A 54,883-nucleotide genomic window follows, 5' to 3' on the forward strand; every position below is an offset into this window, starting at 1 on the left:
CGTTGATGATATCGGCCCGCACCCGTCCATCACGGGTCCACGGGGTGTTCATGTAATGTTCCCACAGGGTTCGGCCGATCCATATCGCAAGGGCCAAAACCAGCAAGGTGGCAAGCAGGCTGAAGAACTTTTTCATCGGATCGGTCTCAACGGTAAACAGTGAGCGCCATGGCGCCAAAAAGACAAGCAAACAGGCTCAGGCGCAGCAGCGCCGGGTGCCAGAAGAAGCGGTACAGGTCATAGCCGGAAAACAGTCGGTCAAAGCCCCATGCCAACCCCGCCGCGATAAAAAACATCAGGGTCATGGTGGGCATGTAGACGCCGTGGAAGGCGATTTCACGAGGCATGTTCAAGTCCTTGCGGCTGGGCATAAGCGGCCAGCGGCGATTGCGGGTCAAGCAGTGATGTACGAATAAAATGCAGGTAGCTTTGCACCCGCACCAACGCCGAGGTATCGAAGTTGCGGGCAAAGGGTTCGTCGGTAGACTGCACGCGGCTGATGGCGTGGTCGACGGCAATCAGCGCGCGCTCCAGGTTGCTTTCGCTGGGAGCGATAAACAGCCGCACCAGCGCCCGGCCCATGACCCGAATGGCCTGGCGCCACGGCTGGGCCTCGGCATACGCCGGGTGAACCGGCAGGATCGCCTGTTCCTTGCGCAGTTCGATAATGGCGTGACCGACTTCCAGCACCACAAACATCCAGCGCAGCAATTGGCGTTGCACCTGCGGCTTGCCGGCGGCCAGGCCGTAAGCCTGATGCATCAGGTCACGGGTACGGCTTTCCAGGCTGGAGCTCAGACCACGTAACTTGCCACTGATGGCATACACCACCTGTTCACGCAGATCCTGCTCCAGACGGCTCCACAACCAGCGGCTGTTGGGCGGCAGGATAATCGCGCCGGCAGCCGCACAGACCAGCATGCCCATGACCATCGCGATGTAGTCGTTGATGAACTGGTACGGGTTGTAGATCGTCAGGTTGTCGGGGACCGAGCCGGTGCTGAAAAAGATCAGCAAGCCCAGGCCGACACCGGCGTAGTTGGCCCGCGACGTAAGGAACGAACCGAGCACGATCACCGGCGTCAACACCAGGCACAACAGCGGGAAACCGTCGATATGGGGCAGCACGAAAAACATTTCGACAAAGCCGATCAACGCCCCCAGGAAGGTCCCGCAGGCCATCTGAAAAGCCATGCGTTTGGGGTTGGGCGTGGCTGCCGACAAGCCCACTGTAGCGGCGGCGATCAGGGTCATCATGGCGCCGCTGGGCCAGGCGGTCATCACCCAGTAGGTGCCGAGCACGGCCAGAATAAACGCTGCCCGAATCCCGGAAGCGGCCGCCGACCACCAGTTGGTCTGCGAAATAAACGGTTGGTCCCAACGCTCCCGTTCGTGGGTGTGATCGGCCAGCGAGGCGTGGGTCAGCGCGTAGTTGTGCAGGTCGTCGACAAAGCGGAACAGCAGCTCGTAGGCGGTGTTGAAGTCGAGGAAGTCAGACGGGCTGGGTTCGCTTTGCAGAAACCTGACCCGCAACGCACGCACATGCCCTGGCAGGCTCGCCTTGAAGGCATCCAGTTGCTCGGCGAGCAAGGCCGCGTCTTTATCCGTCAACGAGCGACCGGCATAGGTGTCGAGCAACTGCGCCAGGATCTCCAGCTCCGGCTCGATGGCCGACACTACGTCCACCACACCACGGCTGCGCAAACGTGCAAGCAACTGGTGCAAGGCATTGAAGCGCGTAGTAATGGCCATGAACTCGCTGTTCAAACGACTCAGGCGGCCACTGCGACGACGCATATGCGGGTCTTCAAATACGGTCACGCTGCGCATGCCTTCGAGGCCCACGCTTTCACCGATAAAACGCACGTTGCTGGCCTCGTAGGCCTCCTGGGAGGACTGGCCACGCAGGCCTTCGGCAACAAAACCGGCAAATACGCCAAAGCGTTTGTACAGCGCGTCATGCATTGCTGCGCCAGCCGTTTTGGGCAGGATCGCAGCGCTGACCACGGTGGAGCAGAGAATGCCCAGCGAGATCTCCAGCACCCGCCACACCGCGGCCATAAAGGCGCCATCGGGGTGGGCCAGAGCAGGCAGGCCGACCATTGCAGCGGTGTAACCGGCCAGCACAAAACCATAAGCACGGAAGTTGCGGCAGCGAGCAGCACCGGCGGAGCAGATGCCCACCCAGATCGCCATCGCACCGAGAAACAGCACGGTGTTCTGCGCGAACAGGGCGATCAGCGCCACCATTACCGCCGAGCCGGTCAGGGTGCCCAAAAACCGGTAAAAGCTTTTGGCGAACACCTGGCCGCTTTGCGGCTGCATCACGATAAAGACAGTGATCATGGCGGTGCGCGGTTGCGGCAGCTCAAGGCGCATGGCCAGCCACAGGGTCAGAAAGGCGGCGACCAGCACTTTGAAAATATGCACCCAGGTCACGCCATCGCTGCGTGCCCAGTCAAAAAAGCCACGGCGCCATTCCAGGGAATACAGCCAGCGTACCGGGGCGGGCAAGTGGTTCATCTACAGGCTCTCAAAATTAGCCATCGAGGGGGATTGGTGGTCAGGTTCAGTGGTTGAACAGCGCCATGACGGCCGGCGGTTTGTCGGGCACATAGCGATCGTCCCTGGGCACATCGTTGCCAGCACCAAGGCCGCCACCCAGCGCCGTCACCAGCTCGGCGTGGGCGCTCAGGCGGGCGGCCTGGACCTGCTGCTGGATCTGCTGCTGCTTGAACAGCAGGGTTTGTGCATTGAGCACGTTGAGGTAGTCGGTCAGACCACGCTGGAACGCGACCACGGCGATGTCGTAGGTTTTTTGCGCGGCCTGCACCGACTCGGCGGCAAAGACCTGCTGTTTTTCCATCGACTCGCGCTTGATCAACTGATCGGAAATGCCCTTGAGCGCAGTCACCAGGGTCTGGTTGTACTTGGCCACGGCCATGTCATAGCCACCAGAGGCCACGCCCAGTTCCGAGCGCAAGCGACCGCCATCGAAGATCGGCAGGGAAATGGCCGGGCCAACGTTGTAGTTGAGCTTCTTGCCGGTCAGAAAACCCAGCGCGCTACCACCGGTGGCCATAAAGCCGATGCTGCCCACCAGGTCTACGTTGGGGTAGAAACCGGCGTGCGCCACATCGATGCCGCGGGCCTGGGCTGCCACTTCCCAGCGGCTGGCAACCACATCAGGACGCTGTCCCAGCAGTTCAGCAGGAAGGCTCGACGGCAGTTTCAGTGCAGTGGCCAGGGCGAGGGTTGGTCGCTTGAGGCGTGCACCCTCCCCCGGGCCCTTGCCGGCCAGCGCCGACAACTGGTTGCGGGTCAAGGCGATTTCTTCTTCCTGGGCGTCAATCTGGCGATGAATCTCGGGCAGCGGCGCCTGCGCCTGGCTGACTTCAAAATGGGTGCCGATACCGCCGTCCAGACGCTTTTGCGCCAGATCGAGAATCTGTTCTTGCTGGTGCAGGGTCGATTCGACGATATCGAGCTGGGCGTAGTGCAGCGACAGTTGGATATAGGCACGAATCACGTTGTTCTGCAGTTCGAGCTGGGCCTGACGACCTTCGGCCACACTCATGTGCGCCATGTCCACGGCCTGCTCTGTGGCATTGCTTTCGCGGCCCCACAAGTCCAGGGCAAAGCTGAAGCCCAGCGCGGCGTTGTTGTCCCAGGTTGTGGAGTTGTCCAATGCACCCGGGCCATAGAATTGGTCCGAGGGCCAGTTGTGCCGTTTGAGCGTCGAATCTGCGTTGATTTGCAGCGACTCGGCCGACTCGGCAACCCCGGCCATGGCCCGGGCCTGACGCACACGGGCTGCAGCCATTGCCATCGTTGGGCTACCCTGTACGGCAAGGCTGATCCACTCATCCAGTTGCGGGTCGCCATAAGCGTGCCACCATTGGGCTTTGGGCCAGTTCGCGTCTTTCGCGGCGCTTTGAATCGCCTCGTCGGTGGCCAGCGTATTGGCGGGAAGCATGCTGCCCTTGGGCGCGATGCCACCAAAACCAATGCAACCGTTTAATGCTAACGATAAAGCCAGAACACTGAGGGCTTTAAGCTCTCTGCTGATGCGACGCTGCACTGCTGCAAATTCCTGAAAAGGAGGGAGGATGAGGCTTGAGATAGAGAAGTCTATGACTTGGCAGGCACAACGATAAGCGGGCATAAATGTGAATCTTTATTACCGTTCTTGGGATAATCCGTTGGTCGAATGAAAAGCGGCCTGTAAAGCCTGAAACTTCATGTCACAATTTGTTGCTGTGTAATTGGTTGCTGTCCCCTATATCGCCCCTTGAGAGCACTTCATGGACACTTTGCAAAACATGCGCGCCTTCAGTTGTGTGGCCGAAGCCGGAAGTTTCACGGCCGCTGCCGCCATGCTGGACACCACCACTGCCAACGTCTCGCGCGCGGTCTCCAACCTTGAGGCCCACCTGCAAACACGCCTGCTTAACCGCACCACCCGCCGCATCGCCCTGACCGAAGCCGGCAAACGCTATTTACTGCGCTGCGAGCAAATCCTGGCCTACGTTGAAGAAGCCGAAGCCGAGGCCAGCGACGCCCACTCGCGCCCAGCCGGGCAATTGAAAGTGCACACCATGACCGGCATCGGCCAGCACTTCGTGATCGACGCCATTGCCCGCTACCGCAAGACCCACCCCGACGTGACCTTCGACCTGACCCTGGCCAACCGCGTGCCGGACCTGCTCAACGAGGGCTACGACGTGTCCATCGTGCTGGCCAGCGAGCTGCCGGACTCGGGTTTTGTGTCCCAGCGCCTGGGCATCACCTACAGCATCGTCTGTGCATCGCCCGGCTATGTGAAAGCCAATGGCACGGCAACCAAGCCCAGCGACCTGCTCAACCATTCCTGCCTGCGCCTGGTCAGCCCGGTGATTGCATTGGACAAATGGGTGTTTGAAGGCCCGGAAGGCCAGGAAATGGTGCTGATCAACTCTTCGCCGTTTCTGGTCAACTCGGCCGACGCGATGAAAACCGCGATCACCAGCGGCATGGGTGTCGGCGTGCTGCCGGTGTACGCCGCCATCGAAGGCCTGCGCAACGGCACGCTGGTGCGCATGCTGCCCAAGTACCGCTCCCAGGAACTGAACCTGTACGCCATCTACCCGTCGCGCCAGTACCTGGATGCCAAGATCAAGACCTGGGTCGAATACTTGAAAAGCTCGCTGCCGGAAATTCTGGCGGCGCATCAGACTGAACTGGCCACCTATAGCTGATTGCGATTTTGTGGGAGCGGGCTTGCTCGCGATTGCTACAACGCGGTGTATCTGCCACACCCCGACGATCCAATCGCGAGCAAGCCCGCTCCCACAGGTCAAGGATTGGCAGCGGGCGGGCGAGAATGTTAGCGTGCTTACATTCCCGACAGCCGATGAGTCTTGTTCAGATGAGCCTTTCCAGCCCCAAGAAAACCGTACTTGCCTTCAGCCGTGTCACCCCCGCGATGATCGAGCGCCTGCAACAGGATTTCAACGTCATCGCGCCCAACCCCAAGCTGGGCGATATCAACGCCCAATTCGAAGAGGCACTGCCCCACGCCCACGGTCTGATCGGCGTCGGCCGCAAACTGGGGCGCAAGCAGCTGGAACATGCCCGGCAGCTTGAGGTCGTCTCCAGCGTCTCGGTGGGTTACGACAACTACGATGTCGACTACTTCAACGAACGCGGCATCATGCTCACCAATACCCCGGACGTGCTGACCGAAAGCACCGCCGACCTGGGTTTTACCCTGATCATGAGCAGCGCCCGTCGGGTCGCCGAGCTTGACGCCTGGACCAAGGCCGGCCAATGGCAAGCCAGCGTGCCACCCGCCCTGTTCGGCAGCGATGTCTACGGCAAGACCCTGGGTATCGTCGGCATGGGCAATATCGGCGCAGCCGTTGCCCGTCGTGGCCGGCTGGGTTTCAACATGCCAATCCTGTACAGCGGCAACAGCCGCAAGACCGCTCTTGAGCAAGAGCTGGGCGCGCAATTTCGCAGCCTCGACCAGTTGCTGACCGAAGCGGACTTCGTCTGCCTGGTGGTGCCATTGAGCGAAAAAACCCGGCATCTGATCAGCCAGCGCGAACTCAAGCTGATGAAGCCGAGCGCTATTCTGGTGAATATCTCCCGTGGCCCGGTGGTCGACGAACCGGCACTGATCGAAGCCCTGCAAAACGGCACCATTCGCGGCGCTGGCCTGGATGTTTACGAGAAAGAACCGCTGAGCGAATCACCTTTGTTCGCGTTGAAAAACGCCGTGACCCTGCCCCATATCGGCTCGGCCACCCACGAAACCCGTGAGGCGATGGCCAACCGCGCCCTGGCCAACCTGCGCAGCGCCCTGCTGGGCGAACGCCCGCAAGACCTGGTCAACCCGCAGGTGTTCAAGGGCTGAGGCAAGGTCTGTTGTGGGAGCGAGCTTGCTCGCGATTGGATCGCCGAGGTGTGACTGATACACCGCGTCGCTGCCATCGCGAGCAAGCCCGCTCCCACAGGAGGTTACAGACTCACGCCAGCTTGGCGTTCAATGCCACCGGCTTGGGTTTGCGAAACACCAGCACGTTACCCAGCATCACCAGCACCAACCCGGCCAACGCCGGGGGGGTCCACTGGTAGCCTTCGGCAAAGGCCGACACATTCAGCGCCACCAGCGGGAACAACACCGTGCAATAGGCCGCGCGCTCCGGCCCCATGCGCCCGACCAGGGTCAGGTACGCGGTAAAGCCGATCACCGAGCCCGGTATCACCAGGTACAACAGCGAACCGATATAGCGCGTGTTCCATTCCATTTCGAACGGGATACCCCTTAGCGCGCAGTACACCGCCAGCATGCTGGCACCATACAGCATGCCCCAGGCATTGGTGGTCAGCGGCTTGAGCCCGGCTTTCTGTTGCAGGCTGGACAGCATGTTGCCCGCCGAAAAACACAGGGTGCCGATCAACGCCAGCCCCAGTCCGAGGGCAATATGCGGTGTGGCGGCATGCCCGCTCAATTCCGGCCAGAACAACAGGCCCAGCCCGAGCATGCCCAGGGCACCGCCGGCGATCACGTTGCGGGCGATTTTCTGCTTGAAGAAAATCCGCGCATTCAGCGCATTCCACAATGTGGCGGTAGAAAACACCACCGCGATCAGGCCTGTGGTCACCCACTGGCTGGCGGTCAAGAAACACATGAAGTTGACACAGAACAGGCACAACCCCTGGGCCAGGCAAATCAGATGCCCGCGCCTGTTCATCACCTGCAACTTGCGGCTGAGCAACAGCACGGCAAACAGCACCAACGCCGCCAGACCAAAGCGGTAAACGATGGACACCGGTATCGCCACCACCCCCAATTGCAATTTCAGGGCGATCCAGGTGGTGCCCCAGATCAAGACAGTCATTACATATAAAAACAGGTTCATGGCGCACTCCAGACAATGGCCTTCAGTCTGGGCCCGCTGCCTGGGCCGCACTTGCAGATTCTTGCGCTTTTGTGGGGTCGGGGCTGGCAGCCGCAGTGCGACGGAGTAGGATGCGAGCATGCCCGCATTCGATACCCTGCAAGTCTTCCAGTCCATGAACAGCTCGCCCAATGCCCGTCTGGTGCACAGTGCCGAGCTGGGTGAAGGCTTGGCCGCTGCTGTGTGGACCAACCACCACGATGCCCGTGAGTATGAAGCACCGACGCACCACACCTTGTCGTGCTATATCTCCGGCGGCACCGGTACTTTCAGACGCGAACAACCCGGCGCCAAGGGCTCACCGGGCAAGCTCTGCGTGCTGCCCGCCGATCATCAATCGGCGTGGGTGATCAATGGCGAAATACGCCTGGCCCATGTGTATGTCAGCCAGGAGCAATTAGCCCTGGGCTGCATCGCCCTGCTCGACCGCGAACCCCGGGAGATGCAATTGCGGGAACTGACCTTTCAGGATGACGAACAGCAAACCCGCCGCTTTCATCAACTGATCCAGACCAACTGGGACGAGCCCGCCGAACGCCTGCTCACCAGCAGCCTGGCCAGCGCCCTGCTCGACCATGCCGTACTGACCCAGGTGGGGCTGCGTGACGGGCTGCAACTCAAGGGCGGGCTGGCGGCCTATCAGCGCCGCCAACTGGTGGAATACATCGAGCACCGGCTGGCCGAACCGCTGAACATCGGCCAGTTGGCAGCGCAGTGCGCGCTATCGCCTTACCACTTTGCCCGCATGTTCCGCGAAAGCTTTGGCGTACCGCCCCATCAATACCTGCTGGCCCGCCGCCTGGCCCGCGCCCGCGACCTGCTGCGCAACAGCACACTGGCGTTGGGCCATGTTGCACTGGCCTGTGGCTTCGCCAGCGCCAGCCACTTCGCCAACCGCTTCAAGCAAAGCCTGGGCGGCACGCCGGGGGAGTTTCGGGCGGTGTTCAGGTAACCCTGGCGGCCTTAGAACTCCAGAGTGCTGGAAAATGTGAGTTGCCGCGCATCGCCAATCGAGACGAAGGTGCGGCTGGCCGCCGAGGTGTAGTAAGTGCGGTCGAAAAGGTTTTTGACGTTGACCTGGAATTTGACCTTTTGCCCCTCAACCTTGGTGTCGTAGGTAGCAAAGGCATCGGCCACGGTGTAACCCGGCAGATCGAAGTCGTTCAGGGCATCCCCCGCCCGTTCGCCCACATAGCGCGCGCCTGCGCCAACGCGTAGCTTGTCACCGCCCACGATGCTGCCAAAGTCATAGACCGCCGACAGCGAACCGCTGTTCTTGGCCACGTTCTGCAGACGCATGCCCTGGTAGGTGGTGTCTTTGGTCACCTCGGCATCGGTATAGGCATAGCTGCCGATCAGGCTCCACTGGTCCGTCAACTGGCCGCTGACGTCCAGTTCCAGGCCCCGGGAACGAACTTCACCCGCGGCCGAATATGCGGTGACATCGTCCACCGTGGAGGACACCAGCACATTGCGCTTTTTGATGTCGTACAAGGCCAGGGTGCCAGTGATACGGCCCGGGATATCCAGCTTGGCCCCCAGTTCCCAGGATTTTGACTGCTCCGGTGCGATGGAGGAGTCCAGTACCACGCCGCCCGTCAGCGGAGCGATCGAGGAGTTGGGCTTGAACGATTCGGTGTAGCTGCCATAGAACGACAGTTCATCGGTGTAGCGGTATACCAGCCCGGCCCGCGGGATCCATTTCACCCCGTTGGTATCGGTACTGGCCTTGAACGGAATGCTTTTGCCCGCCAGTTGGTCGTACTTCTGAAAGCGTGCGCCCGCCACCAGAATCCATTGGTCGGTGAGGTGGATCGAGTCCTGGGCAAACAACGAGTCGCTGCGCAGCAGGTCGGTCTGGTTGCTGTCGCTGGCGCTCACGGTGGTACCGGCGACTTCATTGCCATACACCGGGTTTTCGTAATTGAAGGTGGACTGGCTGTCCTGGCGGATCAGCTCGGCGCGATAGATTTTGCGGTATTCGTCGTCCACGCCAAACACCAGGTCATGCTGCATGCCAGCGGCCTGAACCTTGCCCTGCAAGCTGAAGGTGCTGAAACGGTCGGTGGTGATGGCGCCTTTGGTGCCGTCCATTTTTCGCGTCAGGGTGCCGTCGGAGTTGACCTTGGTAACCCGAACCTGGCTGGCGTCGTAGGTTTCGCGGTTCCAGCTGTAGCCGAAATGGGCTTTCCAGTCGTCGTTGAGGTCGTGATCGACTTCAAGGCGGTACAGGTCCGAGCGCCCTTCCATATTGTTGAACGGCTCGTCCAGGCGGCGCGTGGCCGGAATGTCCAGCGGATGGTTGGTCGCCGGATTGATGGCCGTGCCACGGTCGAAGGGGGTCAGGAACTCGCGGTGTTCGTACGCCAGCAGTACTTGGGTGTTGTCGCCATACCAGGCCAGCGACGGCGCGATCAGGGTTTCGCGATGCACCCCAAAATTGCGCCAGTAATCTTCATCTTCATGGTCGATGATCATCCGGTAGGCCAGCCCCGAGTCACCCAGCGGGCCGGTGCTGTCGAGGCTGCCACCGCCGCCGTTTTTACCCGAACCGTAGGTTGACCCACGCACCGTCACCGCGTTGTACTGCTCCAGCTGCGGCTTTTTGCTGACCACGTTGACGACACCACCCGGATCTTGAATCCCGTAGAGCAACGAGGCCGGCCCCTTGAGCACTTCGACCCGTTCGGTGGTAGCGTTCATCGCCCGGCCCTGCACCAGCGGCATACCGTCGCGCATGATCGAACCGTCACGGTTGTCACCAAAGCCGCGCTTCATCACCGAGTCCTGGGTACTGCCCAGCGTGTTGCCCTGGGTGATGCCGCTGACATTGTTCAGGGCATCATCCAGATTGCGCGGCGCCTGGTCGCGAATCACCTGGGCGGCAACCACATTGATGGTTTGCGGCACTTCCATGGATGAGCCCGTGCCGCGCATCACCGAAGTGGTGGCTGGTGGCTGGTAGCTGGTGTCGGTTGTGGCCAGCGAGGTAATGCTGGTGGCCCCCAGGTTCAGGGCGCCTGCGGTGGGCTGGGGTTCCAGGGCAAAAGTGTTGGCGTCGGTACGCCGCCCATTGAAGCCAGACTGCGCGAGCAACTGCTGCAAAGCCTGCCCGGCGCTCATGCGCCCCTTGATCGCCGGCGCTTGCAGGCCAAAGGGGGCTTCATCGGTGTAGACCACGCTCAGGCCAGTCAGCCGGGAAAAGTCGTTGAGCGCCTGGGGCAGAGGTTTCGCCGGCTGGTTGAAATCGAACAAGGCTTCGGCCTGCTGTTGCGGCGCCTCGGCAGCCATGGCCGCATAAAGCGGGTTTAGCGCCAACCCGGCCATCACGAATGCAGAAGCTCCCAACCACTGTTTCACCGAACTTGCCCTGGACTTCATGCTCATGACCTGTGTGTTGACCTGATACGGAATACGAATTTTTCGCATTTTCAAGCACTACACGGATGGCGCCGGGGTTTACCTCACCACGCAATGAAAAAAAATCCGCGATGACGCCACAGACCGCCTGTGGGAAAACGGTGGGAGCAAACCCGCTCCCACAGGGATATGTGGAGGACGCGTCAACGCAACACAATCAGCCCTAACACGCTGTGCTGCTCAAATCCGAGCACGCCCTGCAACGAATTGAGCACGGCTTGCGGGTCCTGGCTGGGGAAACTGCCGCTGATTTTCCTGGCACCCAACTGGCTGTTGAGCAACACAATCTGCCCCGGGTAATAACGCCTGAGATCGGCCACGACATCAGCCAGCGGGGTTTTGTAATAGCTCAACCAGCCCGAGCGCCAGCCCAGGCGGCTCTGGCTGTCAACGTGATGCACTGCATCGGTAACCCCAGCGTCGTAGGCAATTTGCTGATCGGCAGTAAGAATCTGCTGAGCCGAATCCTTGCCAGCCTTGACCCCTACCCGCCCGGACAACACCGTGACTTGCGCCCCGCCCGGTTGCAGGCGCACCTCAAATTCGGTGCCCAGGACCCGCGCTTCACCGCCGTCGGCATCTACCACAAAGGGCGCGCCGGTATGGGTGACGTGAAAGAAGGCCACGCCTCGGCGCAATTGCACATGGCGTTCACCACCACTGAAGTTCACCGCAATGGCGCTGTCGGCATCCAGCGTGACCTGCGTTTGATCGGCCAGCAGCACAGTGCGCACTTGCCCAGGCGCGCTCACATAGTCAGCGCCCAGATCGTCCACCCAGCGCGCCGGTTGCCAACCGGCAAATACACCGACCATCAGCAGCAGGCATGCAGCAATGGCCAACCCACCGGCCCAATGCCGCAGGCGACCGCGCCGGGATGTATCCATAGCCGACAGATAACGCTGAAGGGCCAGCGACTCTTCGTCAGCCAGGGTACTGGCCGCCACTTCACTCAGCTCCCACACCACCTGCGCCTGGGCATAGGCCTCGGCATGGGCAGGGTCAGCCTGCAGCCAGCGACTGAAGGTGGCCTGATCGCCACTGTCGGGCCGGTCGTGCAGCACACTGAGCCAGTCCAACGCGGCACGCTCTTGCTCGGCTGTCACGGCAACTCTCGAATGGCGGTTCACAATGCTGTCCCTGATGGCGGCTCACGCAGACTGGCCTTGCAGGCCTCCAGGGCACGCATCATGTGTTTTTCGACAGCACTTTGCGACACGCCCATGACCTTGGCGATCTCGGCATAGGTGCGACCGTGAATACGGTTGAGCAAAAAGATATGCCGCGTGCGCTCGGGCAGGCTGCGCAATGCCGCCTCGACCTGGCGCAAGTCATTTCCGGCTTCCAGAGCGGCCTGGGGCTCGCAGCTTCTGGCGTCCGGTTCAGGCTGCCAGTGATGGCTGACCCGCTCGCGCGTACCTTCGCTGCGCAAATGGTCGATGGCGATATTGCCCGCACAGCGCAACAGATAGGTGCTCAGCTCTTCAACCTGCACCAACGGCCGCCGCCAAAACCGCAAAAACAAATCCTGCACCAGATCCGCGGCCGTAGCCCGGCAGCCCACGCGGCGGCTCACCAGCGCTTCCATCTGCGGACGTTGGCTAAGAAACACCTGCAGGAAATGCGCTCGTCCCTGGCGCGGTTCGCTGGTAGGGCCATCCTTGAGTTCGGGTGGGGTCATGGAGATCGATGCGCAGGCAAAAGGAAAGCGATACTAATGATAAATATTCTCATATGCAAAAGCAGATGACGGGCTGCGCGACCGCCCTTGATAAGTGGTGATTGCTCAATGCATAAAGCCACCCCTACAATGCGAACAATTCTTGTTCTCTAAAGCGTTATTCAGCGCAGCCGGAGTGGTCGTTGTCGCAGTCAAACATCGTCGAGGTTCTGTATCAGGACCACCACAGCTGGCTCACGGGATGGTTACGGCGCAAGCTCGGCTGCCCGCAGAATGCCGCCGACCTGGCCCAGGACACTTTCATGCGGCTGCTGACCGCCCGCGAAACCCCGGCCCCTGGCGAACCCAGGGCGTTTTTGACCGTGGTCGCCAAGCGCGTGCTGTTTAATCACTATCGCCGCCAGGATCTGGAGCGCGCCTACCTGCAGGCCCTGGCTGACCTGCCCGAACAGGTTGCCCCCAGTGAAGAAGAACGCGCAATCATTCTGCAAACCCTGATGGAGCTCGATCAATTGCTCGACGGCCTGCCTTCCCCGGTCAAACGGGCCTTTTTACTGGCTCAGGTCGATGGCCTGGGCTACGCCGAAATCGGCGCTCAACTGGGTATCTCGATTGCCACGGTCAAACGTCATTTGAGCAAGGCAGCCCTGCGTTGCTACTTCGCCCTGTGAACGGTGCCTTCAATGCACCGCCCGACATCGGCACGGCGGTGGCCGAGCAAGCAGTCAGCTGGCTGGTCGAAATGCAGGGCGGTGCGCTCAGTCCCAGGCGCCAGCAGGCCTGGGAGCAATGGTTACACGCCCATCCTGAACACCAGCGGGCGTGGGAGCATATCCAGCGCATCAACCAGCGCTTGCGCGGTTTGTCGTCGCCACTGGCCCATGCGGCCCTGAACGCGCCCAAAAGCAGCAGCCGCCGTCAGGCATTGAAGCTGTTGCTGCTTTTAGGCGCAGGCTCGGCATTGACCTGGGGCCTGCGCGAGCAGTTGCCCGTCAACCCGCTGCTGGCAGATTTCAGCACGCCGGTAGGCCAGCGGCGCAACCTGCAGTTGCATGATGGCAGCCAGCTCCAGCTCAACACCGCCAGCGCGGTGGATGTGAAATTCGATGCCCAGCAACGAGTCATCCGCCTGCTCGAAGGCGAAATGCTGCTCACCGCCGCCCGGGATTCGCGGCCCTTGCAGGTGCTCACCGCCCACGGCAGCTTGCAGCCCCAGGGCGCCCGCCTGAATGTGCGCCAATTTGGCGAGCATACTGAAATCGCCGTATTCGATGGCCGGGTAGCGCTGATGCCAACAGCGCATACGGGTAGTGCATTGTGGGTTGAGCCGCACCAGCAACTGAGCTTCACCCGCCTGGCCTGGAACACCCCGCGCCCTCTGGATGCGGGGAGCGGTGCGTGGACCGACGGCATGCTGGTTGCTGCGCATATGCGTCTGGCGGATTTTCTCGCCGAACTGGGCCGCTATCGCCGGGGCCAGCTCAACTGCGACCCAAAAGTCGCCGACCTGCTGATCTCCGGCACCTACCCGGTGGACGACAGCGAACGCGTGCTGGACCTGCTTGCCGTCAGCTTGCCAGTGCGAATCAAGCGCTTTACCCGCTATTGGGTAACGGTTGAAGCGCGGGTGTAACGGCTCTGTGCAAACGGACGTGTTGTAGCAGCGAGCTTGTTGTGGGAGCGGGCTTGCTCGCGATGGCAACAACGCGGTCTGCCAGTCACACCACGGCGATCCAATCGCGAGCAAGCCCGCTCCCACAAAGGGTGTGCATTTTATTTTCAAAAAATGTGAGCCGATTTCGGATCTGGCGTGACAGAGAAGGTAAGCCACTTAGATTCTCATCCCCACAGGATCCCTCATGCCCGCTCAGCCCTTCCGTCTTACGTCCCTGGCCCGTTTGCTATTAGGTGCCAGTTTGAGTTTCAGCGTCCTGCCGATGGCATTTGCCGACGCCAAGGCTTACCACATCGCACCGTCATCGCTGGAAAACGCTCTCAACCAATTCGGACGCGAAGCCGGGGTGCTGATTTCGTTCAGCTCCGCCGCCGCCAGCGGTATTCAGAGCAAGGGCCTGGAAGGCACCTACGATCCAGAACAAGGCTTGCAGGCCCTGCTTGAAGGCACTGGCCTGCAAGCCCGCGCTGAAGGCCAGGGGGCATTCAGCCTGCAACCGGCAACCACCTCGACAGCTCCGGCAAGCATTGAGCTGGGCGCTTCCAGCGTGGTGGGTGACTGGCTCGGCGACGCGGCGCAAACCGATGTGTTCGAACACCCCGGCGCCCGCGACGTGATCCGTCGCGAAGAGTTTGAACGCCAGGGCGCTACCAGCGCCCGCGAAGTGCTCAATCGCATCCCCGGCGTCAACGCTCCGGAAAACAACGGCACCGGCAGCCACGACATGGCGCTCAACTTTGGTATCCGTGGGCTCAACCCACGCCTGGCGACCCGTTCCACCGTGTTGATGGACGGCATTCCCGTGCCCTTCGCCCCCTACGGTCAGCCGCAGCTGTCGTTTGCCCCCATCAGCATGGGCAATATGGATGCGGTAGACGTAGTGCGTGGCGGCGGTGCCGTGCGGTATGGCCCGCAAAACGTCGGCGGCATCGTCAACTTCGTAACCCGCGCCATTCCCGACGAACCGACTGTAAAAGTCGGCCTGCAAACCGAAACCAGCCCATCGTCCACCCAGGATGGCTTCAAGAAAACCGCCAACCTGCTGGCCGGCGGCACCGCCGACAACGGCCTGGGCGGCGCCCTGCTGTACTCCGGCGTACGCGGTGGTGACTGGCGCCAGCACAGCGACACGCGCATCGACGACCTGATCCTCAAGGGCAACTACCAGATCGACGAAGCCAACAGCCTGCACGCCATGGCCCAGTACTACGATGGTGAAGCCGACATGCCCGGCGGCCTGAGCACCGCGGCCTACAAGGCTGACCCGTATCAGTCGACCCGCCCCAACGACAAGTTCTGGGGCCGTCGCACCCTGGTCAACTTTGGCTATCGCTACCAGGAAGATCGCCGTGAATTCACCGTCAACAGCTTCTTCACCAAGACCCTGCGCAGCGGCTATCTGGACCAGGGCAGCTTCCTCTCGCTGTCACCGCGGGAATATTGGGTGCGCGGGATCGAAACCCGCATAGCCCAGGGCTTTGATCTGGGCGACAGCAGCCACGAAGTGGGCGCAGGTTATCGTTATATCAACGAAGCCGGCCATGAGTTGCGCTACCGCACGCCGATTGCCGCCAATGAACTGCCCACCACCAACAGCCGCAATGACCGCGACACCCGTGGTGCCACCGAAGCCCATGCATTCTTTATCGACGACAAGATCGACATCGGCAAATGGACCTTCACTCCGGGCATTCGCTACGAAATGATTGAACAACAGCAAACCAACTTGCTGACCAACGTCAAATACAAGGGCGACTACAACACTCCGCTTCCCGCCCTGAACGTGATGTACCACGTGACCGACAGCTGGAATCTGTATGCCAATACCGAAGGCTCCTTCGGCAGCGTGCAGTACAGCCAGATGCCCAATCGCGTTACCGGCGGCGAGGTAAAACCGGAAAAAGCGCGCACCTGGGAAATTGGCACTCGCTACGACAATGGCAACCTGCGCGCGGAGATCGGCGCATTTCTGATCAACTTCAACAACCAGTACGACAGCAACCAAACCACCGACACGGTGATCGCACGGGGCAAGACCCGTCATCAGGGCATCGAGGCCAGCGTCAACTACGCGCTGGATGGCCTGAGCCCGGTACTGGCGGGGTTCGACGTATACGCCACCTATGCCTATGTTGACGCGACCATCCGCGAAGACGGGCCGAACAAAGGCAATCGTGTGCCGTTCTCCTCGAAAAACAAAGGCAGCATCGGCGTCGGCTATACCGAGGGGCCGTGGAAAGCCAACCTGGACAGCACCTTCCAAAGCAACCAGTTCGCCGACAACGCCAATACCCGCGCCGAAAGCGCTGACGGCAGCACCGGTTTGATCCCAGGCTATATGGTCTTCAACAGCCGTGTGGGCTATGACTTTGGCCACCAGCTGTCCGACCTTAACGTGGCTGTGGGGGTCAAAAATATCCTCAACCACGAGTACTACACCCGCTCGTTTGACGACAACAACAAGGGCAAATACGTGGGCGAGCCACGCACGCTCTATGTACAAACCTCTGTCGCATTTTGATTTAAATTGGCTAAAGCCCGCACACGCGGGCTTTTCCTACAGGCAAAGACTGACACCGGTCACGACTTGAAAGACTTCCTGAAAATAGTGCTTGAAATATTTGCTCATCGGCCCAAACACTGTAACTGAGCGATGACGATGAACCTTTGTACACCCAAGGCCGTCAGACCTCACACGAGCACGCTTATATAAGGGAAGAACTATGCTTACTCACGTCTTTTCCGATAAACACATCGACAGTGACAAACGCACCCAGGACTGGGTCACCGCTACTGTTGAAGTCACGCTCGAACGCCATTTGGAAGATCTGACCCGGGTCGAGGTCCATCTCAGTGATGAAAATGGCGGCAAGTCCGGTCCCAAGGACAAACGCTGCAAAATGGAGGCTCGACCTAAAGGACACCAGCCAATTCTCGTATCCCACGACGCTGATTCACTGACCCAAGCTGTGGAGGGTGCTGCTCAAAAACTGGAGCACGCTCTGGAGCACCTGTTCGGCAAGCTGCGTGGCAAACGTACAGTGACCCTCGCCCCGGAAGGGTTTGAGGCAAAAGAGCCAAAGCAGACCGCTGATGACTTGCTTGAAGAAGAGTTCCTGGAGAAAGAAAAGGAACTCGACAAGATCAGCTGATTGAACGTCAGTGAGGCACAAAAAAGGGCGGGCTTACCTTGGTAAGCCCGCCCTTTTTCATATGTAAAATCGACTTACAATTCCCCCTTCTCCACTTCCGGATGCTCGCCGGAACCGGCACCAGTCTTGCGATGAGGGTTCTCGATCTTCACCGACGGGAACTGCGAAGACGCATAGCGCACCACCAGAATGGCGAAGGCCAGCAACAGGATCGCCCCGGTCAGGTACACCACTCCCATGTCTGGCGGGTTGTGATGGGACACATTGGAAATCAGCAAGCGGGTCAGCGCCGTGATCGCCACATAAATCAGGAAGCGCACGGGCATGTGGTTGGTCTTGAAATAAATCCCGACCATTGCCCCCAGCTCGAGGTAGATAAACAGCAGCAGGATGTCATCAATCGTGATGTTGCCCTTCTCCACCATTCCCAGGAATTCCATCACCGCCGCCCAGGCAGTGACCGCGCCAATGGCAAACAATGCCAGGTAATGGAAGGTTTCGACGAACAGGTTGCCCATCGACTCGGCCAGTTCATGAACCTGGCGACGTAGCTTCTCAGCTTTGTTAACTCTCACGATGCAGCTCCTTGAATCGACTCGAACGGATCATCCGCGATGCACATGACGCTTTTAACATGCAGAAAAAAGGCCATGTGGCAGCCTGATGCTGCTCACTTAAGATGATGGCGGGCGGCAATTAGACACGTCGGGCGCCCGCTGCGCCTATCAAATACAGCTAGAGTGAAAAAGCCGCTATTCAAATCCCGATGATTGGCTTATCCTTTTAGCTGTATATAAATACAGTAATCGCTAGATAATTTACGTGAAGGCATATGAGGTGGTAAATGGCCGTCGAAGTGGTATACCGCAGCAGCCGAGATCTGGAGCGTTTGTTCATGGATAAAGCCGAAGCTGACCGTCATGACAAAATGCTGGAACTGGCAGAGTTGCTGGCCGAAGTGTTGCAAAAAGCTGTGCCGTCCCTGAACGAGCAGCAAGTCGAAGAAGCCGGTATCTACATGGCGAAAAATCGCGATGTGTTTGCCAAGGCATTCAAGAGCCAGCCGGACGCCCTGTCCGAGTTGCTGGTCGACAGCGAGTAATCGCCCCCGGTTCTCGCTTGACTCTCCCCTACGGGGCAGCCTCTACCCTCAAAGGCCCCCTTTGAGGTTGGCGTCATGATGAGCAAGCGAGTACTGGTGATTCTCGGTCACCCCGGCACGAACAGTTTCTGTAGCGCACTGGCAGACAGCTACATAGCTGCCGCCAAGTATGCCAGCCATGAAGTACGCATCATGCGCCTGGGCGCCCTGCGCTTCGACCCGGTGCTGCGCGAAGGCTATCAGGAGGTCCAGGCACTGGAGCCTGACCTGCTCCACGCCCAGGCCAACATCCTCTGGGCCGAACACCTGGTGCTGGTCTACCCGATCTGGTGGGGCGGAATCCCCGCATTGCTCAAAGGCTTTTTCGATCGCATCCTGCTGCCCGGTTTTGCCTTTCAATACCGCAAGGGCAAGGCTTTCCCCGACAAGCTACTGAAAGGCCGCAGCGCGCACCTGCTGGTGACGATGGACACCCCGCCGTGGTACTACAGATGGGTGTACCGCATGCCGGGGCTGCATCAGATACGCAAAACCACACTGGCGTTTTGTGGCATAAAACCCACCGCCACCCTGACGTTTGGCCCCATCCTGAACGCCACGCCTCATCAAAGAGACGCCTGGCTTTTAGAGGCACGCAAGCTCGCCACTCGATAATTCGGCGGGCGGCGATTAAAAGGACTTTTCATGTACATCGGCAAAGCCGCCCAATTGTCGGGCACCACCGTCAAAAGCATTCGCCACTACGAAGAAATCGGCCTGTTACCTGCACCGCAACGCCGTGGCGCTTATCGCATCTACAGCGAGCAAAGCGTTGAACTGCTGACATTTATCAAATGCGCGCAACAGCTGGGCTTCAAGCTCAAGGAAATGCAGGCCATCCTTGATCAACACCGCGGCCAGACGCTGCCATGGGAGGTCGTGAGCAACGCCATCGCCCGCAAAAAACACGCCGTAATGAATCAGATCGAAGCGTTGCAACAGGTGCATGCGGGGTTGGAAGAGTTTGAAACACGCTTTGCCATGGAAGGCCCGGAACTGGACCTGGCCTGTGTTCAGTCCTTGGGGTACAACAATTGATGAGCCAGCTCGTCCGAAACCCGTGCCGGTGAACGCTTTTCGGCCTGGGCGTGAGCATAGATGCCGGTCAGGCGCTGACTGATCTGCAGCAACTGCTGGTTGATGGCCTCGGGGGCGGCACCTTCATGGGTCAGGGCCATATAGATCAGCCCGCCGGAATTGATGACGTAATCCGGGGCATACAAAATCCCCCGCCGCTCGAGCTGATCGGCCACTTGTAGATTGGTCAGCTGGTTATTGGCACACCCGGCCACAGCCGAGCAGCGCAGTTGCGCGACGCTGTGCCAGTTCAATACGCCGCCCAGACCACACGGCGCAAGGATATCGCAGGGTGTGCTGAGCAAGGCTTCGCAGGCAATCGGGTGCGCCCCCAGTTGTTCCATGGCCAGGCGCACTTTGCCGGGGTCGGTATCGCAGACCAGCAATTCGGCGCCCGCAGCATGCAGCTGTTCGGCCAGCGCGTAACCCACTTTGCCCAGGCCCTGCACCGCCACCCGCAAACCTTCGAGGTTGTCGCTACCCAATCGCGACGATGCGGTGCTGCGAATGCCGGCAAAAACCCCCATGGCCGTATGCGGCGAAGGATCCCCCGCAGCAGTGGTGCTGGTGACATGCCGGGTGTGCTGGGCAATGCAGTCCATATCGGCAGTGGAGGTGCCGCTGTCAATTGCCGTGATATAGCGCCCGTCCAGTTGGTCCACACAGCGACCAAAAGCCTCAAACAGCGCCGCGCGACTATCAACGTGGGCCGCACGCACCACCACCGCCTGCCCCCCTCCAACAGCCAGCCCTGCCAGCGCGGCTTTGTAGCTCATGTCTTGGGCCAGGCGGATGGCATCACCGACTGCACTTTCGTCATTGGGGTAAGCAAGATAACGACAGCCCCCCAGCGCCGGCCCCAGGCGAGTGTTGTGGATGGCTATCACGGCTTTAAGGCCTGTAACGGGGTCTACACTAAGGTGCAGCGACTCGAGCTGAGCGCTTTGCATAAGAGCAAACATCATCAGGCCCTCGAACGATTATGGGTAAACGCCAGTATAGGTGGCGCCAGAAAATTCGTTGAAGAGCTCAGGAATAAGCCTGCGCGGTTTTCAGGGTTTCGGACATATCCCGGCGGGATAGGGTTCTGTGGGAGCGGGCTTGCTCGCGATGCAGGCAATGCGGTTATTACGCAAGACCGCGTTGATTCGATCGCGAGCAAGCCCGCTCCCACACACAGAGTGAGGTCAGGCAGGCGTGTCAGGTTGATTGGCCGGATGCGCCAGGATAAAGGCCGGGTGTTGCTCAGCCAGCGCTGCCACTCGGGCAATGCGCGGGTACGCCGCCATTTGCACGCCAAAACGCTGCGCCGCGTACAGCTGAGGGATCAAATACACATCCGCCAACCCGGGCTGCGCGCCAAAGCAGTAACCTTCGTCACCGATCAACTGCTCGATGGCTGCCAGCCCTTGGCCGATCCAGTGACCGATCCACTCCACCACCTGCTCCTCATCCTGCCCCAACTGGCGCAGGCGATTGAGCACGCTGACGTTGTGCAACGGGTGGATATCACAAGCAACCAGAGCCGCTACCCCCCGTTCATGAGCGCGGGTGGCGAGGTCAGCGGACAGCAGCGCCACCTGGGGATAGCGCTCTTCAAGGTACTCGATGATTGCTGGCGACTGGGTCAAGACGCAGCCTTCATCGGTACGCAAGGCCGGCACGCGGCCCTGCGGGTTGATGGCCAGATACGCCGGCTGACGGTGTTCACCGCCAGCCGGTACGAGCAGATTGACCGGCACCGCCTGATAATCCAGCCCTTTCAGGGCCAGCGCGATACGCACCCGGTAAGACGAGGTTGAGCGGTAATAGGTGAAGAGTTCCATGACCCGCTCCTTTTAGCGCGCGGCAACAACCTTGCCCCGGCACTCGCCAAAACCGATGGAAGCATGGCCTTCACGGGCGCAGCGGGCACGCAGGATGATTTCGTCACCATCCTCCAGAAATTTACGCACTTCGCCTGAAGCCAGTTCTATCGGGTGTTTACCGCCCTCGGTGATTTCCAGCAGGCTGCCCAGTTGCGAACGGGCCGGGCCCGACAAGGTGCCCGAACCGAACAGGTCACCGGACTGCAACTGGCAGCCGTTGACGCTGTGGTGAGCCACCAGTTGGGCCGCGGTCCAGTACATGTTCAGGCTGTTGCTCAAGCCCAGACGATGGGCTGGCAGGTTCTGCTCACGCATCGCCTCGGTCAGCAGCAGCACTTCAAGTTCGATATCCAGCGCGCCATTGGCCTGATCCCTGGTATCGAGCAGGTAAGCCAGTGGCTGTGGATCACCCTCAGGACGGGCCGGTTGCGCGCGACGGAATGGTTCCAGCGCCTCGGCACTCACCACCCACGGCGAGATACTGGTGATAAAGCTTTTGGACAGAAACGGGCCCAGCGGCTGGTATTCCCAGGCCTGGATGTCCCGTGCCGACCAGTCATTGAGCAGGCAGAAGCCGGCAATGTGCTCTGCAGCTTCGCTGACCGGGATGGCATCGCCCATGTCATTGCCTTTGCCAACCCAGATGCCCAGTTCCAGTTCGTAGTCCAGGCGGGCGCACGGGCCAAAAGTTGGCTCGGTCTGCCCGGCAGGCAAGGTCTGGCCTTTAGGGCGCCGAACTTCGGCACCGGACGGGCGAATGGTCGAGGCGCGCCCGTGATAGCCAATCGGCACATACTTGTAGTTGGGCAGCAGCGGGTTGTCCGGGCGGAACAGCTTGCCGACGTTTTTGGCGTGCTCAATGCCCACATAAAAGTCGGTGTAGTCGCCGATTTTGGCCGGCAGGTGCATCTGGCAATCAGCTGCCAGTGGCAGCAGGCGGGAACCCTGGGCTTCGATTTTGCCGCGCAGGGAACTGCCCTCCCCCAGCAGTTCCTGCAAACGCTCGCGCAGGGCAACCCGGGCGCCCCGATCCAGGGCAAAGTAGCTATTCAACGCCCCGCCCAACGAAGCCTCTACGGCTATCTTGGCCTGACCTTCAAACAGCCCCGCTGCCAGCCCGGCTTCCAGGTCGAAAATGGCATCGCCAATAGCCACCCCGCTACGTGGCGCCGAGCCATCAATGCTGAAAATGCCCATGGGCAGGTTTTGCAGGGGGAAGTCGCTGTGGCCGTTGGCGGAGGCGATCCAGCTGCGGGTCAAAGTGGACTGGGTCATGGGTTATCTCCGGTTCGGGGTGAAGGTCACGGGCAGCGTGGCCCAGCAAGCGTCGTAGTTCGATTGCAGCTGCGGGCACTCCAGAGCGAACCGGCTGGGGCGCAACACCTGGCTGGTTTCGAACATAAAGGCCATGGTGTTTTCGATCTTGCTGGGTTGCAGCTGGGCCGCAATGGCTTTGGTACAGGTTTCGCCGTCCGGCCCGTGGGCGCTCATGCAACTGTGCAGCGATGCACCGCCGGGCAGGAAGCCTTCGGCCTTGGCATCGTAACTGCCCTGGATCAGGCCCATGAATTCGTTCATCAGGTTGCGGTGGAACCAGGGTGGCCGGAAGGTGTTTTCAGCCACCATCCAGCGCGGCGGGAAAATCACGAAATCGAGGTTGGCCAGTCCCGGTACGCTGGTAGGCGAAGTCAAAACAGTAAAAATCGATGGATCGGGATGATCGAAGCTGACAGTGCCGATGGTGTTGAAGCGGCGCAGATCGTATTTGTACGGCACGTTGTTGCCATGCCAGGCCACTACGTTGAGCGGCGAATGATCCAGCTCGCAGCCCCACAACTCACCAAGAAATTTTTGCACCAGTTGCGTAGGGCGCGCACCGTCTTCGTAGTGGGCGAGCGGAGTCAGAAAGTCGCGAGGGTTGGCCAGGCCATTACTGCCAATCGGCCCCAGATCAGGCAGGCGCAGCGGTGCACCATGGTTCTCGGCAACATAGCCACGGGCCTGCGGGTCGAGCAACTCGACACGAAACTTGAGACCGCGAGGGATGACCGCGATCTCCAGAGGCTGCAGATCCAGACGCCCCAGTTCGGTACAAATGCGCAAACGCCCCGACTCTGGAACCAGCAACATTTCGCCATCGGCATTGAAAAACACCCGCTGCATCGAAGTATTGGCGCAGTAATGGTAAATGCTGATGCCCGAGGGTTTATCCGACCCGCCATTGGCCACCATGCCCACCAGACCGTCGATAAAGTCCGTAGCCTCGGCAGGAATCGGCAGCGGGTTCCAGCGCAAGCGATTCGGCGTCACCGGGCCCAACGGGCCACCAGCCAGTTGCCGCTCCAGTTTGACGAACGCCGGATGGTTGGCTGACGGCTGGATGCGGTACATCCACGTACGCCGCGCCTCGCTGCGCACCATGGTGAACGCAGTTCCGGAAAACAATTCGGCGTACAGACCGTAGGGGGCTTTTTGCGGGGAGTTCTGACCCACCGGCAGGGCGCCGGGCAATGCTTCGCTGCTGAATTCGTTGCCAAACCCGGACAGATAGCCAAGACCTGACAAAGGCGAATCGACGTTCATGGAGCCTCCAGCATGGAGAAGGCAGATGACTGCGCCCTGCGCTGAAGGCATTTGCGCGTCGCTGCGTTATTTTTATCGTAATTCAATTACGCATAACGTAATTTGATTGGTAACAAGCGTCAAGCTATAAAGACGCCCATTCGTCCCGAGATATAAACACTTCCATGGAAAAGCCCCGCAGCAGCAACGACAGCACCGGCAAGCAAAAAGTGCGTTCGGCCGAGGTCGGCACTGACATCCTCAAGGCGCTGGCCGAGCTCTCACCCTCCACGTCGCTGTCGCGCCTGGCCGAACACGTGCAAATGCCCGCGAGCAAGGTGCATCGCTATTTACAGGCACTGATTGCCAGCGGGTTTGCCGAGCAAAATGTCGCCACCAATCATTACGGTTTGGGGCGCGAGGCGTTGCGTGTGGGACTGGCTGCGCTCAACAGCATGGATGTGCTCAAGGTCGCCAGCCTGCCCCTGGCCGAACTGCGCGACGACTTGAACGAAACCTGCTTTTTGGCGGTGTGGGGTAACCAGGGCGCGACCGTGGTGCATATCGAGCCGGCGGTGCGGGCGGTCACGGTGGTGACCCAGCTGGGCTCGGTATTGCCATTGCTGAGCTCATCCACGGGGCTGGTGTTCAACGCTTTTTTACCGGATCGCGAAACCGCCGACTTGCGCGAACTGGAGTTCAAGACCGATCAGGTGCATCCGCTGCAAACACCTGCAGCCTACGTCGCACTTTGCAGTCAAATCCGCCAGCGCGGCCTGCACTTCGTCCATGGCTTGCTGATGCCTGGCGTCGATGCCTTGTCGGCCCCGGTGTTCAATGCGACCGGTCAGGTGGCGGCCGTACTGACAGTGGTTGGTCCCACCTCCCTGTTCCACGCCGATGAAAACGGGCCCGCAGCCAAACGCTTGTTGGCCGCGAGCCAGGCCATCAGTTGGCGGATGGGTTATCAGCCAGCCTGACAGCTCATTGTTTTAGACCATCCACTCGTATTTGGCCTCATCGAGCAGGTCTTTCATCATCTGCTCGATGTCGGCCATGGACGGTTGATCCACTCGCAGGCTGTCATCGAATGTCCAGGACCGGGAAAACACCCCCGACTCCCAGTCATCATGGGCCTGCACAGCGCCCCACTCCAGCGTATCCACACCCAGGCCCAGCAGGCTCTGACTGTACGTCAGGGTCTTGTCAACGATGTTGTTCACCGTATTGAGATAGATGCTTCTGCAATCCAGGCCCTGGGGCTGGAGTCGCTCGTCAAGAAACGAGCGCACGCGCTCGATCACTTCTGCGCTGGGTTTGAGGCTGAAGCTGTTGATCGGCGATGCGGGTTTTTCATTACGGGTCATGGTGAACCTCCTGTCAGTGCTCCAGGCCCATCCGGCGTCGTGCACGGTTCAAGTCGACCTGGAGAGTCCGTGTGAAGGCTCATTCAACACCGGGACGACAGCAGGTGTGCGGCACATAGTTACCGCACAAGGACTGTTGCCGTAGCTGTAATACAGATTGTCCCAAACCGGGCTTACTCCGCTGCGGGCCAGCCCTTAAGCTTGCCGGACTTCGCAACACGGACACGCATCGAGTCGCATCGACTCTGCTCTCCCCGATTTACCCTGACGTTGATTTGTAGCTCCTTGATGAACGTCTTCCTTGGCCGCTGTTTTACAGCGGCCTTTTTTATGCTGCCCAAAAAATTCTGTGGGAGCGGGCTTGCTCGCGATGACATCGACACGGTTTTTCAGTCAGACCGAGTTGAGTCAATCGCGAGCAAGCCCGTTCCCACGGGGTATGTGGCGGGTTTAAGAACTAGAACACCATCGCCAGCAACGGCGCGGCAAACAGGTTAAGGATGCCGGTCAGCACCATCACCAAGCCTGCTACCGAGCCTTCCTCACTGCCCACTTCGCGGGCACGGCTGACCCCTGCGCCATGAGCGCCGATACCAAACAGGGCGCCCCGGGCCAGACTGCTGCGCAGCGGCAACCACTTGAGCAAAATACCGCCCAGCAACGCGCCAAACACACCGGTGAACATTACAAACACCGCCGTGAGCTCAGGTACGCCACCCAGATCCTGTGCCAGCGGCATGGCAAACGGTGTGGTGATGGAGCGCGGCACCAGCGACATGGTCAATGAGGTGTCCAGCGCCAGCGCCCGGGCCAGCCAGAACGAACTGCCAATGGACGCCGCGCTGCCCGCCAGCATCCCCAGCAGCAACGCCACCCAGTGACGGGCCAGTAAATTGCGTTGCTGCCAGATCGGTACGGCAAAGGCCACCGTTACCGGCCCCAGAACCAGCATCAGCCAATGGGTATTGCTTGAGTATTCAGCATAGGCAGTGTGCAACGGCACGGCCACGGCTAGCAGCAAGGCCGGGACCAGGATCAGCGGAGACAACAGGTATCGCCCGGTACGCCGGTACAGCCAGCGGCTGAAGGCGTAGGTCAACAGCGTGAACAGCAGCCAGAACATGGGCATCAGTTCAAACTTCATGACGCATCCTCCAGCGGCACACCGCTTCCACAGTAAACGCCGTCACCACCATCACCAGCAAGGTACTCACGCCAATGACCAACAGGATGCGCCAACCTTCATCACGCACGATTACACCGTAATCAAGCAGGCTCATGAGTGCAGGGATGAAAAACAACAGCATTTCGGCCATCAACACACCGGCCCCCAATTGCAGGGTCGCCGGTCTGACCCAGCCCAGGGCAAACGCCAGCAACAGCAGCGCCATGCCCACCACCCCGCCCGGGATCGGCAAGTGCCCCCAGGTTGCCAGCTGGCAGCCCAGAAAATACAGCGCCAACAAAACGGCCAGTTCACTGACCAACCGACCCAGGCGTTTTACATCGAAGCGTTTCATGTTGTTTCCATTTCAGACAGGTTTCCAGTTTAAAGAGCCTGCTAACATCCCGGAAACGAATTGTCAGACTTGTAGCCATTCCAAAATGGAATCACGCCGATGGAATTCAAACACCTGCGCACCTTTGTCGAAGTCGCCCGCCAGGGCGGTTTTACCCCCGCCTCCCACAGCTTGCATATCAGCCAGTCAGCGGTGAGCAAACAAGTGGCGCAGCTCGAGCACAGCCTCGGTACACCGCTGTTCGACCGCCTGGGTTCTCAGGTGCGGCTGACGGCAGCGGGCAATGTGGTGTTGCAGCGGGCCGAAGGCATGCTGCGCTTGCATCGGGAGTTGTTGAGCGAGCTGGACGACTTGAGCCAGATGACCCGGGGGGAACTGCGGGTGGGCCTGCCGCTGCTGGGCAGCAACACCCTGTTTGCCGGGCTGTTTGCCGAATACCGTCGACGCTACCCGAATATCCGGGTGCAGTTGCTCGAAGAAGGCAGCTTGAATATCGAACAGGCCGTTTTGAGCGGCGAACTGGAGCTGGGCGGCAGCCTGACCCCGAATAATCCCGCGTTTGCTTATCAGCCGTTTTGTGACGAGCCGCTGGATGTTCTGCTCCCGGCCGATCATCCACTGGCCGAGGGGCCCGGCGTAAGACTTGAGCAATTGGCTGATACGCCCTTTTTGCTCTACCAGCGCAGCTTTGTGCTCAACGATCGGGTGCTCAAAGCCTGCCAGCAGTCAGGCTTTACCCCCAACGAAGGCGGGCGCAGTGGCCAGGCGGATTTTCTGGTGGCATTGGTGGCTGCAGGCCAGGGCGTAGTGTTGCTGCCCAGTGTGGTCGCCCGCGGGCTGGTGCGCCCCGGGGTGGTGCGGCTCAAACTGCTCGCACCGGATGACTTGCGCTGGGATATCGCGTTTATCTGGCGTGATGGCGCGTATCTGTCACGGGCAGCCCAGGCCTGGCTTGAGCTGCTGCGTGAACGCCCGGTTACGGCTTCAGTGTTTTGATCAGTTCTGCAATCCACGGCTCGGAGTCTTCCTCCGGAGTCACCGTGACGCTGGAGTCCAAACGCAGCATCGGCAGCACTTCACGCACGCCAAGCTCGGCAAACAGTTCGCGCATTTGCTCACCACCGCCACAAAACGTGTCACCGTAACTTTCATCACCCAGGGCAATCACTGCCCCAGGCAGCCCGCGCCAGGCGCCTGGCAACTGGTCACGGATGGCGCTGTACAGCGGCACGAGATTGTCCGGCAGCTCGCCCATGCCCGTGGTCGAGGTCACCGCCAGCAGCGCTTCGGGAGCAAACGCCTGGAGGTCGGCCAAAGTGGCGCGGGTATTGAGCAAAACCTCAAAACCGGCATCGGTCAGCAGTTGTTTCGCATTGCGGGCGACTTCTTCAGCGGTGCCGTACACCGAGCCGGAAAGGATGGCGACTTTCATCAATCTGATCCTGTAGCTGACTAAAAGCCTGGGATATTAACAGGTCTGGCAGCGATGCCTTACCATGCGCCCATCTGTATGCCTCTCTGGAGAACCACTCAATGATCAACGCCCGTTTATTACAACGCATGGTGGACGCGTCCCAGGACGGCATTGTCGTTGCCGAACAAGAAGGTGAAGACAACATCCTGATTTATGCAAACAACGCCTTTGAAACCCTCACCGGCTACAGCCGCGACGACATCCTCTATCAGGACTGCCGCTTCTTGCAGGCCGGCGACCGTGACCAGCAGGGCCTGCAATTGATCCGCGAGGCGATTGCCAGCGGTCAGCCCACCCGCCAGATCCTGCGCAACTATCGCAAGGACGGCACGCACTTCTGGAATGAACTGTCGATCACGCCGGTGTTTAACGAAAACGACAAGCTGACATACTTTATTGGCGTGCAAAAAGACGTCACCTTGCAGGTCAAGGCCCAGCAGCGGGTCGCCCAGCTCGAAGCCCGACTGGCCTCGGTTCAGGCTGAACTGCAGGCGCTCAAGGCGACGAGCGGATTAAACAAAACGTAGAAATTACGGTCTGATAGTCGCTGTGACGATTTTTCAGACACCTTTTCGAGCTTTATCCATGTCGCACGATGCCCTTTTGACTCAGGACGAACTGGATTTCATCCAAACGATGCACCAAAACCCGCTGTTGAATAAACGGGATGCTTCGTCGAGCCTGATGGTCAACGGGATGTCGCAAATCCGCGATTTGCTGACACGCCTTGCCGCCCATGAACAGGTCACCATCCAGGCACAAATTGCCAATCAGCAAATGAGTTTTCCGCTGCGCCTGGTTGAAGACGAATTCCATGCCCAGCATCTGCAACTCGGCGCCCCGAGCATCTTCGAAGACGGGCCAAAGGCGCGCCCCTGGCGCCTGTCACTGGCCGAGCCGGTGCCGCTGGAAAATATCCGCGGCAAGGCAGGTCATCTGTGGGTAACCGAACTGTCGTTCAAAGGCGTGCTGATTGAAATGCGTCACGACAGCCAGCCGCCACGCCAGTTTGCACAGTGGTTCAGCCCCGATGGATATGAGCGGATCAACCTGCGCGGCACCCTGGAGCGCAAAACGGAAACGGGCCTTTATGCCTACCGCCTAAGCCAGAGCGACAAGGGCGAAACCGAACATCTGCGCCAGTACATCCTGCAACAACACCGCCTGGCGCACCCGGGCCTGCACATCTGATCAACCGCCCGGCGTTGCCTTGAGTTCAGCATCCAGACGTTGATTGATCAGGCGTGACACACTCCCCAGGCAAGCGATGGATGAGTTCGCCAAAGCCTCCTGAACCACATCCGAGGCCTCACCTGCCAACGACACCGAGCAATTCAGGGTCTGTGCCAGGCGTGTCAGCCTGCGCTGGTGGACCGTGTTCAATGCATGGTTGGCAAACAGCACAACGGCCCGGGGCTCCAGCTTCTGGCAAACCAGTGACAACTCTTCCAATGGCTGACCTATGGCCACAACCCTGACCACGCGGTCATTACGAGTCAGCAGCAAGCCCGCCACCAGCAACTCCAGCTCGCGGCACAACTCAGGCATCGCCACCACCAGCACGCACGGGCGGGCAACAGCGGCCTGCAATTGAAGGCGATGCTGTACCCGACCGCGCAAGAAGCCGTCCAGCAGCAGCCATTCACTGGTACGGCCAAATGTATCCCGGGCCCCAAGCAGTTGCTGCCACAGCGGCAGGAAAATCCCCTGAAACACAACGTCAATCGGGTAGCTGGAGAAAATCTGCCCGTAAAGACGCTCCAATTCGGGTTCGTTAAAGTCCGTGAGGGCGCTGCCAATACGGGTTTGCCAGTCGCGGTACTCACTGCTGGCGGGGGCCGGGACATCGACGGAACTGTTGCTTGCTAGCAATTGCGCGACTTTGCTGACAGAAACCCCACGCTCAAGCCAGCCCATGACCTGACGAATCGTTCCAATATCGCTCACGGAATACAGACGATGCCCACTTTCGGTGCGTTTTGGTTCGATCAACCCATAGCGGCGCTCCCAGGCACGCAGGGTTACCGGGTTGATTCCCGTCAGCCTGGCCACTTCCCGGATCGGATACAGACCCTGGCAATCATCAGCCTGGGCAATGGGCTCGAGTTCAGTAATCACAGGCATCGGCAGGGCAACAATCAGAAAGGGTGACTGGATTCTACCCGTCAATCCAGACCCTGTGGGAGCGGGCTTGCTCGCGGTGCAGGCCACGCGGTCTGTCAGGTGAGCCGCGGTGATGCCCGCTCACACAAACGGCGCTGTGTGTATTCAGGAACAATCCTTGCTTGTTTTTAAGGACATGGCCCACCACCCCGGCGCCGTGTTTTGTGATTGCCCTACCCGGGCAGCATCAGCCTCATGGAGATACACAATGTCTACCTCCCCTGTCACATTGATGGTTGCGCGCCGTGTCGCCAAAGGCCGCTACCAGGAACTGATCGCCTGGCTGCACGAAGGCGAACAGCTGGCCACGGACTTTGCCGGCTACCTGGGCTCGGGCGTTCTGGCGCCGCCACCGGGCGACGACGAATTTCAAATCATCTTCCGCTTTGCCGACGAATCCACCTTGCATGCCTGGGAGCACTCCGTCTCGCGCAAGGCCTGGTTGCTGCGTGGCAGCGACCTGTTCGCCAACCCTTCCGAGCACCGGGTCAGCGGCATCGACGGCTGGTTCGGCAATACCGGGCAAAGACCGCCCCGCTGGAAGCAGGCAGTCGCCATCTGGCTGGCGTTCTTCCCGGTCTCACTCCTGTTCAACTTTGTATGCGCCCCCTTGCTCGGCGAGTTAGCCCTGTTGCCACGGGTACTGGTCAGTACCCTGGCCCTGACGCCGCTGATGGTTTACCTGTTTATTCCACTCTCTACCCACTTGCTGGCAGGTTGGCTGCACAGCACTCCAGGCAAACCCCTGCGCAGCGCTATCGCAACACCGCGCCACTAATCTCGGGCTTGGCCGTCAGGTCGCGGACACTGGTATAGTTTTGCCAATGCGCCGCGACTGTTTCCGGCTTTTGTGCACCGAGTACGTCATGCCCACTTCTACCGCACCGATTCTGATCACTGGCGCAGGCCAGCGCGTTGGCCTGCATTGTGCGCAGCAGCTGCTGGCCGACGGCTATATGGTGATTTTCACCTATCGCAGTGAAAAACCCGGCGTGCAGATTCTCCGCGACCTGGGTGCCATTGCGCTGTTTGCCGACTTTTCGACCGAAGCCGGCATTCTCGATTTTATCGAACGGCTGAAAATACACACCGACAGCTTGCGGGCGATTGTCCACAACGCCTCGGCCTGGCTGGAAGAAACCCCACAGACAGAAACCAGCGCCTTTTTGCACATGTTCAGCGTGCATATGCTCGCGCCATATCTGATCAACCTGCATTGCAGCGAGCTGCTCAAACGCTCGAACCCTGCAGATATTGTGCATATCAGCGATGATGTAACACGCAAGGGCAGCAGCAAGCATATGGCCTATTGCGCAACCAAAGCCGGGCTCGACAGCCTGACCCTGTCATTCGCGGCTAAACTGGCGCCACAGATCAAAGTCAACGGTATCGCCCCGGCCTTGCTGATGTTCAACCCCGACGACGATGCGGCGTACCGCACCCAAGCGCTGGCCAAATCCGTGCTGGGCATCGAGCCCGGCGCCGAGGTGATTTACCGCAGCCTGCGCTATCTGCTGGACAACCCGTATGTGACCGGCACCACCCTGACCGTCAACGGCGGCCGGCATTTAAAATAATGCCGCCCCGCGAGGAAGTACTTAGATGAGCGCATCACTGCCTGAGCATTACCGCGAGATTCTTATTGGTTTAGGCGAAGACCCTGAGCGCGAAGGCCTGCTCGACACCCCCAAACGCGCCGCCAAAGCCATGCAATACCTGTGTCATGGCTACGAGCAGAGCGTGGAGAAAATCGTCAACGGCGCCCTCTTCGCCTCTGACAGTGACGAAATGGTGATCGTGGCCAATATCGAGCTGTACTCATTGTGCGAGCATCACCTGCTGCCCTTTATCGGCAAGGCCCATGTGGCCTATATACCGACGGGCAAGGTACTGGGGCTGTCGAAAATCGCCCGCATTGTCGACATGTTTGCCCGGCGCCTGCAGATCCAGGAAAACCTCACCCGGGAAATCGCGGACGCCATCGAAAGCGTCACCCAGGCTGCCGGTGTGGCCGTGGTGATCGAAGCCCAGCATATGTGCATGATGATGCGCGGCGTAGAAAAACAGAATTCGACCATGAACACCTCGGTCATGCTCGGCGCCTTCCGCGAACCGAGCACCCGCATGGAGTTCTTGCAACTGATTGGACGGAGCAAGTCGTAATGCCACAACTTCAGCCAGGAATGGCCCGTATTCGCGTCAAGGACTTGTGCCTGCGTACCTATATCGGCATCAATGAGGAAGAAATCCTCAACAAGCAGGATGTGTTGATCAACCTCACCATCCTCTACGCGGCGCAGGAGGCGGTGCGCGATAACGATATCGACCACGCGCTCAATTACCGCACCATCACCAAGGCCGTGATCCAGCACGTCGAAGAGAACCGCTTCGCCCTGCTTGAGCGCCTGACCCAGGAGTTGCTGGATCTGGTGATGGCCAACGACGCGGTACTGTATGCCGAAGTCGAAGTCGACAAACCGCACGCGCTGCGCTTTGCCGAATCGGTGTCGATTACACTGGCGGCGAGCCGTCAGACTGCAACCTCATAACCCCGGTGAACCCCATGACACCTCAAGAACAGCTTGAACTGGAGGCAGCCGCCTTTCGCCGCCTTGTCGCGCACCTGGACAGCCGCAAGGACGTGCAAAACATAGACCTGATGAACCTCTCGGGTTTTTGCCGCAATTGCCTGTCCAAGTGGTACAAGGCCGCAGCAGACGAGCGCCAGATCGCCATCAGCCTCGATGACGCACGCGAAGTGGTCTACGGCATGCCGTATGCCGAGTGGAAAGCCCAGTACCAGAAAGAAGCCAGCGCCGAACAGACGGCGGCGTTCACCCAAGGAAAAAAGCATGACTGATTTGAACACCCTGCGCGCCAGCCTCAACAGCGGCGAGCACGTTTTTGCCGATACCCTGGCGTTTATTGGCGCGCACTACGATTACCAGCCTCAGAGCTTCATCAACGGCGGTGTGGAAAACGCTGCAGGGCAAAATGAAGGTTCGTGCAAGACCCTGGGCCTGGCCCTGCTGGAAGGTTTGAGCAACCAGGAAACCCTGCTGGCTTTCGGCGAACACTACCGCTCGGTACTGGCCACGCCTGAAGGCACAGACCACAGCAACATTCGCGCACTGATTGCCCACGGCCTGGCCGGGGTCAAGTTCGAAGCCCAGCCGCTTACGCGCAAGGTGTAATACTGCAACTCATCGTGGGAGCGGGCTTGCTCGCGATGCAGGCGCCGATTTTTTTCAGTTACACCGCTGCGATCCCATCGCGAGCAAGCCCGCTCCCACAGGGCAGACACAAAAAAACCGGCCAAGGCCGGTTTTTTTGTTGAGGCAGGCTATCAGAACTGGGCGTTCTGCAGGCCGTCCAGGTAGCGCTCGGTGTCCAGCGCTGCCATGCAACCGGCGCCAGCCGAGGTAATGGCCTGACGATAAACGTGGTCCGCCACGTCGCCCGCAGCAAACACGCCTTCAACGCTGGTCGCAGTAGCGTTGCCTTCACGGCCGCCCTGCACAACCATGTAGCCGTCTTTAAGCTCAAGCTGGCCTTCGAACAACGAAGTGTTCGGTGTGTGGCCGATGGCGATAAATACGCCATCGACTTTCAGCTCGTCAAAGCTGCCGTCGTTGTTCTTCAGGCGCGCACCGGTCACACCCATGTTGTCGCCCAGCACTTCGTCCAGGGTCGCATTCAGCTTGAGTTCGATCTTGCCTTCAGCAACACGGGCGTGCAGCTTGTCGATCAGGATCTTCTCGGCGCGGAAGGTTTCGCGACGGTGAACCAGGGTTACTTTGCTGGCGATATTGGCCAGGTACAGGGCCTCTTCAACCGCGGTGTTACCACCACCCACTACAGCAACAGGCTTGTTGCGGTAGAAGAAACCGTCACAGGTCGCACAGGCAGAAACGCCTTTGCCCATGAATGCTTCTTCCGACGGCAAGCCCAGATAACGGGCGCTGGCGCCGGTAGCGATGATCAGTGCGTCGCAGGTGAATGTACCGCTGTCACCCTTGAGGGTGAACGGACGATTTTTCAGGTCCACTTCATTGATGTGGTCGAAAATGATTTCCGTCTCGAAACGCTCGGCATGCTCACGCATGCGCTCCATCAAGGCCGGGCCGGTCAGGCCGTGAACATCACCAGGCCAGTTGTCGACTTCGGTGGTGGTGGTCAGTTGACCGCCAGCCTGCATGCCCGTGATCAGCAGTGGTTTGAGGTTGGCGCGGGCCGCATAGACAGCGGCGCTGTAACCGGCAGGGCCGGAACCCAGAATAATCACACGCGAATGACGTACTTCAGACATGACTCACTCCTATGACCGCCCGCATTGAAACCGGGTCGGAACGCCGCTTTACCGGCTGGAATAAAAAGAAACCGTAAACCTGCCCAGGCGATGCCTGCAACGCGCAGATCCTGAAAAATATGGGTGAAGCATATAGAGGCCGCAGAGAGTAAGGAAATACGCATTAACAATCCAGCTCATAGCAGGTCTCTATGTAGTCGAAGTCGATTTTAGACGGCTTTGTTACAGTTATTGTCGATACTGCGACAAGGCTTTCGTCCTGCGGACAAAGCCGCTAAGGTCGCCCGGTTTTCCACTGTTCGGAGCACGCTATGCCCGCCCCTGTTCTCTCTGGCCCGCAGTACCTGCGTGAAGGCCTTAAGTTGATCCTCAGCCCTGGCTTGCGCCTGTTCGTGCTGCTGCCGTTACTGATCAATCTGGTGCTGTTCGTCGGATTGATTTATTTCGCCGGGCATCAGTTCAGCCTCTGGGTCGATACCTTGATGCCGACCCTGCCCAACTGGCTCGGTTTCCTCAACTACGTGTTGTGGCCACTGTTCGTGGTGCTGGTGGCGTTGATGGTGTTTTTCACCTTCACCATGCTGGCCAACATCATCGCCGCGCCATTTAACGGTTTTCTCTCGGAGAAGGTCGAAGCCGTGGTGCGCGGGGTCGATAATTCGCCACCTTTCAGTTGGGGCGAACTGGCCGCCATGGTGCCGCGCACCCTGGCCCGTGAAATGCGCAAGCTGGGCTACTTTCTGCCGCGGGCCATTGCCCTGCTGATCCTCTCGTTTATTCCGGTGCTCAACCTGATCGCGGCACCGCTGTGGCTGCTGTTCGGGATCTGGATGATGGCCATCCAGTACATCGACTACCCGGCCGACAACCACAAGCTGGGCTGGAACGAGATGCTCGCCTGGCTGCGCGAAAAACGCTGGCAGAGCATGAGTTTTGGCGGCATCGTCTATCTGGTGCTGCTGATCCCGGTGGTCAATATCCTGATGATGCCCGCAGCCGTTGCCGGTGCAACCCTGTTCTGGGTGCGCGAGCGTGGCGATGAAGCGCTGGCAGCCGCCAACCGCAGCCGCTGACTTCATCATTCCATCATCACCGTGACACATTGACGTCATGACCCCAACGCACACTGGGGTCATGACCACAGTCCTTCATATCGCACTTGTTACCGAAACCTTCGCCCCTGAAATCAATGGCGTGGCCAATACCCTTGGCCACCTGTGCGATGGCTTGCGCGCCCGCAACCACCGCGTGCAACTGATACGCCCACGCCAGAGCGCCGATGGCAACCAGCGCAGCAGCGACGACCTGATGCTCTGCCGCGGTTGGCCGCTGCCCGGTTATCCCGGCCTGCAGTGGGGCCTGACCTCCACCCATCGCCTGACCAGGCGCTGGTGCCAGCACCCCCCTGACGTGGTTTATATCGCCACAGAGGGGCCCCTGGGGCTGTGCGCACTCAGGGTTGCCCGACGCCTCGGCATTACCGCGGTCACCGGCTTTCATACCAATTTTCAGCAGTACTTGCGCCAGCATGGCCTGACCCTGTTTACCCGGGCGCTGACTCACTACCTGCGCGGGTTTCACAACCGCTCGGCAATGACCCTGGTGCCCAGTGCCAGCCAACGCGTCGAGCTTGAGCGCAGGCATTTTGAACGCCTGGAGCTGCTGCCCCGTGGCGTCGATAGCCAGCTGTTCAGCCCGGCAAAACGTCAGAATGGCTTGCGCCAGAGTTGGGGGCTCAGAGAAAACGATATTGCCCTGTTGTATGTAGGACGCTTGGCACCGGAAAAAAATCTGGACGCACTCAAGCGCTGTTTCGATGAACTACAAGCCCGTTATCCCGCACGCCGCTTCAAATTGATCGTGGTGGGCAACGGCTCAAAACGTGCCTCACTGGAAGCCTCGTTGCCTGAGGCCATTTTTTGCGGGCAGCAGTCTGGCGAAGCGCTAGCGTGCCATTACGCATCCGGTGATGTGTTTTTGTTTCCCAGCCTGAGCGAAACTTTCGGCAACGTGGTGCTCGAAGCCCAGGCTTCAGGCCTGGGAGTGGTGGCCTATGACGAGGCTGCTGCCGGCTTGCATATTCGTCATGGCTACAACGGCGTACTGGCCATGCCGGGGGATGAATACGCCTGGATCGAAGCCGCCTGCTGGCTGCTTGATGACCCGGAAACCTTGCGCACCCTGCGCCTCAATGCCCGTCGCCATGCCAGTCGGCAAAGCTGGACGGGGATTGTCGAGCAGTTCGAAAACCAGTTGCAGCAGGCTCGCCAGGGCCGCGAATACGCAGCCCCGGTGCCGGTTCCGATGACCGTAAAAAAGCCTTAGGCCAGGGACTTCTCAATGGCCTGAATGACCGTGGCATCGTCTGGGGCGGTACGCGGTGAGAAACGCGCCAATACCCGGCCATCCTTGCCAACCAGAAACTTCTCGAAGTTCCAGGTAATTTCCCCTTCAAATTCGGCGCCCTCGCCTGCCAGCAACCGATAAAGCTGATGGCGGTCAGGCCCGTTGACCTCAAGCTTGCTGCTCAGAGGGAAAGTGACGCCGTAGTTGAGGCTGCAAAACGCCTGGATATCCTGCTCGCTCCCCGGTTCCTGCCCGGCGAACTGATTGCATGGCACGCCTAGAACGCTGAAGCCCTTGCCCTTGAATTGCTGGTAGAGGTTTTCCAGGGCTGCGTACTGAGGGGTCAAACCGCACTTGGAGGCGACATTCACTACCAGCACCACTTTGCCTTTAAAAGTCTCCAGCGGCAGCGGCTTGCCATCCAGCGCGTCCAGGGTAAGTTCGTGAAATGCACTCATGACGGACTCCAAAAATTCCCGTATCCACATTCAAACAATCGTTCAGCCTGCCGATTGCCCTCATAATCCAGGATGCAAAAAGGCGCCCGTAGGCGCCTTTCCTGGCTAGCTCTCATGTGAGCGTAGCAGCACTTGTCAGTGCTGATGACCGCCTTCACCGTGTACGTGGCCGTGAGCGATTTCTTCTTCGCTCGCGTCACGGATAGCCACAACCTTGACCTTGAAGTTCAGACGCTGACCAGCCAGTGGGTGGTTACCGTCTACAGTCACGTCGTCGCCGTCCAGGTCACGGATGGTCACGATCTGCATTTGGCCGTCCGGCGCCGAAGCGTGGAACTGCATGCCAACTTCCAGTTGGTCAACGCCTTCGAACATGCTGCTGCTCAGGGTGCTGACCAGTTCGGCGGAGTACTCGCCGTACGCGTCTTCCGGCTCAACGGTAACGTCCAGCTCGTCACCGACGGCCTTGCCAACCAGAGCCTTTTCCAGACCCGGGATGATGTTGCCAGCGCCTTGCAGGTAAACCAGCGGCGCGCCGCCGGCGGAGCTGTCGATGACCTCACCAGCGTCGTTGGTCAGGGTATAGTCGATGGAGACAGCCTTGTTAGCGGCGATCGTCATGGGGCGAGACCTTTTGCAAAAAATAATGAGTTCGCAAGTTTAACCAAGCAATCGCCCGAAAGCGAACACAACCAAGACCAACGGATAATTTTGAAAACTTCAACGATCATTGGCTGGCGTCAGGATGAGGAGCAGCACTGGGTTGCCGTGCTCTCCTGTGGCCACACACAGCACCAGCGCCATCAACCGCCCTGGCAATCCCGGCCGTGGGTGCTTGATCCCGGGCAACGCCAGGCCAAAATAGGCCAGCCCTTTGCCTGTGGCTGGTGTGCTCAAGAGGCGGATAGCGCTAATCTTGGCAATTGATTCAGGCACAAGCCCCGTTTAAAGGGTGTTGCCCTTGCACTGCCACGTCAGGAAGCTCGCATGCAAACTTTCTTTATCGCGCCCACCGATTTTGGTGTGGGTCTGACATCCATTAGCCTGGGCCTGGTTCGCACTCTTGAGCGCGCCGGGCTTAAAGTCGGGTTTTTCAAGCCCATTGCCCAGCCGCACCCGGGGGATTTGGGGCCGGAGCGCTCCACTGAACTGGTGGCCCGCACCCACGGCCTCAAGCCGCCTACCCCGCTGGGCCTGGCCCATGTCGAGCGCATGCTGGGTGACGGCCAGCTGGATGAGTTGCTCGAAGAAATCATCAACCTCTATCAACAAGCGGCCATCGGCAAGGACGTGCTGATTGTCGAAGGCATGGTGCCCACCCGCACGGCCAGCTACGCGGCACGGGTCAACCTGCACCTGGCCAAGAGCCTGGATGCTGAAGTGATCCTGGTCTCGGCCCCGGAAAACGAAGTGCTGACCGAGCTGTCGGGTCGGGTGGAGTTGCAGGCCCAGCTGTTTGGCGGGCCAAAAGACCCGAAAGTGCTGGGCGTGATCCTCAACAAGGTGCGCACCGACGAAAGCATGGACGCTTTTGCGGCACGCCTCAAAGAGCATTCGCCGCTGCTGCGCAGTGGTGATTTCAAGTTGCTGGGCTGCATTCCCTTTCAGCCCGAGCTGAATGCTCCACGCACCCGCGATGTGGCCGAATTGCTGGGAGCCCAGGTGCTCAATGCCGGGGACTATGAAACCCGTCGCATGTCGAAAATCATCCTCTGCGCACGCACGGTGCTCAACACCCTGCAACTGCTCAAACCGGGCGTGCTGGTGGTCACCCCGGGAGATCGCGACGACATTATCCTGGCCGTGAGCCTCGCCGCCATGAACGGCGTCCCGCTGGCCGGCCTGCTGCTGACCAGCGACACCCAGCCCGATCCACGCCTGATGGAACTCTGCCGTGGCGCCCTGCAGGCCGGGCTGCCGGTGCTGTCGGTGAGTACCGGCTCGTACGACACCGCCAACCGTCTCAACGGCCTGAACAAGGAAATTCCCATCGATGACCGCGAGCGCGCGGAAATCATCACTGATTTCGTCGCCAGCCACCTCGATGCCCACTGGCTGCACCAGCGCTGCGGTACACCCCGCGAAATGCGCCTCACCCCTGCCGTTTTTCGCTATCAGTTGATCCAGCGCGCCCAGCAGGCCAACAAGCGCATTGTCCTGCCCGAAGGCAGCGAACCCCTGACCGTACAGGCTGCGGCCATTTGCCAGGCACGCGGTATCGCCCGTTGTGTATTGCTGGCCAAGCCCGAAGAAGTCCAGGCAGTGGCCAAGGCCCACGGTTTTGAACTGCCCGAAGGACTGGAGATTCTTGACCCGGACCTGATCCGCGGCCGGTACGTCGAACCGATGGTGGCCCTGCGCAAAACCAAAAGCCTCAACGCGCCGATGGCCGAGCAACAACTGGAAGACCCGGTGGTGATTGGTACCATGATGCTGGCGCTGGATGAGGTCGACGGCCTGGTTTCAGGGGTGATCCATTCCACCGCCAACACCATCCGCCCTGCCCTGCAGCTGATCAAAACCGCGCCGGGCTGTACGCTGGTGTCATCCGTGTTCTTCATGTTGTTCCCCGAGCAGGTGCTGGTGTATGGCGACTGCGTCATGAACCCGCACCCGAGCGCCACTGAACTGGCTGAGATCGCCCTGCAAAGTGCCGACTCTGCCGCAGCGTTCGGCATTACTCCACGGGTAGCCATGATCAGCTATTCCAGCGGCGAATCGGCCAGTGGTGAAGAAGTCGAAAAAGTCCGCGAAGCCACCCTTCTGGCGCACGAAGCGCAACATGCGCTGCTGATCGACGGCCCGTTGCAATACGACGCAGCAGCCAACGAAGTGGTGGCCAGGCAACTGGCGCCCAACAGCCAGGTGGCGGGCCGGGCTACGGTATTTGTGTTCCCCGACCTCAATACTGGCAACACCACGCACAAAGCCGTACAGCGCAGCGCTGACTGCGTCAGCTTGGGGCCTATGCTGCAAGGCCTGCGCAAACCGGTAAACGATCTGCCTCGCGGCGCACAAGTGGACGATATCGTCTACACCATCGCCCTTACGGCGATTCAAGCCGCCAACCGACCTATGGATGTGTAAATGCTGGACTTTCTGCCTGCGCCGATACGCGGCGTCATCGCTTCACTGCTGCTGGCGATCAACACCATCCTGTGTTGCACGCCGTTGTTTATCGTCGCGATTTTCAAGCTGTGCCTGCCGTTCCCGGCGGCGCAACGGCTGACCGACGAATTGATGCGCCGGATCCACGAAGCCTGGGTCGGCAACAACAACCGCTGGATGGACCTGATACGCAAGACCCGCTGGCATATCAAGGGCCTTGAAGGGCTGGACTATGAGCACTCGTATCTGGTGACCAGCAACCACCAGAGCTGGGTTGACATCATGGTGCTTCAATATGTGCTTAACAAACGCATCCGTCCGCTGAAGTTCTTCCTTAAACAGGAACTGATCTGGGTTCCGGTGATTGGCCTGGCGTGGTGGGCACTGGGCTTTCCGTTTATGAAACGCTATTCGAAGGCGTACCTGGCCAAACATCCGGAAAAGAAAGGTGCTGATCTGGCAACCACGCGCAAGACCTGCGCCAAATTCAAGAACCAGTCGGTGGGCATCTTCAACTTCGTCGAAGGCACGCGCTTCACCGAAGCCAAGCATGCGCAACAGAACTCGCCGTTTCGCTACCTGCTCAAGCCCAAGGCCGGCGGTATCGCCTTCGTCCTGGACGCGATGGGCGAACAGCTGAAATCAATCGTCAACGTGACCATCCACTACCCGGGCGGGCGTCCGGGGTACTGGGACTTGTTGTGCGGCAATGTGAAAGACGTGGTCGTGGTGTTTGAAGAGCTGCAAATACCCGATGAATTCCTGGGCAAGAACTACGACCAGGACCCGGAGTACCGCCTGGCGTTCCAGGGCTGGATCAACCAGCTCTGGGAAGACAAGGACCGCTTGCTGGAGCAGTTGCATCGGGACTATCCGGCACAGTGAAGAAGATCAAAAGCCCCTCACCCTAACCCTCTCCCAAAGGGAGAGGGGACTAAAGGCAAAAGCAGACCTGTACAACACCACAAATCAGCTCCCTCGGGAGAGGGCTGGGGGAAAATACAGCGCCCAACAAAAAGCCCGCCACCGATCACTCGGTGGCGGGCTTTTTAGTGCGGCTTAAATTGCGCCGCGTTGACGCAACAGGTCCAGCACCTGCTTGACGCTTTCTTCCAGTGACAGCGTTTGCGTGTCGACCACCAGGTCGGCATTCAACGGCACGTCATACGGGAAGGACTCACCCGGAATATTGTCGCCACCCGCCGCATACAAACCTTGCGGGTCTCGCTCGGCGCATACGGCCGGGGATGCCTGCACATACACGGTAAGCAGACGGTCGCTGCCGATCAGCGCCTTAGCCTGTTCACGACCTTCGGCATCCGGTGCCACGAACGCGGCCAATGTCAGCAAGCCCGCTTCGTTAAACTGACGTGCCACGTGAGCGGCACGACGCCAGTTTTCCGTACGACCGGCACGATCCTGTGGCAGCCCCTTGTTCAGGTCATGACGCAGGTTCTGACCATCGAGTACGAACACCGCACGCCCCATGTCGAATAGCTTGCGCTCAACTGCATAGGCCAGGGTGCTCTTGCCGGCGCCGGACAGGCCGCTGAACAGAACGGTGGCGGGCTGCTGGCCAAAGCGCTGGGCACGCTCTTCAACCGCCACATGCGCCAATTTGCCATGATGGGTCGCGCTGCCATGACTCAACGGCTGTGCAACGATCATCCCGGCACCGACAGTGCCATTGGTCAAACGGTCGATGATGATAAACGAACCGGTGGTGCGGTTGCTGGCGTAGCCGTCCAGGGCGATCGGTGCGTCGAGGCTGATCTTGACCTTGCCGATCTCGTTCAGTTGCAAGGCGCTGGCCGGGCCCTCTTCCAGGGTGTTCACATCGACCTTGTTGATGATGCTGGCAATCGAACCCGGTACATAGCTGGTGGCGCGCTTGATGTCGTACTTCTTGCCCGGCAGCATCGGCTCTTCAGCCATCCACACCAGCATGGCTTCGAAGTTGTCAGTCACCAGCGGCACATTGTCGGCATGCACCAACAGGTCGCCACGGGAGATGTCGATCTCGTCTTCCATGGTCAGCGTAACTGCCTGGCCCGGGCCTGCGTGTTCCAGCTCACCTTCAAAGGTGACGATGGATTTGACCCGGCTGCTCTTGCCCGACGGCAATACGACGATTTCATCGCCCTTGTGCACGATGCCGCTGGCCAGGGTACCGGCAAAACCACGGAAGTTCAGGTTCGGACGGTTCACGTACTGCACCGGGAAGCGCAGGTCGGTGAGGTTGCGGTCGGCCGCCACTTCCACGGTTTCGAGGATTTCCATCAGCGACTGGCCGGTGTACCACGGCGAGCGCTCGGACTTGTTCACCACGTTGTCGCCTTTAAGGGCGGACATCGGCACAAAGTGCAGGCTGGTAGGCTTCATCTTCAAGCCTTCGGCGAACTTCAGGTAGTCGGCCTTGATCGACTCGAACACACCCTCGTCGAAACCCTTGAGGTCCATCTTGTTGATGGCCACGACGATATGCTTGATGCCCAGCAACGAAGCAATAAAGCTGTGGCGACGGGTCTGGGTCTGCACGCCGTAACGGGCATCCACCAGAATGATCGCCAGGTCACAGGTCGATGCACCGGTGGCCATGTTGCGGGTGTACTGCTCATGGCCAGGGGTGTCGGCAATGATGAATTTGCGCTTGGCGGTGGAGAAATAACGATAAGCCACGTCGATGGTAATACCCTGCTCGCGCTCAGCTTGCAGGCCGTCTACCAGCAGCGCCAGGTCGATATCGTCGCCTGTGGTACCGCTTTTTTTCGAGTCGCGGGTAATGGCTTCCAGATGGTCTTCGTAGATCATCTTGGAGTCGTGCAGCAAGCGCCCGATCAGGGTGCTCTTGCCGTCGTCGACGTTGCCACAGGTCAGGAAACGCAGCATTTCTTTGCGTTCGTGCTGGCCCAGGTAGGCGAGGATGTCCTCGCTGATCAAATCAGATACGTGCGACATGACAACCCCTTAGAAATAACCTTGACGTTTTTTATCTTCCATCGAGCCTGCGCCATCGTGATCGATGACTCGGCCCTGGCGCTCGGAAGTTCGCGTCAGGAGCATTTCCTGGATGATGTCGGTCAGGGTTTCAGCCTCGGACTCCACCGCGCCGGTCAGCGGGTAGCAGCCAAGCGTCCGGAAACGGACCTTTTTCTTGACGATACGCGCCTTGTCTTCATCAGACAGATGCTCAAGGATGCGCTCGTCGTCGATCATGATCAGCGTGCCGTTCTTCTCGATCACTTCGCGTTCTGCGGCGAAGTACAGCGGCACAATCGGGATGCCTTCGAGGTAGATGTACTGCCAGATATCCAGCTCGGTCCAGTTCGACAACGGGAACACGCGAATCGATTCGCCTTTGTTGACGTTGCCGTTGTAGACGTTCCACAACTCGGGCCGCTGATTTTTCGGGTCCCAGCGGTGCTTGCTGTCACGGAAGGAATACACGCGCTCTTTGGCACGGGATTTTTCTTCATCGCGACGCGCACCACCAAAGGCGGCATCAAAACCGTATTTGTCCAGAGCCTGCTTCAGGCCCTCGGTCTTCATGATATCGGTATGCTTGGCGCTGCCGTGGGTGAAAGGGTTAATCCCTTGTGCCACGCCGTCCGGGTTGACGTGAGTGATCAGGTCCAGGCCCAGCTCGGCGACCATCTTGTCGCGAAAGCTGTACATCTCCTGGAATTTCCACTGGGTGTCGACATGCATCACCGGAAACGGCAGCTTGCCAGGGAAAAACGCCTTGCGAGCAAGGTGCAGCATCACGGCGGAATCTTTACCGATCGAGTACAGCATCACCGGGTTATCGAACTCGGCGGCCACCTCGCGGATGATGTGGATGCTTTCCGCCTCCAGCTGTTTCAGGTGCGTCAGTTTGTCGACCATGGCTACTCACGAAAGCTATCTTATGAACGGCCTGCGGGCCGTGTTCGAGGGGCGAATGCTAGCACAGCACCCTCTTCTATAGATGGCGCCAACTAGATCGAAACGGTCTAAGAATAGACCTCGGAGTTTGGGCGATTACTCCATGTGGGAGCGGGCTTGCTCGCGATGCAGGCAATGCGGTTATACAGCAAGAACGCGTTGATTCGATCGCGAGCAAGCCCGCTCCCACAGGGTTCAACTCCAATGCTCAGATCGGATTCGGGCAATCGATAAACAGGTGTTCCAGGGCGAAGCGCCGCGCCAGGTAATCCCCCAGGGCTTGCACGCCATAACGTTCGGTGGCGTGATGGCCTGCGGCAATAAAGCTGATGTCGTTTTCCCTGGCACTATGGAAAGTCTGCTCTGACGCTTCGCCACTCAGGTACAGATCAACCCCCGCCTGTACCGCCTGATCGATAAAGCCCTGCCCGCCACCGGTACACCAGCCCACGCGACGGATCATTTCGCTGCCTTCAATCAGCAACGGCTCACGGCCCAGCGCTTCTTGCACACGGCGGGCAAAATCGCGGGCCGTTACAGGCTCGGCCAAGGAACCCACCAGCCCCACCACTTTCGAATTGCCCGGTTCCAGCGGACCTTCGACGGTGATATCCAGCTGCCGGGCCAATTGCACGTTGTTGCCCACTTCTGGATGCAGATCCAGCGGCAAGTGGTAGGCCAGCAGGCTGATATCGTGCTTGAGCAGGGTTTTCAGGCGGCGCTGCTTCATACCGGTAACGCACGGGTCTTCGCCTTTCCAGAAGTAGCCGTGATGCACCAGCACCAGATCAGCCTGGGCCTCGACTGCGGCATCCAGCAATGCCTGGCTGGCGGTCACGCCACTGACTATACGCATCACCTGCGGGCGGCCTTCGACTTGCAAGCCATTGGGGCAGTAATCGCCGATGGCGGCACAGTTGAGGTAACGATTTGCCTCTTCTACCAGCGTGCTCAGGGAGACAGCCATAAAAGACTCCTAAATATAGCGTTCAGAGCCGGGCGGCCCTCGTATAATGGCGTCATTATGGGCCGTCAGAATGGCTCTGCAACCTTCAGGACTGAGTTCAATGTTTAAGGCTTTGCGTTTCTTTGGCTGGCCGTTGCTGGCTGGCGTGCTTATCGCTTTGCTGATTATTCAGCGTTACCCGCAATGGGTTGGGCTGCCGAGCCTGGACGTTAATCTGCAACAAGCCCCGCAAACCAGTTACATGCAGCAGGGTCCCGTGACCTACGCCGATGCAGTGGTGCGCGCCGCGCCTGCCGTGGCCAACTTGTACACCACCAAGGTGGTGAACAAAAACGCCCGCCCATTGTTTGAAGACCCGCAGTTCCGTCACTTTTTCGGCAACAACGAACCCAAGCAGCGACGCATGGAGTCCAGCCTCGGTTCGGCAGTGCTGATGAGCCCCGAGGGCTATTTACTGACCAATAACCATGTAGTCGCAGGTGCCGACCAGATTGTGGTGGCACTCAAGGACGGCCGCGAAACACATGCACGGGTTATTGGTAGCGACCCGGAAACGGACCTGGCAGTACTGAAGATCGACCTGAAAAACCTGCCTGCAATTACCATCGGCCGCTCGGACACCCTGCGCATCGGCGATATCGCCCTGGCGATCGGCAACCCGTTTGGCGTTGGCCAGACCACCACCATGGGCATTATCAGTGCCACCGGGCGCAACCAGTTGGGCCTGAACAACTACGAAGACTTTATCCAGACGGATGCCGCGATCAACCCGGGTAACTCGGGCGGCGCGCTGGTGGATGCCAACGGTAACCTGACCGGCATCAACACCGCGATTTTCTCCAAGTCCGGCGGCTCACAGGGCATCGGTTTTGCGATCCCGATCAATCTGGCCATGGAAGTCATGAAGTCGATCATCGAGCACGGCCAGGTGATTCGCGGCTGGCTGGGCATTGAAGTGCAGCCGTTGACCCAGGAGCTGGCCGAGTCGTTTGGCCTCAGTGGTCGTCCGGGAATTGTGGTGGCGGGGATTTTCCGTGATGGCCCGGCGCAAAAAGCCGGTTTGCAACTGGGAGACGTGATTCTGAGCATTGATGGCGAACCCGCCAGCGATGGCCGTCGTTCGATGAATCAGGTGGCGCGGATCAAACCTTCGGACAAAATCACCATACAGGTCATGCGCAACGGCAAAGAGCTCAAGCTCACCGCCGCAGTGGGCCTGCGACCGCCGCAAGAGCAGCCGCCGCAGAACGACTGAAAACCCTCACCCCAGCCCTCTCCCTCCGGGAGAGGGCAGCGGTTACAAGTCTGACAACCCTTCAATCAACGCCGCATTCTGCTCCGGCGTGCCGATGCTGATGCGCAGGAACTGGGCAATGCGCAGTTGCTTGAAGTGACGCACGATCACCCCCTGATCACGCAACTTGGCCGCCAACGCCGCCGCATCGTGTTCCGGGTGACGGGCGAAGATAAAGTTCGCGGCCGATGGCAGCACTTCAAAGCCCAGCGCCTGCAACTGCGCAACCACTTGCTCGCGACTGTCGATCACCCACTGGCAGGTCTGTTCGAAATATTCGCGGTCGGCAAACGCTGCCGCTGCGCCAACAATGGCGATACGATCAAGCGGATAGGAGTTGAAGCTGTTCTTGATTCGCTCCAGCGCTTCGATCAGATCCGGATGGCCCACCGCCAGGCCGACACGCAAACCGGCCAGGGAGCGCGACTTGGACAGGGTCTGGGTGACCAGCAGGTTCGGATACCGGTCCACCAGGCTGATGGCCGTTTCGCCGCCAAAGTCGATATACGCTTCATCCACCACGACCACCGAATCAGGGTTGGCCTTGAGGATCTGTTCGATGGCCTCCAGCGCCAGCAGGCAACCGGTCGGTGCATTGGGGTTGGGGAAGATGATCCCGCCATTGGCCCGGGTGTAGTCCGCAGGCTGGATCTGGAACTGCTCATCCAGTGCTATGGCGTCAAACTCGATGCCATACAACCCGCAGTAAACCGGATAAAAACTGTAACTTATATCCGGAAACAGCAGCGGTTTGTCGTGCTGGAACAGGCCATTGAAAACATGGGCCAGCACTTCGTCCGAGCCGTTGCCCAAAAACACCTGATTGGTCTGCACACCGTAATACTCGGCCACCGCCTGCTTAAGCAGGTCGCTGCTCGGGTCGGGGTATAAACGCAGGTTGTCATTGATTTCGGCCTGCATCGCTGCCAGCGCTTTAGGCGAAGGCCCATAGGGGTTTTCGTTGGTGTTGAGCTTGACCAGTTTGGTCAGCTTCGGTTGCTCACCCGGCACATAAGGCACCAGGGCTTTAACGAATGGGCTCCAGAACTTGCTCATACTTGTTACCCCTGTTTGTCGGCGAGGATGCGGTATTCAGCACTGCGGGCGTGACCGGTCAGCGATTCGCCGCGAGCGAGAATCGAAGCGGTTTTGCCCAGGTCGGAAGCACCCTGCTCGGAGCAGAAGATAATCGAGGAGCGCTTCTGGAAATCATAAACGCCAAGCGGTGACGAAAAACGCGCCGTACCGGAAGTCGGCAGTACGTGATTAGGCCCTGCGCAGTAGTCGCCCAGCGCCTCTGAGGTGTGACGACCCATAAAGATTGCACCGGCGTGGCGGATCTGCGGCAACCAGGCTTGCGGGTCTGCCACCGATAGCTCCAGGTGTTCCGGAGCAATGCGGTTGGCCACGTCGATAGCCTGCTGCATGTCGTTCACCAGAATCAGCGCACCACGACCATTGATCGAGGTTTCGATGATTTCGGCCCGCTCCATGGTCGGCAGCAGTTTGGCGATGCTGGCCGCCACCTTGTCGAGGAACTCGGCATCGGGGCTAACCAGAATCGCTTGCGCGTCTTCATCGTGCTCGGCCTGGGAGAACAAATCCATGGCAATCCAGTCCGGGTCGGTCTGGCCGTCGCACACGACGAGGATCTCCGAAGGGCCGGCAATCATGTCGATGCCTACCTGGCCAAATACATGGCGCTTGGCGGTCGCGACGTAGATATTGCCCGGGCCTACCACCTTGTCGACTTTGGGTACGCTTTCGGTGCCATAAGCCAATGCCGCAACCGCTTGTGCGCCACCAATGGTGAACACCCGGTCAACGCCCGCAATGCAGGCGGCAGCCAGCACCAGCTCATTGATTTCGCCACGCGGGGTCGGCACGACCATCACCACTTCGGTCACGCCGGCAACCTTGGCCGGAATCGCGTTCATCAGCACCGACGAAGGGTACGACGCCTTGCCACCCGGTACGTACAGACCGGCGCGATCCAGCGGCGTGACTTTCTGGCCCAGCACCGTACCATCGGCTTCGGTGTAGCTCCAGGAGTCCTGTTTCTGTTTCTCGTGGTAGCTGCGCACGCGCTGTGCGGCCGTTTCCAGTGCTTCACGTTGTGGCGCAGTGATGCGGGTCAGGGCCAGTTCCAGGCGCTCGCGCGGCAGGATCAGGTCAGCCATCGAGGCCACTTCAAGCCCGTCAAAGCGCTGGGTGAACTCAACCAGGGCAGCGTCGCCCCGCTCACGCACAGCCTTGATGATGTCGAGCACACGCTGGTTGACCGAGTCGTCAGACACACTTTCCCAGCTCAGCAGATGATCCAGATGCTGCGCGAAGTCCGGGTCAGCAGCGTTGAGTCGGCGAATTGCAGTGGGAGCGGTCATAGCGAGGGCCTCGGTAATGGGCGAATGCTTGGAATAAAGGTTTTGCGCAGCTCAGGCACCACAAGACTACCAAGCCATCCGCGTGGGTACCTGAGATTTCTGGCTATTACGCGGATAGATGGGCGCGACCTGAAGCCGCGCAGGTGAGTCAGCCGCGGTGTCGAGATTCCACTGCTTTGCGCAGGGTATCGATCAGGGCTTGAATACGGGCGTGCTGCATTTTCATCGAAGCCTTGTTAACCACCAGGCGGGAGCTGATGGCGGCAATGAATTCCTGGGGTTCCAGGCCATTGGCACGCAAGGTGTTGCCGGTATCGACCACGTCAATGATCTTGTCGGCCAGACCAATCAGGGGGGCCAGCTCCATCGAGCCATACAGCTTGATGATGTCGACCTGACGGCCCTGTTCGGCGTAGTAACGCTTGGCGACGTTGACGAACTTGGTCGCAACGCGCAGGCGGCCCTTGGGTTCAGCGACACCAATGGCACCGGCGGTCATCAGCTTGCACTGGGCAATCTGCAGGTCCAGCGGCTCGTACAGGCCCTGGCCACCATACTCCATCAGCACGTCTTTACCGGCCACACCGAGGTCGGCGGCACCATGCTCAACGTAAGTCGGCACGTCGGTGGCACGGACGATCAGCAGGCGGACGTCAGGCTGTGAGGTCGGGATGATCAGCTTGCGGCTTTTGTCCGGATTCTCGGTCGGCACAATGCCTGCTTCGGCCAGAAGCGGCAGGGTGTCGTCAAGGATACGGCCCTTGGACAGTGCAATGGTCAACATGGGAAACGTAAGTCCTTATCAGGGTACTTTTGCCCGTGCGCAATCGGCGCCGGACAAGCATCGAGCCTGATATCAGGCTCGATTTGAACGATTCGAGGCCAGGTAAGGTAACGCTTGCAGGCCGTTACGTCACCTGGCAGCTGGACACTATCCCTGTGCCCATGATGCCAAACAGCAAAAACTAGCCCGGAACGCGGCGGATTTTGGCGCCCAGCATTTGCAGTTTTTCTTCGATGCACTCGTAACCACGGTCTATGTGGTAGATGCGATCGATCAGGGTATCGCCTTCCGCCACCAGCGCCGAAATCACCAGGCTGGCAGAAGCACGCAGGTCGGTGGCCATTACTGGCGCGCCCTTGAGGGTTTCAGTGCCGGTCACGATGGCAGTGTTGCCTTCAACCTGGATCTTGGCGCCCATGCGGTGCAGTTCATACACGTGCATGAAGCGGTTTTCGAAGATCGTCTCGATCACTGCACCCGTGCCTTCGGCAATGGCGTTGAGCGAGATGAACTGCGCCTGCATGTCGGTCGGAAACGCCGGGTACGGAGCAGTACGCACGTTCACCGCTTTAGGGCGTTTGCCGTGCATGTTCAGCTCGATCCAGTCTTCACCGGTGGTGACCTCGGCGCCTGCTTCCTTGAGCTTCTCAAGGACGGCTTCAAGGATGGTCGGATCAGTGTCCTTGACCTTCACGCGGCCACCGGTGACGGCAGCGGCTACCAGGTAAGTACCGGTTTCAATACGGTCCGGCATGACGCGGTAAGTCGCCGAATGCAGCTCTTTGACGCCATCAATGGTGATGGTGTCAGTACCAGCACCGCTTACCTTGGCGCCCATGGCGTTCAGGAAGTTGGCCAGGTCGACAACTTCAGGCTCGCGTGCAGAGTTCTGCAATACGCTGCGGCCGTTGGCCAGTGCTGCGGCCATCATGATGTTCTCGGTACCGGTCACGCTGACGGTATCAAAGAAGAAGCTGGCACCGCGCAAGCCGCCTTCAGGTGCCTTGGCCTTGATGTAGCCACCTTCAACGTCGATCACTGCGCCCATGGCTTCAAGGCCGCGGATGTGCAGGTCAACCGGACGCGAGCCAATGGCGCAGCCGCCCGGCAAGGCAACTTCAGCGTAACCGAAACGTGCAACCATCGGCCCCAGTACCAGGATCGATGCGCGCATGGTTTTCACCAGCTCATACGGCGCGACCAGGGTTTTGATGGTGTTCGGGTTGATTTCGACACTGAGCTTTTCATCGATCACCGGCTCAATGCCCATGCGACCGAACAGCTCGATCATGGTGGTGATGTCATGCAAATGCGGCAGGTTGGCTACAGTGACCGGGCCATTGCACAGCAGGGTCGCTGCCAGGATCGGCAGGGCAGAGTTCTTCGCCCCGGAAATGCGGATCTCGCCATCAAGGCGGGCACCGCCGGTAATAATCAATTTATCCATAACAATCTCGACGCCAATGGGCTCAGGGGGCTCAGGTGCGCTCGGCCCAGGCCGCGCTGCTGAAGAATTTCATAGTGACCGCATGGATGCTGCCATCAGCGATCCACGGGTTCAAATGGGCATAGATGCTTTGTTGACGTTTGACCGGGCTCAGGGCCACCAGTTCGTCACTGATCACGTTCAACTGAAAGTTGCAGCCTTCGCCCTCAACTTCTACCTGGGTTCCTGGCAGCTTTCCTTCAAGAAAGCTCTTCACTTCTACGGCCTGCATGCTCAACCTCAATCGGCGCCTAACGCGCACGGGTCGGCCATCATACAAAAAAGCCCCGCGCCTGCGAACCCCGCATAACAGGACTCTGACAGGGGGGCTTATTTATATGTGGCGATTAATGATGTGCCAGCAGCTCGGTCACACCCGAAACCTGGGCGATTTCGCGCATGTCTTCGGGCATGGCACGAATGCTCAATGGCTTGTTCAGGGCCTGGGCATCACGGATATAACACAGCAGCAGCGACAAACCGACGCTGCTCGATTTGGTAACGCCCGAGCAGTCAACCACCAGCTCTTTGGCCAGGGCTTTTTTGATCAGGGCCTGACCTTCTGTGCGCAAACGGGGGCCAGTCTGATAATCGAGCACGCCACTAAGGCGAAGCTCGCTCTCGCCGGCCAGGGTTATGGCCGCTTCACTCATTGCCCGGCTGCCTTGGGCGATGCCGCATCAGTGGTCTGCTTGGCCTTGGCCACTTCACCCGCCCAGTTGTCGATGGTTTTATCCAGGTTGTTGCCGTTGCGCTGCATGGCATCGGCGAACTGATCGCGGAACAGCTTGCCGATATTGATGCCATTGATGATCACGTTACGCACTTTCCACTCGCCGTTGACCTTGTTAAGGGTATAGGACAATGGATAAATGGCGCCGTTGTCACCCTTGACGGTCATGTCGACACTGGTGCGATCGCCGCTTTCGTCCTTGGCCGGGCCAACGGTGATGCCCTGATTCTTGAACTCAAGCAAGGCATTGCCGTAGAACTGCATCAGGCTGCGCTTGAAGTTCTCTTGAAAGCGCTGCATCTGGGCAGGCGTTGCATTGCGCGAGTACTTGACCGTCATGATGCTTTTGGAGATGCCATCAACATCTACTGCAGGGCCGACGATTTCGTTCAGGGCATCATAGAACTTGCTTGGGCTTTGTTTGTATTGCTCCTTGTTGGCAGCCAGGTCGGCCAGCAACCTTGTCGTGGTATCTGAAACGATGTCATGGGCCGACTGCCCCGGCGCGGCGTTCGCCACCAGAGGAAGGGCTGCGGCCAGTATTACCAGCAGGCCACGGCGCAAGAGAGAAATCATCTGGAAGCTCCTTATTTGGCGTCTTTGCTAACGGTATTGAGCAGGAATTTACCGATCAGGTCTTCAAGAACCAGCGACGACTGCGTGTCGTGAATGGTGCCGCCGTCCTTGAGGGTCGCGTCTTCGCCACCCACGCTGATGCCGATGTATTTCTCGCCCAGCAGGCCTGCTGTGAGGATAGACGCTGTCGAATCCACAGGCAGGTTATCCACCGCTTTTTCGAGCTGCAATGTGACGCGGGCCATGTAGTTGTCACGGTCCAGGTCGATTGCTGTCACCTTGCCGATGGTCACGCCAGCCATGGTGACTTTGGCGCGCACGGTCAGCCCGGCAATATTGTCGAAATTGGCATAGAGCTTGTAGGTGTCAGTGCTCGCCGTCGGGGACAGCCCGCTGACCCGCAAGGCAAGCAACAGCAAAGCCAGGATGCCAGCCAGCAGGAACAGGCCGACACCGATTTCCATGGTGCGGTTTTGCATCAGAAATCTCCAAACATCAAGGCGGTCAATATAAAGTCCAGCCCGAGGACTGCCAGTGAGGCATACACCACGGTCTTGGTAGTGGCACGGCTGATCCCCTCTGAGGTGGGCTCACAGTCATAACCTTGAAACACGGCAATCCAGGTCACCACAAAGGCAAACACGATGCTTTTGATGATCCCGTTAATTACGTCACCACTGAAGGTTACGCTGTTTTGCATGTTGGCCCAGTAGGAGCCGTCGTAGACACCGAGCCAGTCCACGGCAACCCACGAACCACCCCAGATCCCGACCACGCTGAAAATCATCGCCAGCACAGGCAGGGAAATAAACCCGGCCCACAACCGCGGCGCAATGATGTACTTGAGCGGATCAACACCGATCATTTCCAGGCTGGACAGCTGCTCGGTCGATTTCATGTTGCCGATTTCAGCCGTCAGCGCCGACCCTGCGCGCCCGGCGAACAGCAAGGCGGTAACCACGGGACCCAGTTCGCGCAACAGGGTCAGGGCCACCATCTGCCCCACTGCCTGCTCCGAACCATAGCTGGACAGGATACTGAAGCCTTGCAGTGCCAGTACCATGCCGATAAATATGCCGGACACCACGATAATGACCAGCGACATGACGCCAACCGAATGCAGCTGCCTGACCAGCAAACCAAACCCGCCCCCGATACCGCCACGCCCCAGCAGTGCATGAAACAGGAACACTGCCGAACGCCCCAGTACCGCAACGGTGTCGATCCCGGCCCGGCCGAACAGACCGATACGGCTCATTAATGACATCTTGCGCATCAGCGCTTCCCCAGTAGATCGGTTCGGTAGTCCGACGCCGGAAAGTGGAACGGAACCGGGCCATCCGGGTCGCCGGTCATGAACTGGCGAATGCGCGGGTTATCGGCGTTCATCAATTCTTCGGGCGTGCCCTGCCCCAGCACCTGGCCATCGCCGACTACATATAGATAGTCGGCAATGCTCGCAGTTTCAGCCAGATCGTGAGAAACCACGATACTGGTAATGCCCAGCGCATCATTGAGCAAACGAATCAGGCGTACCAGCACGCCCATTGCAATGGGATCCTGCCCCACGAAGGGTTCGTCATACATCAGGATCTGCGGATCCAGGGCAATCGCCCGCGCCAGCGCCACCCGGCGTTTCATGCCGCCGGACAACTCGTCGGGCATCAGGTCGATAGCTCCGCGCAAGCCCACCGCCTGCAATTTAAGCAGCACGATGTCACGGATCATTTCTTCCGGCAGCTCGGTATGCACCCGCAACGGGAAAGCAACGTTCTCGAACACGTCCAGATCGGTAAACAGCGCACCGCTCTGAAACAACACGCCCATATGCTTGCGGGCATCAAACAAATCACTGCGCGACAGGGCCGGCAGGTTTTGATTGTTGACCCACACTTCGCCGCTGTTGGGACGCAGTTGCATGCCCATCAGGCGCAACAGTGTGGTCTTGCCGCAGCCAGACGGCCCCATG

At 59.4% G+C, this 54,883-nt stretch carries 59 protein-coding genes and 1 pseudogene (2 of these 60 running past the window's edge); 26 read left to right on the forward strand and 34 right to left on the reverse strand.

The features are described from left to right. The 4 genes in view from HBN79_RS12050 to HBN79_RS12065 are tightly spaced (at most 46 nt apart) and all read right to left on the reverse strand, a layout consistent with a single transcriptional unit that may run on beyond the window. Positions 1-136, reverse strand: the start of a protein-coding gene (locus HBN79_RS12050) for an HlyD family secretion protein (protein WP_016781860.1). It extends 728 nt beyond the left edge of the window; only the first 136 of its 864 coding nucleotides appear in the window; it begins with the start codon at positions 134-136; its stop codon lies off the left edge, out of view. 10 nt (positions 137-146) lie between these two features. Then, positions 147-347, reverse strand: a complete 201-nt coding sequence (locus HBN79_RS12055) for a DUF1656 domain-containing protein (RefSeq protein WP_016781859.1) — start codon at positions 345-347, stop codon at positions 147-149. Continuing rightward, positions 337-2,523 carry an FUSC family protein gene (locus tag HBN79_RS12060; RefSeq protein WP_095001199.1) on the reverse strand — a complete coding sequence of 729 codons (2,187 nt, stop codon included), beginning with the start codon at positions 2,521-2,523 and terminating at the stop codon, positions 337-339. Before HBN79_RS12060 ends, HBN79_RS12055 begins: the two co-directional genes overlap by 11 nt. A gap of 46 nt (positions 2,524-2,569) precedes the next feature. Then, the gene (locus HBN79_RS12065) at positions 2,570-4,081 is read right to left on the reverse strand and encodes an efflux transporter outer membrane subunit (RefSeq protein WP_095018218.1); all 1,512 of its coding nucleotides are present in this window, start codon (positions 4,079-4,081) and stop codon (positions 2,570-2,572) included. A 223-nt stretch (positions 4,082-4,304) separates the two neighbouring features. Between HBN79_RS12065 and HBN79_RS12070 the strand changes: the two genes are divergently transcribed. Together HBN79_RS12070 and HBN79_RS12075 are read left to right on the forward strand one after the other, a co-directional pair. After that, positions 4,305-5,237, forward strand: coding sequence for a LysR family transcriptional regulator (locus tag HBN79_RS12070; RefSeq protein ID WP_095001197.1), 933 nt, complete (start codon positions 4,305-4,307; stop codon positions 5,235-5,237). A gap of 170 nt (positions 5,238-5,407) precedes the next feature. Further along, positions 5,408-6,397, forward strand: coding sequence for a D-glycerate dehydrogenase (locus tag HBN79_RS12075; protein ID WP_169916749.1), 990 nt, complete (start codon positions 5,408-5,410; stop codon positions 6,395-6,397). 112 nt (positions 6,398-6,509) lie between these two features. On the opposite strand, the gene HBN79_RS12080 is transcribed toward HBN79_RS12075, so the two are convergent. After that, complete coding sequence (locus tag HBN79_RS12080) at positions 6,510-7,406, reverse strand: DMT family transporter (RefSeq protein WP_095018257.1); 897 nt, start codon at positions 7,404-7,406, stop codon at positions 6,510-6,512. Between the two features lie 118 nt (positions 7,407-7,524). Between HBN79_RS12080 and HBN79_RS12085 the strand changes: the two genes are divergently transcribed. Then, a complete protein-coding gene (locus HBN79_RS12085; RefSeq protein WP_130871995.1) occupies positions 7,525-8,397 on the forward strand; it encodes a helix-turn-helix domain-containing protein in 873 nt (290 codons plus the stop codon). 11 nt (positions 8,398-8,408) lie between these two features. Here HBN79_RS12085 and HBN79_RS12090 read toward each other — a convergent pair whose 3' ends face one another. The 3 genes from HBN79_RS12090 to HBN79_RS12100 all read right to left on the reverse strand — a co-directional run bounded on the left by HBN79_RS12090 (position 8,409) and on the right by HBN79_RS12100 (position 12,546). Next, positions 8,409-10,826 carry a TonB-dependent receptor gene (locus HBN79_RS12090; RefSeq protein WP_095001189.1) on the reverse strand — a complete coding sequence of 806 codons (2,418 nt, stop codon included), beginning with the start codon at positions 10,824-10,826 and terminating at the stop codon, positions 8,409-8,411. 182 nt (positions 10,827-11,008) lie between these two features. Continuing rightward, complete coding sequence (locus HBN79_RS12095) at positions 11,009-11,998, reverse strand: FecR family protein (RefSeq protein ID WP_095024915.1); 990 nt, start codon at positions 11,996-11,998, stop codon at positions 11,009-11,011. After that, positions 11,992-12,546 (reverse strand): sigma-70 family RNA polymerase sigma factor, encoded by a 555-nt coding sequence (locus HBN79_RS12100; protein WP_095018221.1) that lies wholly within the window; start codon positions 12,544-12,546, stop codon positions 11,992-11,994. Before HBN79_RS12100 ends, HBN79_RS12095 begins: the two co-directional genes overlap by 7 nt. Positions 12,547-12,728: 182 nt before the next feature. Between HBN79_RS12100 and HBN79_RS12105 the strand changes: the two genes are divergently transcribed. The 4 genes from HBN79_RS12105 (at position 12,729) to HBN79_RS12120 (ending at position 17,373) form a co-directional block, all read left to right on the forward strand. Then, complete coding sequence (locus HBN79_RS12105) at positions 12,729-13,217, forward strand: sigma-70 family RNA polymerase sigma factor (RefSeq protein ID WP_095020536.1); 489 nt, start codon at positions 12,729-12,731, stop codon at positions 13,215-13,217. Continuing rightward, positions 13,214-14,179: a FecR family protein gene (locus HBN79_RS12110; protein WP_169916775.1), complete on the forward strand. Its 966-nt coding sequence runs from the start codon at positions 13,214-13,216 to the stop codon at positions 14,177-14,179. Before HBN79_RS12105 ends, HBN79_RS12110 begins: the two co-directional genes overlap by 4 nt. 226 nt (positions 14,180-14,405) lie before the next feature. Further along, positions 14,406-16,742 (forward strand): TonB-dependent Fe(3+) dicitrate receptor FecA, encoded by a 2,337-nt coding sequence (gene fecA, locus HBN79_RS12115; RefSeq protein ID WP_169916750.1) that lies wholly within the window; start codon positions 14,406-14,408, stop codon positions 16,740-16,742. A 202-nt stretch (positions 16,743-16,944) separates the two neighbouring features. Continuing rightward, complete coding sequence (locus HBN79_RS12120) at positions 16,945-17,373, forward strand: HPF/RaiA family ribosome-associated protein (protein ID WP_095001183.1); 429 nt, start codon at positions 16,945-16,947, stop codon at positions 17,371-17,373. A gap of 74 nt (positions 17,374-17,447) precedes the next feature. Here the strand turns inward: HBN79_RS12120 and HBN79_RS12125 are convergent, their stop codons facing one another. Continuing rightward, positions 17,448-17,948, reverse strand: coding sequence for a phosphate-starvation-inducible PsiE family protein (locus HBN79_RS12125; RefSeq protein WP_016781843.1), 501 nt, complete (start codon positions 17,946-17,948; stop codon positions 17,448-17,450). A gap of 269 nt (positions 17,949-18,217) precedes the next feature. Between HBN79_RS12125 and HBN79_RS12130 the strand changes: the two genes are divergently transcribed. The 3 genes from HBN79_RS12130 to HBN79_RS12140 all read left to right on the forward strand — a co-directional run bounded on the left by HBN79_RS12130 (position 18,218) and on the right by HBN79_RS12140 (position 19,552). Next, positions 18,218-18,475 carry a YebG family protein gene (locus HBN79_RS12130; RefSeq protein WP_016781842.1) on the forward strand — a complete coding sequence of 86 codons (258 nt, stop codon included), beginning with the start codon at positions 18,218-18,220 and terminating at the stop codon, positions 18,473-18,475. A 78-nt stretch (positions 18,476-18,553) separates the two neighbouring features. Continuing rightward, the gene (locus HBN79_RS12135) at positions 18,554-19,129 is read left to right on the forward strand and encodes an NAD(P)H-dependent oxidoreductase (RefSeq protein ID WP_169916776.1); all 576 of its coding nucleotides are present in this window, start codon (positions 18,554-18,556) and stop codon (positions 19,127-19,129) included. A gap of 30 nt (positions 19,130-19,159) precedes the next feature. After that, a complete protein-coding gene (locus HBN79_RS12140) occupies positions 19,160-19,552 on the forward strand; it encodes a MerR family transcriptional regulator (protein ID WP_095018224.1) in 393 nt (130 codons plus the stop codon). On the opposite strand, the gene HBN79_RS12145 is transcribed toward HBN79_RS12140, so the two are convergent. The 4 genes from HBN79_RS12145 to hmgA all read right to left on the reverse strand — a co-directional run bounded on the left by HBN79_RS12145 (position 19,528) and on the right by hmgA (position 24,042). Continuing rightward, on the reverse strand, positions 19,528-20,553 hold the full coding sequence (locus tag HBN79_RS12145) for a Glu/Leu/Phe/Val dehydrogenase dimerization domain-containing protein (RefSeq protein WP_095018259.1): 1,026 nt from the start codon (positions 20,551-20,553) through the stop codon (positions 19,528-19,530). The genes HBN79_RS12140 and HBN79_RS12145 overlap by 25 nt on opposite strands. A gap of 225 nt (positions 20,554-20,778) precedes the next feature. After that, the gene (gene maiA, locus HBN79_RS12150; protein WP_095020533.1) at positions 20,779-21,417 is read right to left on the reverse strand and encodes a maleylacetoacetate isomerase; all 639 of its coding nucleotides are present in this window, start codon (positions 21,415-21,417) and stop codon (positions 20,779-20,781) included. 12 nt (positions 21,418-21,429) lie between these two features. Continuing rightward, entirely contained in the window at positions 21,430-22,734 is a 1,305-nt protein-coding gene (gene fahA, locus HBN79_RS12155) for a fumarylacetoacetase (protein WP_130871992.1), read from the reverse strand. Between the two features lie 3 nt (positions 22,735-22,737). Beyond that, complete coding sequence (gene hmgA, locus HBN79_RS12160) at positions 22,738-24,042, reverse strand: homogentisate 1,2-dioxygenase (RefSeq protein ID WP_095031465.1); 1,305 nt, start codon at positions 24,040-24,042, stop codon at positions 22,738-22,740. A gap of 164 nt (positions 24,043-24,206) precedes the next feature. Here hmgA and HBN79_RS12165 point away from each other — a divergent pair, with 164 nt between their 5' ends. Next, positions 24,207-25,001 carry an IclR family transcriptional regulator gene (locus HBN79_RS12165; protein ID WP_095001178.1) on the forward strand — a complete coding sequence of 265 codons (795 nt, stop codon included), beginning with the start codon at positions 24,207-24,209 and terminating at the stop codon, positions 24,999-25,001. Positions 25,002-25,013: 12 nt separating this feature from the next. On the opposite strand, the gene HBN79_RS12170 is transcribed toward HBN79_RS12165, so the two are convergent. From HBN79_RS12170 to HBN79_RS12180, 3 genes are all read right to left on the reverse strand, one after another. Then, positions 25,014-25,388: a hypothetical protein gene (locus HBN79_RS12170; protein ID WP_169916751.1), complete on the reverse strand. Its 375-nt coding sequence runs from the start codon at positions 25,386-25,388 to the stop codon at positions 25,014-25,016. A 457-nt stretch (positions 25,389-25,845) separates the two neighbouring features. Continuing rightward, positions 25,846-26,532 carry an LrgB family protein gene (locus tag HBN79_RS12175; RefSeq protein ID WP_095023067.1) on the reverse strand — a complete coding sequence of 229 codons (687 nt, stop codon included), beginning with the start codon at positions 26,530-26,532 and terminating at the stop codon, positions 25,846-25,848. After that, complete coding sequence (locus HBN79_RS12180; protein WP_095001174.1) at positions 26,522-26,908, reverse strand: CidA/LrgA family protein; 387 nt, start codon at positions 26,906-26,908, stop codon at positions 26,522-26,524. Before HBN79_RS12180 ends, HBN79_RS12175 begins: the two co-directional genes overlap by 11 nt. Positions 26,909-27,007: 99 nt before the next feature. Here HBN79_RS12180 and HBN79_RS12185 point away from each other — a divergent pair, with 99 nt between their 5' ends. Beyond that, positions 27,008-27,904, forward strand: coding sequence for a LysR family transcriptional regulator (locus HBN79_RS12185; RefSeq protein WP_095001173.1), 897 nt, complete (start codon positions 27,008-27,010; stop codon positions 27,902-27,904). Here the strand turns inward: HBN79_RS12185 and HBN79_RS12190 are convergent. Further along, positions 27,885-28,340 carry a flavodoxin gene (locus tag HBN79_RS12190; RefSeq protein WP_095001172.1) on the reverse strand — a complete coding sequence of 152 codons (456 nt, stop codon included), beginning with the start codon at positions 28,338-28,340 and terminating at the stop codon, positions 27,885-27,887. The two genes, HBN79_RS12185 and HBN79_RS12190, sit on opposite strands and share 20 nt — an antisense overlap. Before the next feature lie 101 nt (positions 28,341-28,441). On the opposite strand from HBN79_RS12190, the gene HBN79_RS12195 reads away from it, so the two are divergent. Both HBN79_RS12195 and HBN79_RS12200 read left to right on the forward strand, forming a co-directional pair. Then, complete coding sequence (locus HBN79_RS12195) at positions 28,442-28,909, forward strand: PAS domain-containing protein (protein WP_095001171.1); 468 nt, start codon at positions 28,442-28,444, stop codon at positions 28,907-28,909. 58 nt (positions 28,910-28,967) lie between these two features. Further along, positions 28,968-29,573 carry a hypothetical protein gene (locus tag HBN79_RS12200; protein ID WP_095001170.1) on the forward strand — a complete coding sequence of 202 codons (606 nt, stop codon included), beginning with the start codon at positions 28,968-28,970 and terminating at the stop codon, positions 29,571-29,573. Here the strand turns inward: HBN79_RS12200 and HBN79_RS12205 are convergent, their stop codons facing one another. Further along, positions 29,574-30,506, reverse strand: coding sequence for a MerR family transcriptional regulator (locus HBN79_RS12205; protein WP_095026603.1), 933 nt, complete (start codon positions 30,504-30,506; stop codon positions 29,574-29,576). 247 nt (positions 30,507-30,753) lie between these two features. Between HBN79_RS12205 and HBN79_RS12210 the strand changes: the two genes are divergently transcribed. The 6 genes from HBN79_RS12210 to HBN79_RS12235 all read left to right on the forward strand — a co-directional run bounded on the left by HBN79_RS12210 (position 30,754) and on the right by HBN79_RS12235 (position 33,739). Then, positions 30,754-31,323, forward strand: coding sequence for an antibiotic biosynthesis monooxygenase (locus HBN79_RS12210; protein ID WP_095001168.1), 570 nt, complete (start codon positions 30,754-30,756; stop codon positions 31,321-31,323). 88 nt (positions 31,324-31,411) lie between these two features. Then, on the forward strand, positions 31,412-32,122 hold the full coding sequence (gene folM, locus HBN79_RS12215) for a dihydromonapterin reductase (protein WP_169916752.1): 711 nt from the start codon (positions 31,412-31,414) through the stop codon (positions 32,120-32,122). A 25-nt stretch (positions 32,123-32,147) separates the two neighbouring features. Next, positions 32,148-32,708 (forward strand): GTP cyclohydrolase I FolE, encoded by a 561-nt coding sequence (gene folE, locus HBN79_RS12220; protein ID WP_095001166.1) that lies wholly within the window; start codon positions 32,148-32,150, stop codon positions 32,706-32,708. After that, a complete protein-coding gene (gene folX / locus HBN79_RS12225; RefSeq protein WP_095001165.1) occupies positions 32,708-33,094 on the forward strand; it encodes a dihydroneopterin triphosphate 2'-epimerase in 387 nt (128 codons plus the stop codon). The genes folE and folX overlap by 1 nt, the downstream gene beginning before the upstream one ends. A gap of 14 nt (positions 33,095-33,108) precedes the next feature. Further along, a complete protein-coding gene (locus HBN79_RS12230) occupies positions 33,109-33,405 on the forward strand; it encodes a DUF1244 domain-containing protein (RefSeq protein WP_095018232.1) in 297 nt (98 codons plus the stop codon). Next, positions 33,398-33,739 carry a HopJ type III effector protein gene (locus HBN79_RS12235; RefSeq protein WP_169916753.1) on the forward strand — a complete coding sequence of 114 codons (342 nt, stop codon included), beginning with the start codon at positions 33,398-33,400 and terminating at the stop codon, positions 33,737-33,739. The genes HBN79_RS12230 and HBN79_RS12235 overlap by 8 nt, the downstream gene beginning before the upstream one ends. Before the next feature lie 152 nt (positions 33,740-33,891). Here the strand turns inward: HBN79_RS12235 and trxB are convergent, their stop codons facing one another. After that, positions 33,892-34,854 (reverse strand): thioredoxin-disulfide reductase, encoded by a 963-nt coding sequence (trxB, locus tag HBN79_RS12240; protein ID WP_016781820.1) that lies wholly within the window; start codon positions 34,852-34,854, stop codon positions 33,892-33,894. A 311-nt stretch (positions 34,855-35,165) separates the two neighbouring features. Here trxB and cysZ point away from each other — a divergent pair, with 311 nt between their 5' ends. Both cysZ and HBN79_RS12250 read left to right on the forward strand, forming a co-directional pair. Beyond that, entirely contained in the window at positions 35,166-35,927 is a 762-nt protein-coding gene (gene cysZ / locus HBN79_RS12245; RefSeq protein ID WP_095001162.1) for a sulfate transporter CysZ, read from the forward strand. Between the two features lie 61 nt (positions 35,928-35,988). Beyond that, positions 35,989-37,179, forward strand: coding sequence for a glycosyltransferase family 1 protein (locus HBN79_RS12250; protein WP_262372409.1), 1,191 nt, complete (start codon positions 35,989-35,991; stop codon positions 37,177-37,179). On the opposite strand, the gene HBN79_RS12255 is transcribed toward HBN79_RS12250, so the two are convergent. Further along, positions 37,176-37,658 (reverse strand): glutathione peroxidase, encoded by a 483-nt coding sequence (locus HBN79_RS12255; RefSeq protein ID WP_095001160.1) that lies wholly within the window; start codon positions 37,656-37,658, stop codon positions 37,176-37,178. The two genes, HBN79_RS12250 and HBN79_RS12255, sit on opposite strands and share 4 nt — an antisense overlap. A 135-nt stretch (positions 37,659-37,793) precedes the next feature. After that, positions 37,794-38,279 carry a peptidylprolyl isomerase gene (locus HBN79_RS12260; RefSeq protein ID WP_095001159.1) on the reverse strand — a complete coding sequence of 162 codons (486 nt, stop codon included), beginning with the start codon at positions 38,277-38,279 and terminating at the stop codon, positions 37,794-37,796. On the opposite strand from HBN79_RS12260, the pseudogene HBN79_RS12265 reads away from it, so the two are divergent. The 3 genes and pseudogenes from HBN79_RS12265 to HBN79_RS12275 all read left to right on the forward strand — a co-directional run bounded on the left by HBN79_RS12265 (position 38,278) and on the right by HBN79_RS12275 (position 41,651). Beyond that, positions 38,278-38,585 (forward strand): annotated as a pseudogene (locus tag HBN79_RS12265) (DUF3565 domain-containing protein). The gene HBN79_RS12260 and the pseudogene HBN79_RS12265 overlap by 2 nt on opposite strands. Positions 38,586-38,645: 60 nt before the next feature. Continuing rightward, a complete protein-coding gene (pta, locus tag HBN79_RS12270; RefSeq protein WP_133144311.1) occupies positions 38,646-40,745 on the forward strand; it encodes a phosphate acetyltransferase in 2,100 nt (699 codons plus the stop codon). Then, positions 40,746-41,651: an acyltransferase gene (locus HBN79_RS12275; protein WP_095001157.1), complete on the forward strand. Its 906-nt coding sequence runs from the start codon at positions 40,746-40,748 to the stop codon at positions 41,649-41,651. It begins immediately after the preceding gene. A gap of 174 nt (positions 41,652-41,825) precedes the next feature. Here the strand turns inward: HBN79_RS12275 and cysN are convergent, their stop codons facing one another. The 3 genes from cysN to HBN79_RS12290 all read right to left on the reverse strand — a co-directional run bounded on the left by cysN (position 41,826) and on the right by HBN79_RS12290 (position 45,657). Next, entirely contained in the window at positions 41,826-43,724 is a 1,899-nt protein-coding gene (gene cysN, locus HBN79_RS12280) for a sulfate adenylyltransferase subunit CysN (RefSeq protein WP_095024926.1), read from the reverse strand. A gap of 9 nt (positions 43,725-43,733) precedes the next feature. Beyond that, a complete protein-coding gene (cysD, locus tag HBN79_RS12285) occupies positions 43,734-44,651 on the reverse strand; it encodes a sulfate adenylyltransferase subunit CysD (protein WP_095001155.1) in 918 nt (305 codons plus the stop codon). A 247-nt stretch (positions 44,652-44,898) separates the two neighbouring features. Beyond that, complete coding sequence (locus HBN79_RS12290; RefSeq protein WP_095001154.1) at positions 44,899-45,657, reverse strand: Nif3-like dinuclear metal center hexameric protein; 759 nt, start codon at positions 45,655-45,657, stop codon at positions 44,899-44,901. 100 nt (positions 45,658-45,757) lie between these two features. Here HBN79_RS12290 and algW point away from each other — a divergent pair, with 100 nt between their 5' ends. Beyond that, the gene (algW, locus tag HBN79_RS12295) at positions 45,758-46,912 is read left to right on the forward strand and encodes a Do family serine endopeptidase AlgW (RefSeq protein WP_095001153.1); all 1,155 of its coding nucleotides are present in this window, start codon (positions 45,758-45,760) and stop codon (positions 46,910-46,912) included. A gap of 42 nt (positions 46,913-46,954) precedes the next feature. On the opposite strand, the gene hisC is transcribed toward algW, so the two are convergent. From hisC to HBN79_RS12345, 10 genes are all read right to left on the reverse strand, one after another. Beyond that, on the reverse strand, positions 46,955-48,007 hold the full coding sequence (gene hisC, locus HBN79_RS12300; RefSeq protein ID WP_169916755.1) for a histidinol-phosphate transaminase: 1,053 nt from the start codon (positions 48,005-48,007) through the stop codon (positions 46,955-46,957). Between the two features lie 5 nt (positions 48,008-48,012). Further along, positions 48,013-49,335 (reverse strand): histidinol dehydrogenase, encoded by a 1,323-nt coding sequence (gene hisD, locus HBN79_RS12305; protein WP_095001151.1) that lies wholly within the window; start codon positions 49,333-49,335, stop codon positions 48,013-48,015. Positions 49,336-49,483: 148 nt separating this feature from the next. Continuing rightward, positions 49,484-50,119 carry an ATP phosphoribosyltransferase gene (gene hisG, locus HBN79_RS12310; RefSeq protein WP_016781809.1) on the reverse strand — a complete coding sequence of 212 codons (636 nt, stop codon included), beginning with the start codon at positions 50,117-50,119 and terminating at the stop codon, positions 49,484-49,486. 181 nt (positions 50,120-50,300) lie between these two features. Then, entirely contained in the window at positions 50,301-51,566 is a 1,266-nt protein-coding gene (gene murA / locus HBN79_RS12315) for a UDP-N-acetylglucosamine 1-carboxyvinyltransferase (protein ID WP_095001150.1), read from the reverse strand. Between the two features lie 31 nt (positions 51,567-51,597). Beyond that, positions 51,598-51,837, reverse strand: coding sequence for a BolA family protein (locus tag HBN79_RS12320; RefSeq protein ID WP_003439919.1), 240 nt, complete (start codon positions 51,835-51,837; stop codon positions 51,598-51,600). Positions 51,838-51,952: 115 nt separating this feature from the next. Continuing rightward, a complete protein-coding gene (locus HBN79_RS12325) occupies positions 51,953-52,258 on the reverse strand; it encodes an STAS domain-containing protein (protein ID WP_095001149.1) in 306 nt (101 codons plus the stop codon). Continuing rightward, a complete protein-coding gene (locus HBN79_RS12330) occupies positions 52,255-52,914 on the reverse strand; it encodes an ABC transporter substrate-binding protein (protein WP_095001148.1) in 660 nt (219 codons plus the stop codon). The genes HBN79_RS12325 and HBN79_RS12330 overlap by 4 nt, the downstream gene beginning before the upstream one ends. An 11-nt stretch (positions 52,915-52,925) precedes the next feature. Further along, positions 52,926-53,393 (reverse strand): outer membrane lipid asymmetry maintenance protein MlaD, encoded by a 468-nt coding sequence (mlaD, locus tag HBN79_RS12335; protein ID WP_095018238.1) that lies wholly within the window; start codon positions 53,391-53,393, stop codon positions 52,926-52,928. Continuing rightward, complete coding sequence (gene mlaE / locus HBN79_RS12340) at positions 53,393-54,190, reverse strand: lipid asymmetry maintenance ABC transporter permease subunit MlaE (protein WP_095001146.1); 798 nt, start codon at positions 54,188-54,190, stop codon at positions 53,393-53,395. The genes mlaD and mlaE overlap by 1 nt, the downstream gene beginning before the upstream one ends. Further along, positions 54,190-54,883 carry the 3' portion of an ATP-binding cassette domain-containing protein gene (locus tag HBN79_RS12345; RefSeq protein WP_095001145.1) on the reverse strand. The gene runs 116 nt beyond the window's last position, so only the last 694 of its 810 coding nucleotides appear in the window; its start codon lies off the right edge, out of view; it ends in the stop codon at positions 54,190-54,192. Before HBN79_RS12345 ends, mlaE begins: the two co-directional genes overlap by 1 nt.

It is taken from the genome of Pseudomonas sp. WS 5051, assembly GCF_012985715.1.
GTDB lineage: Bacteria > Pseudomonadota > Gammaproteobacteria > Pseudomonadales > Pseudomonadaceae > Aquipseudomonas > Aquipseudomonas bubulae.

Bases quoted from the DNA above. Each gene is read 5' to 3' on its own strand.
- folX (WP_095001165.1), top strand. From the start codon at position 32,708: ATGCCACAACTTCAGCCAGGAATGGCCCGTATTCGCGTCAAGGACTTG.
- HBN79_RS12195 (WP_095001171.1), top strand. From the start codon at position 28,442: ATGATCAACGCCCGTTTATTACAACGCATGGTGGACGCGTCCCAGGAC.
- HBN79_RS12130 (WP_016781842.1), top strand. From the start codon at position 18,218: ATGGCCGTCGAAGTGGTATACCGCAGCAGCCGAGATCTGGAGCGTTTG.
- HBN79_RS12170 (WP_169916751.1), bottom strand. From the start codon at position 25,388: ATGACCCGTAATGAAAAACCCGCATCGCCGATCAACAGCTTCAGCCTC.
- HBN79_RS12120 (WP_095001183.1), top strand. From the start codon at position 16,945: ATGCTTACTCACGTCTTTTCCGATAAACACATCGACAGTGACAAACGC.
- HBN79_RS12205 (WP_095026603.1), bottom strand. From the start codon at position 30,506: ATGCCTGTGATTACTGAACTCGAGCCCATTGCCCAGGCTGATGATTGC.
- hisC (WP_169916755.1), bottom strand. From the start codon at position 48,007: ATGAGCAAGTTCTGGAGCCCATTCGTTAAAGCCCTGGTGCCTTATGTG.
- HBN79_RS12070 (WP_095001197.1), top strand. From the start codon at position 4,305: ATGGACACTTTGCAAAACATGCGCGCCTTCAGTTGTGTGGCCGAAGCC.
- HBN79_RS12060 (WP_095001199.1), bottom strand. From the start codon at position 2,523: ATGAACCACTTGCCCGCCCCGGTACGCTGGCTGTATTCCCTGGAATGG.
- HBN79_RS12075 (WP_169916749.1), top strand. From the start codon at position 5,408: ATGAGCCTTTCCAGCCCCAAGAAAACCGTACTTGCCTTCAGCCGTGTC.
- HBN79_RS12210 (WP_095001168.1), top strand. From the start codon at position 30,754: ATGTCTACCTCCCCTGTCACATTGATGGTTGCGCGCCGTGTCGCCAAA.
- folM (WP_169916752.1), top strand. From the start codon at position 31,412: ATGCCCACTTCTACCGCACCGATTCTGATCACTGGCGCAGGCCAGCGC.
- murA (WP_095001150.1), bottom strand. From the start codon at position 51,566: ATGGATAAATTGATTATTACCGGCGGTGCCCGCCTTGATGGCGAGATC.
- mlaD (WP_095018238.1), bottom strand. From the start codon at position 53,393: ATGCAAAACCGCACCATGGAAATCGGTGTCGGCCTGTTCCTGCTGGCT.
- HBN79_RS12260 (WP_095001159.1), bottom strand. From the start codon at position 38,279: ATGACGATCGCCGCTAACAAGGCTGTCTCCATCGACTATACCCTGACC.
- HBN79_RS12090 (WP_095001189.1), bottom strand. From the start codon at position 10,826: ATGAAGTCCAGGGCAAGTTCGGTGAAACAGTGGTTGGGAGCTTCTGCA.
- HBN79_RS12290 (WP_095001154.1), bottom strand. From the start codon at position 45,657: ATGGCTGTCTCCCTGAGCACGCTGGTAGAAGAGGCAAATCGTTACCTC.
- maiA (WP_095020533.1), bottom strand. From the start codon at position 21,417: ATGGAACTCTTCACCTATTACCGCTCAACCTCGTCTTACCGGGTGCGT.
- HBN79_RS12230 (WP_095018232.1), top strand. From the start codon at position 33,109: ATGACACCTCAAGAACAGCTTGAACTGGAGGCAGCCGCCTTTCGCCGC.
- HBN79_RS12085 (WP_130871995.1), top strand. From the start codon at position 7,525: ATGCCCGCATTCGATACCCTGCAAGTCTTCCAGTCCATGAACAGCTCG.
- fecA (WP_169916750.1), top strand. From the start codon at position 14,406: ATGCCCGCTCAGCCCTTCCGTCTTACGTCCCTGGCCCGTTTGCTATTA.
- HBN79_RS12190 (WP_095001172.1), bottom strand. From the start codon at position 28,340: ATGAAAGTCGCCATCCTTTCCGGCTCGGTGTACGGCACCGCTGAAGAA.
- HBN79_RS12330 (WP_095001148.1), bottom strand. From the start codon at position 52,914: ATGATTTCTCTCTTGCGCCGTGGCCTGCTGGTAATACTGGCCGCAGCC.
- HBN79_RS12175 (WP_095023067.1), bottom strand. From the start codon at position 26,532: ATGAAGTTTGAACTGATGCCCATGTTCTGGCTGCTGTTCACGCTGTTG.
- HBN79_RS12320 (WP_003439919.1), bottom strand. From the start codon at position 51,837: ATGCAGGCCGTAGAAGTGAAGAGCTTTCTTGAAGGAAAGCTGCCAGGA.
- mlaE (WP_095001146.1), bottom strand. From the start codon at position 54,190: ATGCGCAAGATGTCATTAATGAGCCGTATCGGTCTGTTCGGCCGGGCC.
- algW (WP_095001153.1), top strand. From the start codon at position 45,758: ATGTTTAAGGCTTTGCGTTTCTTTGGCTGGCCGTTGCTGGCTGGCGTG.
- HBN79_RS12165 (WP_095001178.1), top strand. From the start codon at position 24,207: ATGGAAAAGCCCCGCAGCAGCAACGACAGCACCGGCAAGCAAAAAGTG.
- fahA (WP_130871992.1), bottom strand. From the start codon at position 22,734: ATGACCCAGTCCACTTTGACCCGCAGCTGGATCGCCTCCGCCAACGGC.
- cysD (WP_095001155.1), bottom strand. From the start codon at position 44,651: ATGGTCGACAAACTGACGCACCTGAAACAGCTGGAGGCGGAAAGCATC.
- HBN79_RS12145 (WP_095018259.1), bottom strand. From the start codon at position 20,553: ATGTTTGCTCTTATGCAAAGCGCTCAGCTCGAGTCGCTGCACCTTAGT.
- hisG (WP_016781809.1), bottom strand. From the start codon at position 50,119: ATGTTGACCATTGCACTGTCCAAGGGCCGTATCCTTGACGACACCCTG.
- HBN79_RS12055 (WP_016781859.1), bottom strand. From the start codon at position 347: ATGCCTCGTGAAATCGCCTTCCACGGCGTCTACATGCCCACCATGACC.
- HBN79_RS12140 (WP_095018224.1), top strand. From the start codon at position 19,160: ATGTACATCGGCAAAGCCGCCCAATTGTCGGGCACCACCGTCAAAAGC.
- HBN79_RS12200 (WP_095001170.1), top strand. From the start codon at position 28,968: ATGTCGCACGATGCCCTTTTGACTCAGGACGAACTGGATTTCATCCAA.
- HBN79_RS12180 (WP_095001174.1), bottom strand. From the start codon at position 26,908: ATGAAACGCTTCGATGTAAAACGCCTGGGTCGGTTGGTCAGTGAACTG.
- hmgA (WP_095031465.1), bottom strand. From the start codon at position 24,042: ATGAACGTCGATTCGCCTTTGTCAGGTCTTGGCTATCTGTCCGGGTTT.
- folE (WP_095001166.1), top strand. From the start codon at position 32,148: ATGAGCGCATCACTGCCTGAGCATTACCGCGAGATTCTTATTGGTTTA.
- HBN79_RS12325 (WP_095001149.1), bottom strand. From the start codon at position 52,258: ATGAGTGAAGCGGCCATAACCCTGGCCGGCGAGAGCGAGCTTCGCCTT.
- HBN79_RS12185 (WP_095001173.1), top strand. From the start codon at position 27,008: ATGGAATTCAAACACCTGCGCACCTTTGTCGAAGTCGCCCGCCAGGGC.
- HBN79_RS12275 (WP_095001157.1), top strand. From the start codon at position 40,746: ATGCTGGACTTTCTGCCTGCGCCGATACGCGGCGTCATCGCTTCACTG.
- HBN79_RS12235 (WP_169916753.1), top strand. From the start codon at position 33,398: ATGACTGATTTGAACACCCTGCGCGCCAGCCTCAACAGCGGCGAGCAC.
- hisD (WP_095001151.1), bottom strand. From the start codon at position 49,335: ATGACCGCTCCCACTGCAATTCGCCGACTCAACGCTGCTGACCCGGAC.
- cysZ (WP_095001162.1), top strand. From the start codon at position 35,166: ATGCCCGCCCCTGTTCTCTCTGGCCCGCAGTACCTGCGTGAAGGCCTT.
- HBN79_RS12250 (WP_262372409.1), top strand. From the start codon at position 35,989: ATGACCACAGTCCTTCATATCGCACTTGTTACCGAAACCTTCGCCCCT.
- trxB (WP_016781820.1), bottom strand. From the start codon at position 34,854: ATGTCTGAAGTACGTCATTCGCGTGTGATTATTCTGGGTTCCGGCCCT.
- HBN79_RS12080 (WP_095018257.1), bottom strand. From the start codon at position 7,406: ATGAACCTGTTTTTATATGTAATGACTGTCTTGATCTGGGGCACCACC.
- cysN (WP_095024926.1), bottom strand. From the start codon at position 43,724: ATGTCGCACGTATCTGATTTGATCAGCGAGGACATCCTCGCCTACCTG.
- HBN79_RS12135 (WP_169916776.1), top strand. From the start codon at position 18,554: ATGAGCAAGCGAGTACTGGTGATTCTCGGTCACCCCGGCACGAACAGT.
- HBN79_RS12255 (WP_095001160.1), bottom strand. From the start codon at position 37,658: ATGAGTGCATTTCACGAACTTACCCTGGACGCGCTGGATGGCAAGCCG.
- HBN79_RS12100 (WP_095018221.1), bottom strand. From the start codon at position 12,546: ATGACCCCACCCGAACTCAAGGATGGCCCTACCAGCGAACCGCGCCAG.
- pta (WP_133144311.1), top strand. From the start codon at position 38,646: ATGCAAACTTTCTTTATCGCGCCCACCGATTTTGGTGTGGGTCTGACA.